The sequence below is a fragment of the Roseibium sp. genome (assembly GCF_965233565.1).
Lineage (GTDB): Bacteria > Pseudomonadota > Alphaproteobacteria > Rhizobiales > Stappiaceae > Roseibium.
On the sequence record NZ_OZ247494.1, the window covers coordinates 340,867 to 398,537 of the forward strand.

46 protein-coding genes and 4 tRNA genes (2 of these 50 only partly in view) are annotated in these 57,671 nt (G+C 59.1%); 22 read left to right on the forward strand and 28 right to left on the reverse strand.

The features are described 5' to 3' along the window. The 11 genes from nuoF to ACO6TG_RS01590 all read right to left on the reverse strand — a co-directional run. Positions 1–51 carry the beginning of an NADH-quinone oxidoreductase subunit NuoF gene (gene nuoF, locus ACO6TG_RS01540; RefSeq protein ID WP_422376570.1) on the reverse strand. The gene continues 1,251 nt to the left of window position 1, outside the view, so 51 of the gene's 1,302 nt are visible here — the first part of the coding sequence; its start codon is at positions 49–51; the stop codon falls past the left edge of the window. A gap of 9 nt (positions 52–60) precedes the next feature. Continuing rightward, entirely contained in the window at positions 61–1,284 is a 1,224-nt protein-coding gene (locus ACO6TG_RS01545; protein ID WP_422376571.1) for an NADH-quinone oxidoreductase subunit E, read from the reverse strand. Positions 1,285–1,365: 81 nt separating this feature from the next. Next, entirely contained in the window at positions 1,366–2,550 is a 1,185-nt protein-coding gene (locus ACO6TG_RS01550; protein ID WP_094070947.1) for an NADH-quinone oxidoreductase subunit D, read from the reverse strand. Beyond that, positions 2,543–2,986, reverse strand: coding sequence for a GFA family protein (locus ACO6TG_RS01555; protein WP_422376572.1), 444 nt, complete (start codon positions 2,984–2,986; stop codon positions 2,543–2,545). Before ACO6TG_RS01555 ends, ACO6TG_RS01550 begins: the two co-directional genes overlap by 8 nt. Positions 2,987–2,998: 12 nt before the next feature. Beyond that, positions 2,999–3,604, reverse strand: coding sequence for an NADH-quinone oxidoreductase subunit C (locus ACO6TG_RS01560; RefSeq protein WP_422378825.1), 606 nt, complete (start codon positions 3,602–3,604; stop codon positions 2,999–3,001). A 186-nt stretch (positions 3,605–3,790) separates the two neighbouring features. Next, positions 3,791–4,369, reverse strand: a complete 579-nt coding sequence (locus tag ACO6TG_RS01565; RefSeq protein ID WP_094070950.1) for a NuoB/complex I 20 kDa subunit family protein — start codon at positions 4,367–4,369, stop codon at positions 3,791–3,793. Then, a complete protein-coding gene (locus ACO6TG_RS01570; protein WP_094074568.1) occupies positions 4,360–4,725 on the reverse strand; it encodes an NADH-quinone oxidoreductase subunit A in 366 nt (121 codons plus the stop codon). Before ACO6TG_RS01570 ends, ACO6TG_RS01565 begins: the two co-directional genes overlap by 10 nt. A 469-nt stretch (positions 4,726–5,194) precedes the next feature. Continuing rightward, positions 5,195–5,271: transfer RNA gene (locus ACO6TG_RS01575), tRNA-Asp, on the reverse strand. A gap of 53 nt (positions 5,272–5,324) precedes the next feature. Further along, positions 5,325–5,401 (reverse strand) — tRNA-Asp (locus ACO6TG_RS01580). A 289-nt stretch (positions 5,402–5,690) separates the two neighbouring features. After that, positions 5,691–7,349: a Na/Pi cotransporter family protein gene (locus tag ACO6TG_RS01585; RefSeq protein WP_422376573.1), complete on the reverse strand. Its 1,659-nt coding sequence runs from the start codon at positions 7,347–7,349 to the stop codon at positions 5,691–5,693. A gap of 295 nt (positions 7,350–7,644) precedes the next feature. Then, positions 7,645–7,720 (reverse strand) — tRNA-Val (locus tag ACO6TG_RS01590). A 143-nt stretch (positions 7,721–7,863) separates the two neighbouring features. Between ACO6TG_RS01590 and ACO6TG_RS01595 the strand changes: the two genes are divergently transcribed. Continuing rightward, positions 7,864–9,228 (forward strand): flavin monoamine oxidase family protein, encoded by a 1,365-nt coding sequence (locus tag ACO6TG_RS01595; RefSeq protein WP_422376574.1) that lies wholly within the window; start codon positions 7,864–7,866, stop codon positions 9,226–9,228. 174 nt (positions 9,229–9,402) lie between these two features. On the opposite strand, the gene ACO6TG_RS01600 is transcribed toward ACO6TG_RS01595, so the two are convergent. From ACO6TG_RS01600 to ACO6TG_RS01630, 7 genes are all read right to left on the reverse strand, one after another. Then, positions 9,403–9,678 (reverse strand): HU family DNA-binding protein, encoded by a 276-nt coding sequence (locus ACO6TG_RS01600; RefSeq protein WP_094070955.1) that lies wholly within the window; start codon positions 9,676–9,678, stop codon positions 9,403–9,405. Positions 9,679–9,866: 188 nt separating this feature from the next. Next, complete coding sequence (gene lon / locus ACO6TG_RS01605) at positions 9,867–12,296, reverse strand: endopeptidase La (RefSeq protein WP_094070956.1); 2,430 nt, start codon at positions 12,294–12,296, stop codon at positions 9,867–9,869. 338 nt (positions 12,297–12,634) lie between these two features. Beyond that, on the reverse strand, positions 12,635–13,900 hold the full coding sequence (gene clpX / locus ACO6TG_RS01610; protein ID WP_094070957.1) for an ATP-dependent Clp protease ATP-binding subunit ClpX: 1,266 nt from the start codon (positions 13,898–13,900) through the stop codon (positions 12,635–12,637). A 236-nt stretch (positions 13,901–14,136) separates the two neighbouring features. After that, the gene (locus ACO6TG_RS01615; protein WP_094070958.1) at positions 14,137–14,772 is read right to left on the reverse strand and encodes an ATP-dependent Clp protease proteolytic subunit; all 636 of its coding nucleotides are present in this window, start codon (positions 14,770–14,772) and stop codon (positions 14,137–14,139) included. Positions 14,773–14,975: 203 nt separating this feature from the next. Next, a complete protein-coding gene (tig, locus tag ACO6TG_RS01620; RefSeq protein WP_422376575.1) occupies positions 14,976–16,325 on the reverse strand; it encodes a trigger factor in 1,350 nt (449 codons plus the stop codon). A gap of 274 nt (positions 16,326–16,599) precedes the next feature. Continuing rightward, positions 16,600–17,316 carry a L,D-transpeptidase family protein gene (locus ACO6TG_RS01625; RefSeq protein WP_422376576.1) on the reverse strand — a complete coding sequence of 239 codons (717 nt, stop codon included), beginning with the start codon at positions 17,314–17,316 and terminating at the stop codon, positions 16,600–16,602. Between the two features lie 771 nt (positions 17,317–18,087). Beyond that, a tRNA-Leu gene (locus tag ACO6TG_RS01630) sits at positions 18,088–18,172 on the reverse strand. Between the two features lie 157 nt (positions 18,173–18,329). Here ACO6TG_RS01630 and ACO6TG_RS01635 point away from each other — a divergent pair. The 3 genes from ACO6TG_RS01635 (at position 18,330) to ACO6TG_RS01645 (ending at position 21,403) form a co-directional block, all read left to right on the forward strand. Continuing rightward, positions 18,330–18,596 (forward strand): hypothetical protein, encoded by a 267-nt coding sequence (locus tag ACO6TG_RS01635; protein ID WP_422376577.1) that lies wholly within the window; start codon positions 18,330–18,332, stop codon positions 18,594–18,596. Between the two features lie 212 nt (positions 18,597–18,808). After that, a complete protein-coding gene (locus tag ACO6TG_RS01640; RefSeq protein ID WP_422376578.1) occupies positions 18,809–20,275 on the forward strand; it encodes a formylglycine-generating enzyme family protein in 1,467 nt (488 codons plus the stop codon). A gap of 21 nt (positions 20,276–20,296) precedes the next feature. Next, complete coding sequence (locus ACO6TG_RS01645; RefSeq protein ID WP_422376579.1) at positions 20,297–21,403, forward strand: hypothetical protein; 1,107 nt, start codon at positions 20,297–20,299, stop codon at positions 21,401–21,403. A gap of 21 nt (positions 21,404–21,424) precedes the next feature. Here ACO6TG_RS01645 and ACO6TG_RS01650 read toward each other — a convergent pair whose 3' ends face one another. Beyond that, positions 21,425–22,963 (reverse strand): NAD(P)H-hydrate dehydratase, encoded by a 1,539-nt coding sequence (locus ACO6TG_RS01650; RefSeq protein WP_422376580.1) that lies wholly within the window; start codon positions 22,961–22,963, stop codon positions 21,425–21,427. 360 nt (positions 22,964–23,323) lie between these two features. Between ACO6TG_RS01650 and ACO6TG_RS01655 the strand changes: the two genes are divergently transcribed. The 3 genes from ACO6TG_RS01655 to ACO6TG_RS01665 all read left to right on the forward strand — a co-directional run bounded on the left by ACO6TG_RS01655 (position 23,324) and on the right by ACO6TG_RS01665 (position 26,388). Continuing rightward, positions 23,324–23,662, forward strand: a complete 339-nt coding sequence (locus tag ACO6TG_RS01655) for a P-II family nitrogen regulator (RefSeq protein WP_094074571.1) — start codon at positions 23,324–23,326, stop codon at positions 23,660–23,662. A gap of 128 nt (positions 23,663–23,790) precedes the next feature. Then, a complete protein-coding gene (glnA, locus tag ACO6TG_RS01660; protein ID WP_094074570.1) occupies positions 23,791–25,200 on the forward strand; it encodes a type I glutamate--ammonia ligase in 1,410 nt (469 codons plus the stop codon). Between the two features lie 423 nt (positions 25,201–25,623). Beyond that, entirely contained in the window at positions 25,624–26,388 is a 765-nt protein-coding gene (locus ACO6TG_RS01665; protein ID WP_422376581.1) for a substrate-binding periplasmic protein, read from the forward strand. Positions 26,389–26,404: 16 nt separating this feature from the next. On the opposite strand, the gene ACO6TG_RS01670 is transcribed toward ACO6TG_RS01665, so the two are convergent. Then, positions 26,405–27,406 (reverse strand): P1 family peptidase, encoded by a 1,002-nt coding sequence (locus ACO6TG_RS01670; RefSeq protein WP_422376582.1) that lies wholly within the window; start codon positions 27,404–27,406, stop codon positions 26,405–26,407. Positions 27,407–27,711: 305 nt separating this feature from the next. Here ACO6TG_RS01670 and ACO6TG_RS01675 point away from each other — a divergent pair, with 305 nt between their 5' ends. Beyond that, positions 27,712–27,975, forward strand: a complete 264-nt coding sequence (locus tag ACO6TG_RS01675; protein WP_422376583.1) for a hypothetical protein — start codon at positions 27,712–27,714, stop codon at positions 27,973–27,975. A gap of 81 nt (positions 27,976–28,056) precedes the next feature. Here the strand turns inward: ACO6TG_RS01675 and ACO6TG_RS01680 are convergent, their stop codons facing one another. Further along, positions 28,057–28,326, reverse strand: coding sequence for a tyrosyl-tRNA synthetase (locus ACO6TG_RS01680; RefSeq protein WP_422376584.1), 270 nt, complete (start codon positions 28,324–28,326; stop codon positions 28,057–28,059). A 171-nt stretch (positions 28,327–28,497) separates the two neighbouring features. Between ACO6TG_RS01680 and ACO6TG_RS01685 the strand changes: the two genes are divergently transcribed. The 3 genes from ACO6TG_RS01685 to tyrS all read left to right on the forward strand — a co-directional run bounded on the left by ACO6TG_RS01685 (position 28,498) and on the right by tyrS (position 30,999). Beyond that, positions 28,498–28,689 carry a hypothetical protein gene (locus ACO6TG_RS01685; protein ID WP_422376585.1) on the forward strand — a complete coding sequence of 64 codons (192 nt, stop codon included), beginning with the start codon at positions 28,498–28,500 and terminating at the stop codon, positions 28,687–28,689. Positions 28,690–28,771: 82 nt separating this feature from the next. Further along, the gene (locus ACO6TG_RS01690; protein WP_422376586.1) at positions 28,772–29,653 is read left to right on the forward strand and encodes a DUF4396 domain-containing protein; all 882 of its coding nucleotides are present in this window, start codon (positions 28,772–28,774) and stop codon (positions 29,651–29,653) included. A gap of 92 nt (positions 29,654–29,745) precedes the next feature. Next, positions 29,746–30,999, forward strand: a complete 1,254-nt coding sequence (tyrS, locus tag ACO6TG_RS01695; protein ID WP_422376587.1) for a tyrosine--tRNA ligase — start codon at positions 29,746–29,748, stop codon at positions 30,997–30,999. An 85-nt stretch (positions 31,000–31,084) separates the two neighbouring features. On the opposite strand, the gene ACO6TG_RS01700 is transcribed toward tyrS, so the two are convergent. Beyond that, positions 31,085–34,381 (reverse strand): AsmA-like C-terminal domain-containing protein, encoded by a 3,297-nt coding sequence (locus tag ACO6TG_RS01700; RefSeq protein ID WP_422376588.1) that lies wholly within the window; start codon positions 34,379–34,381, stop codon positions 31,085–31,087. Positions 34,382–34,579: 198 nt separating this feature from the next. Between ACO6TG_RS01700 and bcp the strand changes: the two genes are divergently transcribed. From bcp to ACO6TG_RS01715, 3 genes are all read left to right on the forward strand, one after another. Next, positions 34,580–35,047 (forward strand): thioredoxin-dependent thiol peroxidase, encoded by a 468-nt coding sequence (gene bcp, locus ACO6TG_RS01705; RefSeq protein ID WP_422378826.1) that lies wholly within the window; start codon positions 34,580–34,582, stop codon positions 35,045–35,047. 36 nt (positions 35,048–35,083) lie between these two features. Continuing rightward, entirely contained in the window at positions 35,084–35,920 is an 837-nt protein-coding gene (locus ACO6TG_RS01710) for a ferritin-like domain-containing protein (RefSeq protein WP_422376589.1), read from the forward strand. A gap of 162 nt (positions 35,921–36,082) precedes the next feature. Beyond that, entirely contained in the window at positions 36,083–37,363 is a 1,281-nt protein-coding gene (locus ACO6TG_RS01715) for a M23 family metallopeptidase (protein ID WP_422376590.1), read from the forward strand. A gap of 59 nt (positions 37,364–37,422) precedes the next feature. Here ACO6TG_RS01715 and prfB read toward each other — a convergent pair. The 3 genes from prfB to ACO6TG_RS01730 form a co-directional block, all read right to left on the reverse strand. Continuing rightward, positions 37,423–38,554, reverse strand: a protein-coding gene (prfB, locus tag ACO6TG_RS01720) for a peptide chain release factor 2 (protein ID WP_422376591.1) whose coding sequence is annotated in 2 segments (ribosomal slippage) — positions 37,423–38,484 and positions 38,486–38,554 — 1,131 coding nt in all. Because the reading frame shifts where the segments join, the coding sequence is not laid out codon by codon here. 155 nt (positions 38,555–38,709) lie between these two features. Then, positions 38,710–41,181, reverse strand: a complete 2,472-nt coding sequence (locus tag ACO6TG_RS01725) for a penicillin-binding protein 1A (protein ID WP_422378827.1) — start codon at positions 41,179–41,181, stop codon at positions 38,710–38,712. 203 nt (positions 41,182–41,384) lie between these two features. Next, positions 41,385–42,662, reverse strand: a complete 1,278-nt coding sequence (locus ACO6TG_RS01730; RefSeq protein WP_422376592.1) for an N-acetylmuramoyl-L-alanine amidase — start codon at positions 42,660–42,662, stop codon at positions 41,385–41,387. A gap of 688 nt (positions 42,663–43,350) precedes the next feature. Here ACO6TG_RS01730 and ACO6TG_RS01735 point away from each other — a divergent pair. Together ACO6TG_RS01735 and ACO6TG_RS01740 are read left to right on the forward strand one after the other, a co-directional pair. After that, positions 43,351–46,212: an Rne/Rng family ribonuclease gene (locus ACO6TG_RS01735; RefSeq protein WP_422376593.1), complete on the forward strand. Its 2,862-nt coding sequence runs from the start codon at positions 43,351–43,353 to the stop codon at positions 46,210–46,212. A gap of 260 nt (positions 46,213–46,472) precedes the next feature. Continuing rightward, positions 46,473–46,991: a DUF2478 domain-containing protein gene (locus ACO6TG_RS01740; protein WP_422376594.1), complete on the forward strand. Its 519-nt coding sequence runs from the start codon at positions 46,473–46,475 to the stop codon at positions 46,989–46,991. An 83-nt stretch (positions 46,992–47,074) separates the two neighbouring features. Here ACO6TG_RS01740 and ACO6TG_RS01745 read toward each other — a convergent pair whose 3' ends face one another. Further along, the gene (locus ACO6TG_RS01745) at positions 47,075–48,253 is read right to left on the reverse strand and encodes a pyridoxal phosphate-dependent aminotransferase (RefSeq protein ID WP_422376595.1); all 1,179 of its coding nucleotides are present in this window, start codon (positions 48,251–48,253) and stop codon (positions 47,075–47,077) included. A gap of 224 nt (positions 48,254–48,477) precedes the next feature. On the opposite strand from ACO6TG_RS01745, the gene ACO6TG_RS01750 reads away from it, so the two are divergent. The 5 genes from ACO6TG_RS01750 (at position 48,478) to aat (ending at position 53,639) form a co-directional block, all read left to right on the forward strand. Next, a complete protein-coding gene (locus ACO6TG_RS01750; protein WP_422376596.1) occupies positions 48,478–49,905 on the forward strand; it encodes a M48 family metalloprotease in 1,428 nt (475 codons plus the stop codon). Positions 49,906–49,968: 63 nt separating this feature from the next. Beyond that, positions 49,969–50,757, forward strand: coding sequence for a DsbA family protein (locus ACO6TG_RS01755; protein WP_422376597.1), 789 nt, complete (start codon positions 49,969–49,971; stop codon positions 50,755–50,757). 310 nt (positions 50,758–51,067) lie between these two features. Beyond that, positions 51,068–51,544 carry an acetyl-CoA carboxylase biotin carboxyl carrier protein gene (gene accB, locus ACO6TG_RS01760; RefSeq protein ID WP_422378828.1) on the forward strand — a complete coding sequence of 159 codons (477 nt, stop codon included), beginning with the start codon at positions 51,068–51,070 and terminating at the stop codon, positions 51,542–51,544. A gap of 15 nt (positions 51,545–51,559) precedes the next feature. Further along, positions 51,560–52,906 carry an acetyl-CoA carboxylase biotin carboxylase subunit gene (accC, locus tag ACO6TG_RS01765; protein ID WP_422376598.1) on the forward strand — a complete coding sequence of 449 codons (1,347 nt, stop codon included), beginning with the start codon at positions 51,560–51,562 and terminating at the stop codon, positions 52,904–52,906. A gap of 52 nt (positions 52,907–52,958) precedes the next feature. After that, positions 52,959–53,639: a leucyl/phenylalanyl-tRNA--protein transferase gene (gene aat, locus ACO6TG_RS01770; RefSeq protein WP_422376599.1), complete on the forward strand. Its 681-nt coding sequence runs from the start codon at positions 52,959–52,961 to the stop codon at positions 53,637–53,639. Between the two features lie 356 nt (positions 53,640–53,995). Here aat and ACO6TG_RS01775 read toward each other — a convergent pair whose 3' ends face one another. Continuing rightward, a complete protein-coding gene (locus ACO6TG_RS01775; RefSeq protein WP_094070978.1) occupies positions 53,996–54,382 on the reverse strand; it encodes an NADH:ubiquinone oxidoreductase subunit NDUFA12 in 387 nt (128 codons plus the stop codon). A gap of 227 nt (positions 54,383–54,609) precedes the next feature. Then, the gene (locus ACO6TG_RS01780) at positions 54,610–55,320 is read right to left on the reverse strand and encodes a response regulator (protein WP_094074578.1); all 711 of its coding nucleotides are present in this window, start codon (positions 55,318–55,320) and stop codon (positions 54,610–54,612) included. A gap of 637 nt (positions 55,321–55,957) precedes the next feature. On the opposite strand from ACO6TG_RS01780, the gene ACO6TG_RS01785 reads away from it, so the two are divergent. Continuing rightward, positions 55,958–57,671: the 5' portion of a vitamin B12-dependent ribonucleotide reductase gene (locus tag ACO6TG_RS01785; protein ID WP_422376600.1), read on the forward strand. Its footprint extends 1,970 nt past the window's final position; 1,714 of the gene's 3,684 nt are visible here — the first part of the coding sequence; its start codon is at positions 55,958–55,960; its stop codon lies beyond the right edge, outside the window.

Here is a 57,671-nt window from a genome sequence, read left to right on the forward strand (position 1 = left end):
GTCATGCAGACCGTAGATATTGGTGAAGATCCGATCCTGATCCTTCAGCATCTTATCCCCCTAGTCTTCGCTCTTGGAGGAGGCCACTTCACCGGCTTCCACGCGCTTGGAAAATTCAGTATCTTCGCCGCTGGCGAGCACCTTGGCCTGTTCGATCCAGCCATCCCGCTCGATCCGGCCCTTGAACTTCAGCCGGCTGTCGACCCAGGCCACCTCTTCCGGTCCCCAGCTGGCGACCTGGTCGAAATGGAAGAAGCCGAGCTCGTGCAGTGTCGCTTCCAGCTTCGGCCCGACGCCTTTCAGCATTTTCAGATCGTCCGGCTTGCCGCCGCGGGCTTCCTTCAGCAGCTCGGGAGCCTTTTCGGCAACCTCGGCGTCTGCTTCCGGAGCCGCTTTCGGCTTGGCTTTGGAAGCCGGCTTCGGTTCGTCAGCCTTCTTGGCAGCCTTCTCGGCCTTTTCAGCGGGCTTGGCAGCAGCCTTTTTCGGTGCCGGAGCCTCTTCCGCCTTGCCGGACTTGGCAGCATGGGCTGCCCTTACCTTGGCAACCGCGTCTTCGGCCGGCGTCGGCACGCCGTCATAATCGTTGCCACCGGCATTGATCGGTCCGCCGGCAAAGGCGTGGGACGCCTTCTCCGAGCCGTCGACCACGTGCGGCACAGGCAGTTCGCCCTTGGTATCGTCGTCCAGTTCGGTCAGGGAGGTCAGGCCACCTTCGGCCATGGCAAAACGGCGACCGTTCTGCGGGCCCGGGGTCACGTCCCTGCCCTCGGAAATGTCGTCGAGCAGCTTGTTGAAGCTGTCCGTCGTCAGATCCTCGTAGGTGTCCTTGAAGATCTGCACCATCGGCGCGTTGACGCAGGCGCCCAGGCACTCGACCTCTTCCCAGGAGAACATGCCGTCTTCAGAGATCTCGTGCATGTGCTTGGCAATGCGCGACTTGCAGATCTTGATCAGGTCTTCGGACCCGCGCAGCTGGCATGGCGTCGTACCGCAGACCTGAATATGAGCCTTTTTGCCAACCGGTTGCAGCTGGAACATGGTGTAGAAGGTCGCAACCTCCAGCACGCGAATGTTCGGCATCTCCAGGAGGTCTGCAATATAGCGGATCGCCGGCTCGCTCACCCAGCCGTCATTTTGCTCCTGTGCGCGCCACAACAGCGGGATCACCGCGGAAGCCTGGCGGCCAGCCGGATAGCGATCAATCAGCTTCTTCGCCCAGGCGAGATTGGCCTCGGTGAATTCGAAACTGTCTGGTTGTTCCGCGGCAAGTCTGCGAACTGCCATGGTGTTATCCCCGTTCTGTCACAGTGACCGGAGCCGGACGGGCGGCTGCCAGGGTCGAAAATTTGTGGTGAGCCCCCCGCATCAGCGGTCGACCTCACCGAACACGATGTCCATCGAACCAAGCACGGCCGAGACGTCGGCAAGCATGTGGCCGTTGCACAGGAAATCCATCGCCTGCAGGTGCGCGTAACCCGGCGCCTTGATCTTGCAGCGATAGGGCTTGTTGGTGCCGTCGGCGACCAGATAGACGCCGAATTCACCCTTGGGCGCCTCGACGGCGGCGTACACTTCGCCGGCCGGGACATGATAGCCCTCGGTATAGAGCTTGAAGTGATGGATCAGCGCTTCCATCGACCGCTTCATCTCGCCCCGCTTCGGCGGCACGATCTTGCCGTCGGTGGAGGAAACCGGACCGGTTTCTACGGTCAGCTTCTCCAGGCACTGTTTCATGATCCGGACGGACTGGCGCATCTCTTCCATGCGGATCAGATAGCGGTCGTAACAATCGCCGTTCTTGCCGATCGGAATGTCGAAATCGAGTTCCGAATAACATTCGTATGGCTGCGACTTGCGCAGATCCCAGGCAGCACCCGAGCCGCGTACCATGACCCCGGAGAAACCCCAGGCCCAGGCATCGTCCAGATCGACAACGCCGATATCGACGTTTCGCTGCTTGAAGATGCGGTTGTCGGTCAGAAGGCCTTCGATATCGTCGCAGGTCTGCAGGAACGGATCGCAGAAGTCCCAGATGTCGTCGAGCAGGTCGCGCGGCAGATCCTGGTGCACCCCGCCCGGGCGCACATAGGCTGCGTGCATGCGCGCACCGCAGGCCCGCTCATAGAAGACCATCAGCTCTTCACGCGGCTCGAAGCCCCACAGCGGCGGCGTCAGCGCGCCGACGTCCATGGCCTGGGTGGTGACATTCAAGAGGTGTGACAGGATCCGGCCGATTTCAGAGTAAAGCACCCGGACCAGCTGTCCCCGTTTCGGCACTTCGATGCCGAGCATACGTTCGACCGCCAGGGCAAAGGCATGTTCCTGGTTCATCGGCGCCACGTAGTCGAGGCGGTCAAAATAGGGAACGGCCTGCAGATAGGTCTTCTGCTCGATCAGCTTCTCGGTTCCCCGGTGCAGCAGACCGATATGCGGATCGACACGCGTCACCACCTCGCCGTCCAGCTCCAGGACCAGGCGCAAGACGCCGTGGGCCGCCGGGTGCTGCGGACCGAAGTTGATGTTGAAGTTACGGACCTGAGCCTCAGCCATTTTGAGGTTCCTGCATTTGCTGCGTGAAATAGGCGATCACTTCCGGGCCGGTCATGCGGCGGGTTTCATTCGCGAAGGAATAGTTGCCCGGCTGCTCGTCAACGAAGATCTCGGAAGTGAACTTGAATTGGGACGGGTCGTCGAAGGCCTGTGCGGACATCGACACATGCGAGCCGTCGGCCATGCGCCACATCAAGGTGGAGCCGCATTTGGAGCAGAAGACCCGCTCGCCATGGTCGGAGGATCTGTAGACGCCAAGCGCCTCTTCACCTTCGACCTCGACGCCGGTCATCGGGCCACAGCTGACGGCCATATAGGTGCCACCGGTCCAGCGCCGGCACATGCCACAGTGGCACACGCCCATCTCGCCGTCCGTCGGCGTGGCAGAAAAACGCACCGCACCGCAAAGACAACCACCTGAAAGCCGTTCGCTCATCCCTGCCCCGCCTTAGCTCGTCGTTGCTTTCTCGTCACCGGGCAGCACGTAATCCGTGCCTTCCCAGGGCGACATGAAATCAAAGTTGCGCATTTCCTGGTTCAAGCGGACCGGCTCGTAGACAACGCGTTTTTTCTCATCGTCATAGCGCACTTCAACAAAGCCGGTGACCGGGAAATCCTTGCGCAGCGGATGACCATCAAAGCCATAGTCTGTCAGGATCCGGCGCAGGTCGGGGTGATCGGAGAACAGGATGCCGTACATGTCATACGCTTCGCGCTCGAACCACTCAGCTCCTGGAAACAGCGGGGTCAGGGACGCCACCGGTGTTGTTTCGTCCGTCGCGACCTTTACCCGGATGCGTTGGTTCTGCACCGGCGACAGGAAGTGATAGACGACATCAAAACGCTTTTCGCGCTCCGGATAATCGACACCGCAGATATCGGTCAGGTTGACGAACTTGCAGGAGCTGTTGTCCCGCAGGAAGCGGATCACGTCGAGGATGTTGGTCGCGTTCACGGTCAGCGTCAGCTCGCCGTATTCGACTTTCCAGGACACAAGGGACTCGCCCAGGCCGAGCTCGATATGCTCCGCGAGTTCCTTCAACGTCTCGTCCATCGTGTTCGCCCTCATTCACCGGTCCGGCCAGACAGCTGCGCCAAAGGCATCCACCGTCCTCAGACCAACTCCACCTCACCCAGGCAGTCGGCGCCAGTCCTGAAACGCCTCACTCCGGGGAGCCATTCTGTGCGGGCACGGACGCCCGCAGTTCTAAAAATCCGCCGCCTTTTCGGCGGCAGATCCTTATCGTTCAATCGTCCCCGTGCGGCGGATCTTCTTCTGCAGCATCAACACGCCGTAAAGAAGCGCCTCGGCTGTCGGAGGACAGCCGGGAACATAGATATCGACCGGGACAACCCGGTCACAGCCGCGCACCACCGAATAGGAATAGTGGTAATAGCCGCCACCATTGGCGCAGGAACCCATGGAGATAACATACCGCGGCTCGGGCATCTGGTCATAGACCTTGCGCAGGGCCGGAGCCATCTTGTTGGTCAGCGTGCCGGCAACGATCATGACGTCGGACTGGCGCGGCGACGCGCGCGGCGCAAAGCCGAAACGTTCGGCGTCATAGCGCGGCATCGACATCTGCATCATCTCGACAGCGCAGCAGGCCAGGCCGAAGGTCATCCACATCAGCGATCCGGTGCGCGCCCACTGGATCAGATTGTCGGTGGACGTGACAAGGAAACCCTTGTCGGCCAGTTCGTTGTTCACTTCCAGGAAAAAAGCGTCGTCGGCGCCCACCGGATTGCCCGTGTTCGGATCAATGATGCCCTTCGGTTTCGGGGCAACGAGCGGCTCGGTCGTGGTCAATCCCATTCCAGCGCTCCCTTCTTCCATTCATAGATAAAGCCGATGGTCAGGACACCCAGGAAGATCATCATGGACCAGAACCCGTACCAGCCCAATTCTCCGAACACCGTTGCCCACGGGAAAAGGAAGGCGACTTCGAGATCGAAGATGATGAACAGGATGGAGACCAGATAGAAGCGAACGTCGAATTTCATGCGGGCGTCGTCAAAGGCGTTGAAGCCGCACTCATAGGCAGACAGCTTTTCCGGATCCGGGTTCTTGTAGGCCAGCAGGAAAGGCGAAATCAGCAGTGCAAGGCCGATTACAAGGGCAATGCCCATGAAAACGACAATCGGGACATATTCCCGCAACAGATCATCCATGTCTTTCGCGTCCTTGCATTTGGAGGCGGATCGGGAGGCGATCCGGTGCCGGGGCAGCGTCCCCAGTTGCCTCATTTTACCGGCAGGTCACGCTGTGCCCGTCGGCTAAATGAAACCAACATGCGAGGGCACGCTTATCTTACGACTTGGTGCAACGCAAGACCCCACTGCGGTCAAACTCTTGCCATGTTTGAAACAAGTTCCGGACGACCCCCGACAAAGCCCTAGTTTCAGCCAGTTTGCGCCAAGGGAAAAACTTTGCGCAAGCCGCGGGCAATTATGCCGCACCCTCAGCGGATTACCAGCCCGTCGACAGAATCGGAATCCACCGGTTTCGGAATGGCCAACACCGAAATGCCACCTGACGCATGACAGGACCACGCCCGCACCAACCGGCGACGCGAAGAAGCTTCGCATTTCACTTGAGACTTAAGGAAGAACTGCCTGAGGCAACTGGGAAAACCGTGAGTGGCGCGAGTGACGGGGCTCGAACCCGCGACCTCCGGCGTGACAGGCCGGCACTCTAACCAACTGAGCTACACCCGCACATTCACGGTATTTGCGCCGCTTCCGGTTTCAGCCATATTCGACTGAGGAAGTGGCGCGAGTGACGGGGCTCGAACCCGCGACCTCCGGCGTGACAGGCCGGCACTCTAACCAACTGAGCTACACCCGCTTCGTCAGGCGACGTGCTGTCGCCCTGAAGTGGCGCTGATGTACGGCGGCTGGTTGTCGAAGTCAAGCGCCCTAATGCATCCAAATTGCCGTTTTTTGACAAAGCGGCCGACAAGCTGGTTTTTCCACCATTATCGCCCTCCATTTCAATGTGGATAACTTACGGAAATAAAACGCAGTTTGTCCGAATTCTCGAGCTGACGTCTTCTCCTCAATTCTCCGGCAGACCATCAGCTGTTCCAGGAACCGCGCGGCGGAATAATTCGATACTGGGGGGCGGAGCCTCTCCATCACTCAGCCGGCACCAGGCGGGTCTCTCTGAGCTGCCCCTCCCTGGCCAGGATCGGAACGGCCACCGCCGCAAACAGGGAGTTGATTTCCTTCAGGCTGCGAACGACTTCCATATGCGCGTTGCTGGTTTCCATGCTCTCCGGCGTATTGGTCTTCAGGCGATCCAGGTGCTTGTCGTGGCTAGCCCTTTCCATCGCCCGCATGCGATCCTTCTCTGCGATCAGCTCCCGCGCCGACTCGACATCGCCGGACACAAGGACATTGAGAGCGAGACGCATGTTTGCAAGCACACAGTCATGCATGTCTTCCAGCTCCCGTGTGCCTTCGGCGGAAAAATGAATTCCGTTTTTTTGCAGATCAAGAGCGCGTTCAAAGAGATTCTTGGATACAAGATCCCCTGCCCGCTCGATATTCACAGCGAAGCTGACGAGCTGCATGCTTCTTTCCGCTTCTTCATCATTCAGCTCGCCGCGGTTCAGAGCAGCGACATACAGCTTGATCTCGGAGTGGATCTTGTTGACCTCCCTGTCCAGCTCCTGCAAGCGCTGGATTTCCCGGGGGTCTCCTCGCTCCAGCATCATCATGACCGGAGACGCCATTGTCTCGACAAGCTCCCCCATGCGCAGCAATTCACGCGTGGCACTGGCAAGCGCAAGCCGTGGCACATGGACCACCCGGTTGTCCAGCGCGGACTGAGGAACAACTCTCGCCGCTTCATCCGGTTTTCTGTTCGCAGACATTATCAGGTCGACACATCTGGCAACCGGTCCGACGACTGGCAAACACACCAGCACCAGCCCCAGATTGAACAGGAGATGAAACGCCACCACCTGTTGCGCGGGATCCTGGCTGAGCTGGTCCAGTGGCAAAGGAAAGACGCTCACTATGCCAAGCGCGGCAAAAGCTCCGGCGATTCTGAAAACGAAATTGCCGACCGGCAGGCGCCGGGCATTCAGGTCCAGTCCACGCGTCAGCCAGATGGCGACGGCTCCAGCGCCGACGTTTGCTCCCAGGAGGAGCGGAACAGCCGCAGACATCGGCAATCCTGCGTTTTGTGCAAATGCGGCTATCATGAGCACTGCCGCAACACTGGAATGCAGAAGAAAGGCGAGCAAGGCACCGACCAGAAGCGCAGTCACCGCGTCGTCCGCCAAAAGGCCTGCGACCTGGGGCATGAACGGCGATTCCTTTAAAGGCGCGGTCGATTCCCCGATCATTTCCAGAGAAATCAGCACCAAGGCGATACCAATCAGGATTCGGCCGGTCTGTTTGACCTTGCGTGCGTCGATCTTCAGGAACATCCAGGCGCCCACGGCCAGCAACAGCGGCACGAGCCATTTCAGGTCAAAACTCAGGAACTGCACGACCAGGGCTGAGCCGAGGTCCGCGCCGAGCAGCACGGAAAGGCCGGCGGCCGTCGATAGGAAGCCGGAGGACGCAAACCCCGCCGCCAGCATGGCGACCGCGGTCGCACTTTGCAGAAGGACGGCAACCCCGGCGCCTGAAGCTGCGCCGGAAACGCGTCCGGCAGCAGCCTTTCCAATAACCCGCCGCAAGGACGGTCCGGAAGCGCGCTCAAACCCGGTCCGTACCATGCGCACCGCAAAGAGCAGCAGCATCACCGCGCCCAACATCTGGATGAGAACAAGAATCGCCATGAGATAAGTTTTTATTTTTCCGACATTATTTTTATTAGCCGGAAAAGTTTACTCAGACAGCAAGGACTTGAGAAGCCAGATTCGTATGCACTCAGTACACTTTTTCTTACAGCTTGATCGCGTGACTCGGTTTCGAACGCGACAGAAGTCGACATTTCATACGAGTGACAAATTGGCTTCTGTTTCGAAGGCCCAGGCTCTGCAATACAAAAGGAACTCGCGACGGCCGAAGAGACGCACGATCACAATCAACGTCTTGGGCAAGACGCGCAACACTTACAAATTCGAAGGGGAATGGTGGGCGATGAGAGACTCGAACTCCCGACATCTTCGGTGTAAACGAAGCGCTCTACCAACTGAGCTAATCGCCCTCAACAAGGTGTGACGCTTTTATGGTGTCGCCCCGGACTTGGCAAGAGCAAACTGCAAGAATTTGCTCATTCTCCAATTGCTGTGGATGACCGGGCGATCCACTGGCAAAATGGGGTTTCCCCAAGATGCCGGAGGATCATCCATGCAGCCCTGCCGCCGAACATTTTTGAAGGCAACTGCGCTCAGCCTGTTGTGGCAGGCCCTTCCCTTTCCTGTTCGTCCCGCGCTTGGCGCAGACGCAAAAAGAATTGTCGTCATCGGTGCGGGCATTTCAGGTCTCGCAGCCGCGCAGGCCCTGTCACGGCAAGGACATTCGGTGACTGTCCTGGAAGCCAGGGACCGGATCGGCGGCCGTCTCTGGACCGACCGGAGTTCAGGCATCCCCCTGGATCTGGGCGCCAGCTGGATCCACGGCACCCGCGGCAACCCCATCGCGCGTCTGGCGCGCGAGTTGTCGCAACCGTTGTTTGACTGGGATTATGAAGATGTCGACGTCGTCGATCTGACCGGCGAGCTCGGCCAATTGGATGACCACTTCGACGCACTGGAAACCGCTCTGGAAGACATGGCGGAACAAAGCGTAGCGAAGTCAGACCGTCGCTCTATCACCGACGCGGTCGCCAGTCTCCGCCGGGACCAACGTTTCGCTGCACTGACCGACCTGCAAACGGATGCTCTCATCACTTATCTGATCGAACAGGAATATGCCTCCGATCGCTCGGACCTTGCGCTCGTGGCCCTTTACGAAGGCAATATCTTTGGTGGGCCAGACGCCATTTTTCCAAACGGCTATGACCGCATCGCCCATGGGCTGGCGAAGGGGTTGGATATCCGTCTGTCGACGCCTGTCAAAGCGGTTTCCCATGGCGCCGGCGGTGTCTCGGTCCTGACTGAAAATGGCCAAGTCGACGCAGACTGCGCACTTGTCACCGTTCCCCTCGGGGTTCTGAAGGCGGGCACGCCGGCCTTCGACCCACCTTTACCCGACCAGAAAGCCGACGCCATTCAGCGCCTTGGCATGGGGTTGCTCAACAAGGTTTTCCTGATCCTTGAAAACCCTGTTCCGGAGCTGAACGTACTCAATCTGATCCGTGTGTCCGCTACCCCACAGGATTTCCCCTACTGGATCAATCTGGAACCGGCAACGGGCGCTCCCGTCCTGGGGGTCCTCAATACCGGAGCCTTTGCCGGCGAGCTTGAAAAGCTGGACGAAATGGCCCGTATCGAGGCGGCCTATGACGCCCTTGGCGACATGTTGGGCAATGCCTTGCCGCCCCTGGCCGGCGGCATTTCCTCGGCCTGGGCCAGCGATCCAAACGCCTTCGGATCCTATTCCTATCTGGCAACCGGGGCCGAATTTTCCGACCGTCGTGCGCTCGCACGCCCCGTTGCGGATCGGCTGTTTTTCGCGGGAGAAGCCACCAGCTCCGACTATCCGGCAACCGTTCATGGTGCCTATCTGTCCGGTGTCAAAGCCGCGAAGGCCATTGCGACTGTCCTGCGCTAGGAGCGATCTGTGTCGGTCGGCAGGTTTCAGCACCTTTGTCAGCCCCGCTAGATGTGCAAGGGGACCGGGGGCTGCCGGACGTTCTGTCCGGCAGACCAAAAACCGGGCATCAAAAAACCCCGCTTCCGGTATCCCGGAGACGGGGTTTTCCGAAGAATTTCGCGTGTGAAAGCCTTAGGCGTTCACAGCGTCCTTCAGGCCTTTGCCGGCCTTGAACTTCGGCGTCTTAGAAGCCGGGATCTGGATCGTTTCGCCAGTCCGCGGGTTACGGCCTTCGGTGGCAGCGCGTGCGGACACCGTGAAGTTGCCAAAGCCGATGATGCGGACTTCATCGCCACTTTTCAGCGTCTGAGTGACTGCGTCAAAAGTTGCGTCAACTGCTTCGCCTGCCTGCGCCTTGGTGAGGCCGGTCTTTTCTGCAACAGCTGCGATCAGATCGTTCTTATTCATAGCAGATACCTTTCTAAGAAACGGCAGAGTGCCGACGATTCCTGTCAGCGCCGTTGGGCGATAATTCGGTTGATTTGACATGAAACGCAAGGGGTTTTTTCGCAGAAAACAGCCATTTTGACCGGTTTTTCAAAAGAAAAGCCCCGGTTTTCCCGAGGCTTTTCGTTTTTTGCGGTGCAACAAGGCTGTCAGTGAGCCAAAACACCTGACGTGTCGTCGTCCTTGTCACTCGCCTTGGTTGAGGCCTCGTGAGCGGTTTCATCCCACTCAATCGGCTCCGGCAAGCGGGTCAGAGCATTTTTCAGCACCTCTTCCATGCCCGAGACAGGGATGATCTCAAGCGAGTTTTTGACCGAGTCCGGAATGTCTGCCAGGTCCTTGGCATTGTCTTCCGGGATCATCACCAGCTTGATGCCGCCGCGCAGGGCCGCCAGCAGTTTTTCCTTCAGGCCGCCGATCGGCAGGATCCGGCCGCGCAGCGTGATCTCACCTGTCATGGCGACATCCCGGCGCACCGGAATTCCGGTCAGGGTGGAAATCACGGCTGTTGCCATGGCGATACCGGCGGACGGACCGTCCTTCGGTGTCGCACCTTCCGGCACGTGGACGTGAATGTCCTTCTTGTCGAAAGTCGGCGGCTCGATGCCGAAATCGATCGCCCGCGAGCGCACATAGGATGCAGCTGCGGAAATCGATTCCTTCATCACGTCCTTCAGGTTGCCGGTCACGGTCATCTTGCCCTTGCCCGGCATCATCACGCCTTCGATGGTGAGCAGCTCGCCCCCCACTTCAGTCCAGGCAAGACCAGTGACAACACCGACCTGGTCTTCCAGCTCGGCTTCGCCATAGCGATAGCGCGGTACACCGAGATAGTCCTCGACCACCTCAACCGTCACCGTAATGCTTTCCTTGTCGCTCATCAGGATGTCCTTGACCGCCTTGCGGGCCAGGGTTGCCATCTCGCGCTCAAGGTTACGCACACCGGCTTCACGGGTATAGCGGCGGACGACAAACTGCAGTGCATCATCCTCGATTGAGAACTCGCCTTCCCGCAGACCGTGATCCTTTTCCGCCTTCGGAATGAGGTGACGGCGGCAGATTTCCACCTTTTCCTCTTCCGTGTAGCCCGCGATCCGGATGATTTCCATACGGTCCATCAGCGGACCTGGAATGTTCAGCGTGTTTGCCGTGGTCACGAACATCACATCCGACAGATCGTATTCGACCTCCAGATAGTGGTCCATGAAGGACGAATTCTGTTCCGGATCGAGCACCTCCAGAAGCGCCGAAGACGGATCGCCGCGGAAATCCATGCCCATCTTGTCGATCTCGTCGAGCAGGAAGAGCGGGTTGGATTTCTTCGCTTTCTTCATCGACTGGATGACCTTGCCGGGCATCGAGCCAATGTAGGTGCGGCGGTGACCACGGATTTCGGCTTCGTCACGAACACCGCCAAGCGACATGCGCACGAATTCACGTCCCGTCGCCTTGGCGATGGACTTGCCAAGCGAGGTCTTGCCGACGCCGGGAGGACCGACAAGGCAGAGGATCGGGCCGCGCAGCTTGTTGGCCCGGCTCTGGACCGCGAGATATTCGACGATCCGCTCCTTGACCTTTTCAAGACCATAGTGATCCGTGTCGAGCACCTTTTCGGCGAAGGCCAAGTCATGTTTGACCTTGGACTTCTTGCTCCACGGAATCCCGATCAGCCAGTCCAGGTAGTTGCGCACAACGGTGGCTTCGGCGGACATCGGGCTCATCTGCTTGAGCTTCTTGATTTCCGCAGCCGCACGTTCCCGCGCTTCCTTGGTCAGCTTGGTCTTCTTGATCTTTTCTTCGAGTTCGGCAACTTCGTCACGGCCGTCCTCGCTGTCACCGAGTTCCTTCTGAATGGCCTTCATCTGCTCATTCAGGTAGTACTCGCGCTGGGTTTTCTCCATCTGGCGCTTGACGCGGGAACGGATGCGCTTTTCCACCTGCAGGACGGAGATTTCGCTCTCCATCATGCCGAGCACGCGTTCCAGCCGCTCCGCAACAGAGACGACGCCGAGAATTTCCTGTTTTTCCGGGATCTTGATCGCCAGATGCGACGCAATCGTGTCTGCCAGCTTGGAATAGTCGTCGATCTGGTTGACCGCGCCCAGAACCTCCGGTGAAACCTTCTTGTTCAGCTTCACATAGTTCTCGAATTCCGAGACGACGGACCGCGCCAGGGCCTCGACTTCGATATTTTCGCCATCCCGCTCCGGAAGCACCGTGGCAGAGGCCTCAAAATAGTCGGTTCGGTCGGAGTAGTCGCCGATCTGCGCACGCGCACCGCCTTCCACAAGCACCTTGACGGTGTTGTCCGGCAGTTTCAGCAGCTGCAGCACGGTTGCGAGCGTACCGACATTGTAAATCTGGTCTGGATTCGGGTCATCGTCGGCCGCATTCATCTGGGTCGCCAGAAGAATGTGCTTATCCGTGGTCATGACCTCTTCGAGCGCCTTGATCGACTTCTCGCGGCCGACAAACAGCGGCACGATCATATGCGGGAAGACAACGATGTCGCGCAGGGGCAAGACGGGGTAGACAGCGGTGCTGTCCTGATCTGTGGCGCGAATTTCTGCGTCGCTCATTTTTTTTCCTTTCTCAGCGTGTCGCGGCCCCACTCAACAAAAAGGCAGCCGAAACACTGGAAAACGACTTTCGGACCAGCGGGTCCGAGTGGCCTGACCGCAATACCCCTGCTGGGCGCATTGACGATCCGCACAAGCCGTCCTTAAGACCTATTAGGTGGACACCGGACCTGCTGGTGTCAAGGCAATCACACAGTGTCCATTGGTCTTGTCTGTTGACGACTCACCACGCCGGTGGAAAACCGCCGCTCTGGCTCATAAAGCCTTCAAAAAACAAAATGCCGCTTCCGAAGAAGCGGCACTTATTCACGGGAATGAAGAGCTTCGGCCGGAGCGCCTCAGGCGCTGGTAGCCGACGTCTCTTCCCGGTCTTCGTAGATGTAGAGCGGCCGCGCTTCGCCCTTCACCACCTCAGGTGAAATCACGACTTCCTTGACGCCCTTCAGGCCGGGAAGCTCGTACATCGTGTCGAGCAGGATCGATTCCAGGATCGACCGCAGGCCACGGGCACCGGTCTTGCGCTCGATGGCCTTGCGGGCAATCGCTTTCAGCGCTTCCTCGTGGAACGAGAGTTCGACCTGCTCCATTTCGAACAGCCGCTGATACTGCTTGACCAAGGCGTTTTTCGGCTCGGTCAGGATCGTGACCAGGGCATCCTCGTCCAGATCCTCAAGCGTCGCGATCACCGGCAGACGACCGACAAATTCCGGAATGAGACCAAACTTGAGCAGATCCTCCGGCTCGAGCTCGGAGAAGAGTTCGCCGATGCGGCGGTCTTCCGGAGCATGAACCTGGGCCTGGAAACCGATCGAGGTCTGGGTACCGCGGTCGGAAATGATCTTGTCGAGACCTGCAAAGGCACCACCGCAGATGAACAGGATGTTGGTCGTGTCGACCTGCAGGAATTCCTGTTGCGGATGCTTACGGCCGCCTTGCGGCGGGACGGAAGCAACGGTGCCTTCCATGATCTTCAGAAGCGCCTGCTGCACACCTTCACCGGACACGTCCCGGGTGATCGACGGATTGTCGGCCTTGCGGCTGATCTTGTCGACCTCATCGATATAGACGATGCCGCGCTGTGCGCGCTCGACATTGTAGTCGGCCGACTGCAGGAGTTTCAAAATGATGTTTTCCACATCCTCGCCCACGTAACCGGCTTCGGTCAGCGTGGTGGCGTCCGCCATGGTGAACGGCACGTCCAGGATGCGCGCAAGGGTCTGCGCCAGAAGCGTCTTGCCGCAGCCGGTAGGACCGACCAGCAGGATGTTGGATTTCGCAAGTTCCACGTCGTTGTTCTTGGATGCGTGGTTCAGGCGCTTGTAGTGGTTGTGGACGGCGACCGACAGGACCTTCTTCGCACTGCCCTGCCCGATTACGTAATCGTCCAGAACGTCGCGAATTTCCTGAGGGGTCGGGATCCCGTCCCGAGACTTCACCAGCGAGGACTTGTTCTCCTCCCGGATGATATCCATGCACAGCTCGACACATTCATCGCAAATGAAAACAGTCGGGCCGGCGATCAGCTTACGAACCTCATGCTGGCTCTTGCCGCAGAAGGAACAGTAGAGCGTATTCTTTGAATCGCTGCCGCTGGCCTTGGTCATGTAGTCAACCTCGCGTTACTGGGGACTTTTCCCCTTATCTGCCCGGTTGCGGCCAAAGTATGGCGGAACCGGTTCTAGAAGAGACGCAGGGCGCCCCTTCAACGTCTGATGTCATCATGCTTCGCCAGTAAAAATCAATATAGGTTTAAGGCGAAGATGAAAACCCGGCATCTCCTGGGGATTTTCCGGCGGAAACCGTGGAAAATCAATCCATGCTTAAAGCCGGGTAAGCTTGGTCAGGCTTCGGCGTCGCCGCCGAGAGTCGCGCGATCGGTGATCACGTTGTCGACAATGCCGAATTCCTTGGCCCGCTCCGCGGTCATGAAGTTGTCGCGCTCAAGCGCTTCTTCGACCTGGTCCAGGCTCTGACCCGTGTGCTTCACGTAGATTTCATTCAACCGGCGCTTCATGGCCAGGATTTCCTGGGCATGCAGCATGATGTCGGCTGCCTGACCGCGGAAACCACCGGACGGCTGGTGCACCATCACACGGGCATTCGGCAGAATGAACCGCATGTCCTTTTCGCCGGCTGCCAGCAGCAGCGAGCCCATGGACGCGGCCTGACCGATACACAGCGTGGACACTGCCGGACGGATGAACTGCATCGTATCATAGATCGCAAGCCCGGAGGTCACCAGACCGCCCGGCGAGTTGATGTAGATCGCGATTTCCTTGGTCGGGTTTTCCGCTTCAAGGTAAAGCAACTGCGCGCTGACGAGGGTTGCCATGTGATCTTCGACCGGACCGGTCAGGAAGATGATGCGCTCCTTCAAAAGGCGCGAATAGATATCGAAGGCCCGCTCGCCCCGGTTTGTCTGCTCGACAACCATCGGCACGAGAGTGTTCATGTAGATATCGACAGGATCCTTCATGCCTCATCCATATTCTTGAGATGATGCCCGGAAGACCTCCGGACAGGAAACAGGCCAGAAGCGCATCGATTCTGGGCCTGACTCGAAAAAAGCGACATCCCGTATATATGGGATGTCGCCCTCAACGCAAAGTCATGGCAGATGCGGCGTGAATGCAAGGTTAAAGCGCGCGCCGCATCTGGGGATCATGGGGAGAAACCGGATCAGGCTTCTTCCTCGTCCTCGGCCACCAGCTTCTCAAGCTCTTCCTTGGTCACGGTCTTGTCAGCGACCTTGGCCAGTTCGAGCATGAAGTCGACAACCTTCTCTTCGTAGATCGGCGCCCGCAGGGACGCGAGAGCCTGCTGGTTGTTCTTGTAGAATTCGAACACCTGCTGCTCCTGGCCCGGGAACTGGCGAACGCGATCATAGAGCGCACGCTGCAGTTCCTCGTCGGTGACCTGGATGTTGTTCTTTTCACCGATTTCGGACAGGACCAGGCCAAGACGGACGCGGCGCTCGGCGATCTTGCGGTATTCCGCCTTCGCCTCTTCTTCCGTGGTGTCTTCGTCTTCGAAAGTCTTCTCGTTGCGCTTCATGTCTTCTTCGACCTGGCGCCAGACGACATCGAACTCGCTGTCGAGCAGTTTTTCCGGCAGTTCGAAGGAGTAGTGATCGTCGAGCTTGTCGAGCAGCTGGCGCTTGACCCGCTGGCGGGTCATCTGGCCGAACTGGCCTTCGATCTGGCCGCGGACGATTTCCTTCAGCTTGTCGAGCGATTCGAGGCCGAGGCCCTTGGCGAATTCATCGTCGACCTTGGCTTCACCCGGAGCGGCGATTTCCTTGACGACAACGTCAAAAGCCGCTGCCTTACCAGCAAGGTGAGCAGCCGGATAGTCTTCCGGGAAGGTCACTTCAACGACCTTTTCGTCACCGGCCTTGGTGCCGATCAGCTGGTCTTCGAAACCCGGGATGAACTGGCCGGAACCGAGAACGAGCTGACCGTTTTCGTCAGCACCACCTTCAAACGGCTCGCCGTCGATCTTGCCCAGATAGGACATGGTCACGCGGTCGCCGTCTTCGGCCTTGCCGTCCTTGGCATCGAACGGTGTGTTGTTCTTGGCGATTTCGGCAACCTGCTCGTCGACTTCGTCTTCGGCGATCTCGACAACCGGGCGCTCGATCTCGATGCCGGCGAAATCAACAATGTCGAAGTCCGGCAGGACATCGTAGGTCATCTTGAAAGACAGGTCGGCGTCGCCGGCCATGATCTTTTCAGCATCTTCTTCCGGCAGATCGATTTCCGGGGTCAGTGCCGGGCGCTCGGAGCGCTCCTCAACGGCCTTCTGGGTGGTTTCCTGGATGGTGTTCGACAGGATCTCGGCCATGGCCTGACGGCCGTACATCTTCTTCAGATGCGCCATCGGCACTTTGCCCGGGCGGAAGCCCTTGATGTTGGCCTTGGATTTCAGGTCGGCCATGTAGTCGTCGAGCTTGGCGGCGAGATCACCAGCCGGAATGTCGATTTTCAGCTCACGCTTGAGGCCCTCGGAGAGGGTTTCGGTTACCTGCATGGGTTTTGTCGTCCTCGATCCCGAGCGGCAATCCGCCCCGGAGGTTTCGTTATTTAAAATCCCGTGTGCCGCACCGCCTGCACTCCCCTTTTTACAGGAGCGTTCCAACGGCAATGCATCGCCCCGAACGGAGTCCGGGACGCACGATGGGAGCGCGATAAAGCGTGGACCCGAAAGTGTCAAGGGGAGAGCACGGATTTGCGGGCGTTTTCACGTGTTTCGCAGACGGAGAATTGAAAGCCAGCCACTTCAAAAGCGGAACTTCGTTTTAGATTTATCTCGGCTTTACAACCGGCACCGCAGCAGTCTTCAAGCCAGGCGCAGGCCGCGCTGCGACCGTGTAAACCTGCTCCCGGACACCGACGACTGGTGGTACCCGGGTGAATTCAAAGGCATCGTGCCCTTCCTTCAGGTTTCGCCAGAAACCCTGCCATTTCGAACCGCTGTGGCGCGCAAAGTTGTCCTCCGTCATCCGAAACGGGAAAATGTGAACGCCGAAATCTGCGTGTCCTTTCTTGAAGGCTTCGTTCGCAAGCAGGTAAATCTCCTCGATTCCATCATTCGTCATCGCGTAGCAGCCGATCGAAACACAGTTGCCGTGAATCATCAGGAAGCTACCGGTCCGACCGTGGGACCGGTCAAAGGCGTTCGGAAAGCCGATATTGAACGACAGGTGATAGCGGCTGTTGGGGTTCATCTGGCCGGGCGACACCGTGTAGAACCCTTCGGGGGATTGCCTGTCACCCTCTTTCAGCTTTGGCCCGAGCGCCCCGGAATAGCTGCAAATCGGGTAGGTCCGGAACAATCCATAGTCGCCCCCCGCCTTTCTGACCCATAGCTCAAGTTCGGAACTTTCCTTGAAGACACGGATATGGACCGGAGCCCCCAGCGCCAGGCCTTGCTTGGCAAGACGTTTTGCCAGGCCCGGCGTAATGCGGTTTTCGACCTCGGTCAGATCTGCTGATTCCGGCAGGCTGTAGCGACTGAACAAGACATTCGCCAACGCCACCGAACCACTTGCAACAAACGACATTACAACCAGGCCAAGGAGAAACTTTTTGATCACGGATACGGGACTCGATTGGGATCACATTCTGAACAGCGGCTGACACACTGATGCCAAATCTGGGCAACAATCAGGTGCAGCGTCAGGACCCCACGCCCCTCTCTTTCCAACCAGCAAGCGCGCCCCTGTCGGGGACCTGTTGGACGAACATCTTTTGACCAGCTCGCTCGCGAATAAACTCTTTAAAGTCAGCTCCCTATTGGAAACTGGAATCGACAAGCGTTGCGAGGCACTTTCAGTCTCAGCCGATCCTCAACCACAATTTCCGAAGACGGTTTGAACAAAAGAACGCACAGAGTTGAACTTTCCGATGACCACACCCCCGGACGGGTCTGGATTGGCGAATTTGGCATTGAAGGCGACTTGCCATTCCACAAAAGGAAGCAACGGATTGTCTCCATTCGGATCATGCCGGATGCTTTCGAACGGTACGTCAGGGCTAGGCGACCTAGCCTGACGGTTCGACGCGGTGCCTGGTTTTCGGCGAACTTCGCTTGCTGGACGAGAGCTTATGGAGGCCTGGCGGCAGAAGCCCGCAGTCGCCTGGCAGCAAGTCGCATTTCCCAGACACACCTTTCACGTGGAGCCGCGCTCAAGCAGGCCGAAAGCCGGTAGCGCCAACAAAAATGCTGCGCGCGAGAGAAGCGAACGACAACCGCGCTCATGTAGCGCGAAGCGCGATAGCGCAAATAAAGATGGTGCGGATGGAGGGACTTGAACCCCCACGCCTTGCGGCACCAGAACCTAAATCTGGCGTGTCTACCAATTTCACCACATCCGCATCACAAGGCTTTGTGCGCCCTGCGTCTGAAGCGGGGCCTCTATAGCACCACAGATTTTCCCGTCAAAGGAAAAAGCGGCTAGGCCTCGTGGCCCCTGCCCGACTTCTCCACAGCAGTCCGAACACCCCAGGTCACATGATCCGCTGATCTTTTCAGATGGCAGCAACGAGCGAAACGCATAAAGCAGTCTCTTCGCCTTCAACGTTTTCAGGGTCGGCGGCTTCAATCAAAGTTTTCAAGCGTGAAATAGAGCCCGGTCACAAGCTCTTTGAAAAACCAATCAATGACCAATGTCAGCGCGCCACTGGACTTTACAGAGAAGAAAAAAACACACGCACCTTGGTATATTTCGGATCCAAACAAGCATTGATAGCACGAGCAAAAATAATGAACGCTCCCTCAGGTTTTATGTTTTTCAAGTGACAGAAGTCACATGAAATCCACCAAGTCATATCCTAATTTCTCTGCGCCCAATTCGAAGTAGTCCTTCATTTGGACTCAATACAAATCGAATTTGTCACATTTCCGCCTTAAATCGACCCTAAGCACCGCTAAAATACGAATGATAAAAATAACACTGTATTTACACTTCCTCCACCGCACCTTCCGTTGAGCAATCTGGGTTTAGTCGTTGCATGTCGGACAGATCCACTTCCGCCAATTCGGGTTCGCTTGACCCAGGCCACACACAGGACGCGCCGTCTGACGCTGACAGGCCCGACCTGCAAAAATGGTTGGCCAAAAACGCTTCTCCCGACGCAGAAGAGCAAACGCTGGCAGCGTCGGCGCGCAAAGGCTCCGGCATGCGCAAACAGCCGCGGATCAGATGGGCGGATGACGAAGACGATGAATTCTCGGACATGCCGGAGGTCTTCCTCAGACAGGACGCACCAGCGCTCTCCTCTCACGGCAACCTGACCAGAAAATACATCGTCAGCGCCCTCGCTTTAACCGCGCTGATCGGGACCGGCACCTTTGTCTACAACCGGTCACCCGGAGATATTGCGTCCAAGCTCATCGTTTATTCGAAGTCCTTGTTCGCCGATGCATCTCCCGGATCGACGGCACCTCCCGCCGACTATGACGCTTCGGCGACTTCATCAACCGCGCGGCCTGACCTTTCCCCCGAACTGCAGACAAAGGCCCGGGCCGCCCTGAAGGAAGCAATCAACGCCAGACAAGGTGGCGTGCAGCAAACGCCTGCTCCACCCCTCCCTGCGGTGCCGGTGGAGATTGAGACGACCAGTCCCGGCACAAACCTGGAGAAAGCATCGGCAGTCAAAGCGGGGACGCCACCAGATGCTTTTCCGCCCCCACCCGCCGTATCAAACACCAACCCCTCGGCCAGCGAACATGCCGCGGCACCGGTCCTCCCGGCAGTTACCAGCACACGTGCCGAGGCACCGGTGGCACCAGAAACTCTGTCGACACCGGCCCCGCGTCTGCCGGTTTTCGTCTCCGTTCAAGGGGGCGTTTATGCGCTGACGGCACCACAGGAAAGCGGCGCTGCGGCCTCAACAGTCGCGGAAGTCGAGCTCAAGCCCTTTCAGATCGCCCGCACCGAAGTCAGCAGACGTGACTGGCTCGCCTGCGCGGAAGATGGCGCCTGTGACAAGGACGGATTTCCGGAGCGTTATTTCGACGAAGCCAGCCTCGATTTACCGGCCACATCCGTGACGCTGCAGCAGATCAACACCTATATCGACTGGCTGAACAGCTGGAACGACGAAGCCGACAAACCTCTCCGCCTGCCGAGCGAAGCCGAATGGGTGGTGGCCGCAAGGGGCGGAACGCGTCACGCCGTTGCCTTTGCCTGGGGCGACCGCTTCGAAGCAACAAGGCTGGAAAAGAGGCACGACCTGGTGCCGGTCTCCGATGCGCCGGTTTTCAACGGACTTGCCGGGATCCTGGACAATGCCGAAGAACGCGTTTCCGACTGCTGGGGCGCGCAACTGGCCTCCGGCGGCTGTTTCCGCAATCTCGGTGTGGTGCGCGGCGCGCCCCTGGGAAATCTCTCACAGGAGACCGCCCGCCTCACCCACAGAAGCAGCAGAGCCACCTCGGCACCCTATTCAACGGTGGGGTTCCGCCTCGCCCGCTGAAGACCTTCCAAGGAGAAAAAGATGATCCGCCTTCCCGTGTTCCTGGCGATGCTCGGTCTCGCCATTCCGCTGGCCGCGGCCACTCCGGCCGCCGCAACCACCTGCACAAGTCGGGTCGTTGACCATACCGTGGCTTCCGGCGACACGCTGTCACGCATTGCCAAAGCGGCCTATGGGGAGGAAGGTCATTGGCCACGCATTTTCGAACACCCGGGAAACGCGTCGGCCATCGGCAACAATCCAAACGTGCTGACGATCGGCACGATCTTGAAACTGCCGCCCTGCCCGGGCTCCGTGACAGTCGCGCCGGACGAAACCGCTGTTCCGGATCCCGAGATTGTTGCAGAGACGCAGGACGACGCCCTGCTGCCCTCGATCATCTACATCGTCACAGGAGACGATTGGGCGCCTTATGTTTCCAAGGACTGGCCCAAGGGCGGCATGGCAACCCTGATCGTGAAGGCCGCTTTTGAGGAAGCGGGCCTTGGGGATCGCATCCGCGTTCATCACATCAACGACTGGAATGCCCAGATCAAGGAACTGGTGCCGGCGAACCGTTACCAGCTGACCTTCGGTTGGGCGATGCCGGACATGGGGTTCTGGAAAACCTGCAACCGTCTTCCGGCCGACATGCAGGTCCGCTGCAGCTATGACAAGTCGAAGCCCATCCTCACGACGACCCTCGGCTTCTTCCGCGAAATCGGCCGCTCCGATCTGGCGGAAATGACATTTGAAGATCTGAAAACCGCGCGCCTGTGCCGTCCGACCGGCTGGTCCACCTTTGAGCTGGTGGAAAACGGACTGTCGCCGGACAACTGGGTCGGGACGGACTCGCCCGCCGCCTGTTTCAATCTGCTGATGCAAGGGGAAGTGGATTTTGTCGTGCTCAACCGGTTTACCGGGATTGCGACGGCAACGGAAATGGGCATCCGGCAAAATGTCGAAATGGCCCCCTTCACGGTGCCGCACCGCATTTACCTGCTTGCGCACAAGGACAATCCGCTCAACACAACCGGCTATCTCGACGCCTTTAACCTCGGTCTTCAGCGCATTGTCGACAATGGCAAATACGGCCAGATCTCGTCCTTCTTCAATGACGAGTTCGCCCGTCGGGCCGGCGGCAAGTAACAAGGGAAAGGATGCCGGCTGTCAGCGCTCCCTGGTGGCCGGCTCCATCAAGTGCCGGAGGGGCACCTTCAGCGCAGCCGGCAGATCTTCCGAGATGAGCCCCGGGCCGGCTTCAGATCCGGCAGCACCATGCAGCCAGACTGCCTGGCAGCCGGCCTCAAACCCTTTCACGGACTGGGCCAACAGCCCGGCGGCAATGCCGGCGAGCACATCGCCGGTTCCGGCCGTAGCCAGCCATGGCGGCGCATTCCGGTTGATCGCGGCGCGGCCATCAGGCGCTGCAATCACGGTGTCGGGCCCCTTGAGAACGACAACGGCGCCGGATCGCGCTGACGCAGCCCGCGCCCGCTGCAGTTTGCCGCCTTCAAGATCCGGAAACAGCCTGACAAATTCACCTTCATGCGGTGTCAGGACGACCGGCCTGGAGTGCTGCCCGATCGCGTGGAACAACACCTCAGGCGCATCCGAGAAACTGGTAAGGGCGTCAGCATCCAGCACGGTCGCTCTGTCCGTCTTCAGAATCTCCAGGACCGAATGGCGCGTTCCTTCGCCAACGCCGTAACCTGGACCGATCAGGACCGCGTTAAGCCGCTTGTCCTCAAGGAAGCGGGTAATGGCCTCCGGACCCGCCAGCTTTTTCAGCATCACGGCCGTCAGGTGACAGGCATTGACCATCAGCGCATCGGGAGCCGACGCCAGTGTGACGAGCCCGGCGCCGGCTCTCAACGCCGCCACCGCGGCAAGACGAGCAGCGCCCGTCGCCGACGGCGCCCCGCCAAACACCACGGCATGCCCCTTTGTGTATTTGTGATCCAAGGCCGATGGCACGGGAAAGGCATCCTGCCAAAGGTCCGGCGTGTTGGCGAACGTGCCTGGCCGGATCCCGTCCAGTACCTCGTCCCGAATGCCGATATCGGCCACTGTCAGCTTGCCGCAGAGCGCACGCCCCGGGTAAAGCAAATGCCCCGGCTTCGGCCTGAAAAAGGTAACGGTTTCCCGCGCTGCCACCGCGGTGCCGCGAGCGGCGCCGTCCGCGCCGTTGACGCCGGAGGGAAGATCAACGGCAACAACCGGTTTTCCGGCGTGATTAACAGCTTCAATGAGGTCCGCGACCGCTCCAGACAGCGGCCTGTCGAGCCCGGCGCCGAAAAGAGCATCAACGACAACATCTGCACTCGAAATTGCGCGGGACATATCGTCAGTGATCGACTCGCCCCGATGCGTTGGAGCATCTGGCAGTCCCATTCGTTGAAAAGCTGTCAGTGCGTCCCCCTTGAGCGCGCTGGCCGGCTTCAAAAGACGGACATCCACCTGAAAACCACGCGCTGACAGGCATCGGGCGGCAATGAAGCCGTCGCCGCCATTGTTGCCGGGCCCGCAGAGCAGCAGGATTTTGCCCCCGTCCGGTCCAAGATTTGCGGCGGCCCGCGCGACAGCCTGCCCTGCCCGTTCCATGAGCACAATGCCCGGCACACCGGCAGCAATTGTGCGCCGGTCGGCTTCGGTCATTTCGCCCGGTGTGAGCAAAGCCGCGCGTTTCCAGGTTTTCGATGAGCTCATTTGCCGGTTTCTCCCGCTCGAAGCTGCAAGGTGACCGTGATCGTCAGATTTGTCGAGTTCGGAAGGTCTGACGCGCAAGTGATCACAAATTCTGCCTATTTAGTATTCACATTGATTATTTTTTATGCATTCAAAGGTGCCTGCGCGCCCATATGCATTGACCGGCCCGTGAGTTCTGCCACTTTTTGCGGCGGATTTCCCGGCTTCGCATTTTTTTCAACATCGCGACCAAAGGTTGGCACACATCGTGCTTAAAGAGGACAACGGTCCCTGCCGGGCTCGATGGGGCGCTTTGACCCATTGCACCTGGAAAAGGTCCTGCCGACAAATGGCCTTCATAGTGGAGAGAGACACAAGGTGATGAAAAAGATCGAGGCGATCATCAAACCCTTCAAACTGGACGAGGTCAAAGAGGCGCTGCAGGAGGTAGGCCTCCAGGGCATCACGGTGACCGAAGCCAAGGGGTTCGGCCGCCAGAAGGGCCACACGGAACTCTATCGCGGCGCAGAATATGTGGTCGATTTCCTGCCGAAGGTGAAGGTGGAAATCGTCCTGGGCGACGATATGGTCGAAAAGGCCGTCGAAGCCATCCGCTCTGCCGCACAGACCGGCCGGATCGGCGACGGCAAGATCTTTGTATCCAATATTGAAGAGGCGGTCCGCATCCGGACAGGCGAGTCCGGCATCGACGCCATCTGACCCACCATTCCGGCGTCCGCCGGTAATCCTAATTCCGGTCCGAAAGCTCCAGAGCCAGATTTCAAGACGCTCTGTCGGACCGGAACGAAACCCAACCGTTCACACGAAAAATCAAAGGGATGGACATTATGACCACTGCCGCTGAAGTCCTGAAGGAGATTCAGGAAAAGGACGTGAAATTCGTCGATCTGCGCTTCACCGATCCGAAGGGCAAAATGCAGCACGTCACCATGGATGTTGCACTTGTCGACGAAGACATGTTCGCTGAAGGCGTTGCCTTCGACGGCTCGTCCATTGCCGGCTGGAAGGCGATCAACGAGTCCGACATGATGCTGATCCTGGATCCGGAATCCGCACACATGGATCCGTTCTTCGCACAGTCCACCATGGCGATCTTCTGCGACGTCGTCGACCCGATCACCGGCGAAGGCTACAACCGCGACCCGCGCATGACTGCCAAAAAGGCAGAGGCCTACGTCAAGTCCGGCGGTTTCGGCGACACCATCTATGTCGGTCCGGAAGCCGAATTCTTCATGTTCGACGATGTCCGCTTCAACGCCGACCCGTACAACACCGGCTTTGTCCTGGACAGCTCCGAACTGCCGTCCAACATGGGTTCCGAGTATGAGACCGGCAACCTCGGCCACCGTCCGCGCACCAAGGGCGGCTACTTCCCGGTCCCGCCGGTCGACAGCGCACAGGACATCCGTTCCGAAATGCTGTCCGTCATGGGCGAAATGGGCGTTCCGACCGAAAAGCATCACCACGAGGTGGCTGCTGCCCAGCACGAACTCGGCATGAAGTTCGACCATCTGACCCGCTGCGCCGACAACATGCAGGTCTACAAATATGTTGTGCACCAGGTCGCTCATGCCTATGGCAAGACCTCGACCTTCATGCCGAAGCCGGTTTTCGGCGACAACGGCACCGGCATGCACTGCCACCTGTCGATCTGGAACAACGGCGAGCCGACCTTTGCCGGCAACCAGTATGCTGATCTCTCCGAGACCTGCCTCTACTTCATCGGCGGCATCCTGAAGCACGCCAAGGCCCTCAACGCCTTCACCAACCCGTCCACCAACTCCTACAAGCGTCTGGTGCCGGGCTATGAGGCTCCGGTTCTTCTGGCCTACTCCTCGCGCAACCGGTCGGCCTCCTGCCGTATTCCGTTCACCGCGTCGCCGAAAGCCAAGCGCGTTGAAGTCCGCTTCCCGGATCCGACCGCGAACCCGTACCTGTGCTTCTCCGCTCTCCTGATGGCCGGCCTCGACGGCATCAAGAACAAGATCCATCCGGGCGATGCCATGGACAAGAACCTCTACGACCTTCCGCCGGAAGAACTCGCAGAGATCCCGACTGTCTGCGGCTCCCTGCGTGAAGCCCTGGAAGCTGTTGATGCGGACCGCGAATTCCTGAAAGCCGGCGGTGTCTTCGATGACGACCAGATCGACGCTTACATCGAACTGAAGATGGAAGAAGTCGAGCGTTTCGAAATGACCCCGCACCCGGTCGAGTTCGATATGTACTACTCCGTCTAAGAGCATCGCTCCTGACAGAACGGAAAACCCCGGCCATCGGCCGGGGTTTTTTTGTTGCCCCTTTTCTATTGACGCCTCGTCAAGGCACCAGCCGGAACAAAACGCACGCCGAATTAATGTTTCCATACCCGTGAAGCTGTAGACTGCCCCTTGGAGTAGCCTCCCGACACCGGAGCAGGAACTCGAAGGAAACGGTCCTTGGTGCAACCGCCAGTACGGGGTTTGCTGAAAATGACAACTCTCGAAACATCACTGACTGTGGACCGCATACCGGCAGACGCTGACACTGGTCTCCTCTTGGCGAAACCGCACCGCAACCACTGTTCAAAAAGAACACGTAGCGCTTTCGCGCCTCACGCGATCAGATGGCTGGCAATCTGTCTGGCTATCATCTGTCTCGAAGCAGCCTTGTTGAGTGCGGTCATGGCGGAGACGGCACCAAAGCCGCAAGTCGACATCCTGGTGGACGATGGCTATCCCCCCTTCAGTTTTGAGCAGGATGGGGCTCCGGCAGGGATCTACATTGAAGTTTTGAAAGCCTTGATTGAGCGACTGCCGGACTATGACATCCGCTTGCAGCCCGTGCCCTGGGACCGCGGCAAGAAAATGATGGAGACCGGTTCGGGCTTTGCTCTGGCGCCCGCATTTTTCCATGGGCATGACTGGCCATACCTCCATCCCTATTCGCTGCCGTTTTACGTGGAAACGATCCGCGTGATGTGCCAGGAACCGGTGCTTCGTGATGGGCGCAGAAGAGTATGGCCACAGGATTTCCAGAATCTGTCTGTCGGCAATGTCAAAGGGTATGACGGCTGGGGTGGCCGGGCTTTCCGCGAGATGATAGCCGACCGTAAAATCTCCTATTTTGAAGCCCCGACTTCCCGCAGCCTGATCAAGATGGGTCTCGCCGGCCGCATCGACTGTCTGCTGATGGAGGAGACGGCCTTCGACATAGAGCTGGCCAGGATCAGGAAAACCTCCAACCGCCGCGGCATGGAACTGCTCAAAGGTCCTGTCTCGAATTCAGATCCCGTCTATGTCGGATATTCACGCCCCGCGCGCGAACAGGGAAAATTCCCTTTCCGATACGATTTCATGCAAGCCTTGGACTCTCAGATCTACCTGATGCAGACCTCCGGCGAGATCAGAAAAATCATCGAAGAACATCAACTGAAATTGCAGAACTGACGGAGTTGTCTGACTTTTAGCCAGTATGATCGCGGCTCTCTTGCAACCAGTCCGCAAGGCTTGGACGTTTGCTTCGCCCTCGGCCGCGCATCGCCGGTGACGCGATCATGGCGTTCAGCACGGCTTCCTGCGTGGTTTCGGCCGATGCCTGAAAAAGCAGGTCGATCTTGCCCTCCCGCAGAATATCGCGCACGATGAGATCGCGCTGTTCGAAATGTTCGAGACGGGTCGCTGTCGAAAAGGCCAGGGCGATATCCCCGCTGCCGTTGCCGTAATAGGCGCCGAGCCGGGCCAGCCCGGCCCCAGCGCGCCTCGCCACCCGTTTCAGCTGCCGGCTTTCCAGCGGCACATCCGTGGCCAGAACGATAATGACAGATCCGCGTTCCTCCGTTTGCGCAGACGCTTTCGGTTGCGGCTTTCGACCGTCTGGCAAGACAAGATCCCCGGGTTTGCCAAAATTGGCCAGTACCAGAGCCCCCAGCGTGAAGATGCGCCCGTCCAGTTCGAACCGGCGCGAAGCCGAACCGATACCCCCCTTGAAGCCAAAAGCACTCATGCCGGTTCCGGCGCCAACGCTGCCTTGTTCAAAGTCGACGCCGGCGGCCGCCAGGGCAGCCTCCGCATCCGCTGCTGTCAAGGCGATCGCCTGAATGTCGTTCAGATAGCCGTCATTGCATTCCAGGACCACCGGGTTCACCGTCCCGGTCGATCGTCCGATCTCGGGGTTCTCGGAAATTGCGCGGCGGATCAGGGTGTTGACACCGGTGCCCACACCAAAGGTGTTGGTCAACAGGATCGGCGTTTCCAGGGTACCGAGTTCTTCGACCTGGATTAGACCCGCGCTTTTGCCGAAGCCGTTGATAACTTCCACCGACGCCACCAGCTTTTCTCGGAACAGGTTGCCAGCGTGAGGCAGCACGGCCGTGAAACCGGTGCGCAGGTTGCCCTCTTCGAGCGTTCTGTGTCCCACCGTCACACCTGCAACATCTGCAATTGTATTGGCCGGCCCAGGTGTCATGGCCCCGCACATGAGGTGACAAGATCGTGACGGGGATGAAGAGTTTACTGACATGAGGCACCTGCCGGGATGGGAATCGATTGCGCACAGCTTGGCGTCGCTTGCCCCGGCTCACAAGCGTTGCGCACCCGGCTTTCTTGTATAGCACCTGACTCCCCTGGGCGGGCCCCTGTCCCGGCCGCGGATGGCTTTGCCAAGCTCCCTTAGGCAACCCCCGGATTTGACGTTTGTCTAATCGCCTCAACAAGTCCCGGATGATATTTTCCAATGAATTGATAAAAACTTTTCCGGCAAAGCGAGTTGTCATGAAAGAGTTTAACGGCGTGAGTTCAAGCCACTACATTGCTGACGAGGATCTGGACTTTCACGGCATTGCCGAAGCGGGATTGACGATACGCAGGGGTGTCACCGTCAACCTTCACGGCATTCTTCAGGGCCCGGTCATTGTTGAGCCGGAAGCGAGCCTGACCGTTTTTGGCCTGATCGAAGGCGAGATCGACGATCGGGGCGGCAGGATCGTGGTGCACGGATTGACCGACAAGGATGCCGGCGAGAACATCACGCCTTAGGCAAGCGCACGCGCTTACACAAACCGGACACGAAAAAGCCTCCCGAAGGAGGCCATTCGTTCTCAGTTTCAGGTCCTGAAATCAATAACAGACCCGGCGATGGGCAACGACCACATATCGACCGTAATAGGGATCCCAGCGGGTGACCGGACGATAGGTACAGCGAACCGGTGCGTGGTAACGCGGGCGGGCCTGATTGGCGATGATGGCCCCGGCGGCCAGGCCGATAATGGCCCCAGCAGCAACTGCGCCGGCTCGGTTCTTGGCGTGCGCCTGGGTGGGAGCCAAGGCGACAGTTGCGGTTGCCAGAACGGCGACGGCGGAAACGGCGATTGCGAACTTGCGGAACATGTGGGGTCCTTTCGAAGTGTCAAAACGGGTTCCTCACCGCTGATAGGAAGACCCTACGTCACCTTCCCCGCATGAGCTGTGACCACAATCACGCTGGGTCACTTTCGCGCGAACGTGCTAAACAGGACGCACGGACATCGTTTTCTTGGGGAGTTATTCATGTGGGTGATCATGGCTGTATCCGTTCAACTGCTCGTCGGCCCGAACAGCTGGGCGGTTGCCGATCAGGGCACGTTTCAAAGTGAAGCAGACTGTGAAGCCGCCCTGTCGGAAGCCGTTCCACGCACCCTGTCCGATGGCATGCGATTGGCCTGGGAACAAAGCGAATTGAAATTCGTTTGCGTAAAGGTCCGTGGTTCCTGACCGGCTGGAAACATATTCGCCAATCAGCCATCCATTTGCCGGTCGCACGCCCGTTCAATCCGGCAAACATGGAGGAAAAATCATGTTGCAAGGCGCCATGATTGTCTGGTTCTCGTTGACAGCAGCCAGTCTCGCATTCGTGATTTGGGATTCGCTCTTCAACGGTGTCACCAGTTGGGTCCAGCGTCTCGCGTGGATACTTGTTGTGGCCTATACCGGCCCCGTCGGATGTTTTCTTTACCTGATGACCTGCCGGCGGCCTTTCCCCGGCGGGCATGACCAGTTCACCAACAAACCCTGGAAACAGGCAATCAACAGTGAGATGCACTGCCTGGCAGGCGACGCCACCGGCATTGTCATTGCCGCCGCCATTGTCCCGATGCTCGGGCTGACCAACGGCTGGGACAGCACATTCGAATATGCCGCCGGCTTTCTGTGCGGACTGTTTGTGTTTCAGGCTCTGATGATGCGCGCCATGTTCGACGGAGACTATTGGAAGGCGGTTCGCAAGACCTTCTTCGCCGAAACCGTGTCCATGAATTGCGTCATGGCAGGAATGCTTCCGACAATGATCCTCCTCAGTGGCCTTTGGCCCGGGTCTGAGAACCCGCTCTCAGCAGAATTCTGGTTTCGGATGAACCTGGCCTCCGTTGTGGGACTGGTGACGGCCTACCCCGTTAATTACTGGCTGGTCACAGCTCATCTGAAACATGGTTGCATGACCATGCCCGGCAAGGATACGCCCGCTCTCGGGCACCGGTCCCCGGAAATGCAGATGGAAGCCATGGGACCCCACACCCACGGCACATCGCATGGCGCCCATCGGGCCATGGAAATGGCGAAGCTGTCGCTCCCCATCCAGGTGCTTCTGATCGCCGCCTCCTTTGCCTTGCTGCTCCTTGCGGCCCTGGTAACGGATGCATTTATACCGATCCGCTTCGGCTTCGCCCCTGCAATGGGCTGATTTCCAGCGGGCTGCAATTTACAAGACCGGCTGCACGCGCTAGAGCACGTCGCCGAGGACGCCAATTGGCAAAACAGCACGGACAGGCAGGCATGAGCGAGTTCAAATCGGACTTTCTAAACGTTCTTTCAGAGCGCGGTTTCATTCATCAGATTTCAGATCCGCAAGGACTGGATGCGCTCTGCGCCAAGGAAACTGTAACCGCCTATATCGGTTTCGACTGCACCGCGCCGAGCCTGCATGCCGGTTCCCTGGTGCCGATCATGATGCTGCACTGGTTCCAGAAAACCGGGCACCGGCCGATTGCCCTCATGGGTGGCGGCACCACGCGCGTCGGCGATCCGTCCGGCAAGGATGAATCGCGCAAGATGCTCACCGAAGAGCTGATCGAGGAAAACAAGTCCGGGATCAAGAAGGTTTTCGAGAAGCTGCTCACCTTTGGTGACGGCCCGAACGATGCCCTGATGCTTGATAACGCCGACTGGCTGCTGAAGCTGAATTATGTCGATTTCCTGCGCGACATCGGCAGACATTTTTCAGTCAACCAGATGATCCAGCGGGATTCGGTCCGCCTGCGGCTGGAACGCGAACAGCATCTGTCCTTCCTGGAATTCAACTACATGCTGCTCCAGGGATACGACTATCTTGAACTCTACCGCCGTACGGGCTGCCGCCTGCAGATGGGCGGCTCCGACCAGTGGGGCAATATCCTGTCCGGAACGGATCTGGTCCGGCGTCTGTCCGAGGTCGATGCCTTTGCTCTCACTTCGCCCCTCCTGACCACCTCCTCGGGTGCAAAGATGGGTAAGACTGCGGCTGGCGCAGTCTGGCTCAACGAGGAACAGCTGTCCGCCTATGACTACTGGCAGTATTGGCGAAACACCGAGGACGCGGATGTTGAACGCTTCCTCAAACTGTTCACGGTCCTGCCCATGGACGAGATCGCCCGCCTTGCCGCGCTTCAGGGCTCGGAAATCAACGATGCGAAGAAGGTGCTGGCCACCGAAGCGACCGCGCTGATCCACGGCCGTGAAAAGGCGGAGGCTGCAGCGGAAACGGCGCGAAAGGCCTTTGAGGAGGGACAGTCCGCCGCAGGGTTGCCAACGGTTGAGATCGCCAAGGCAGAACTGGAAGCCGGCCTTGGTGTCCTCTCTGCCTTCGTCACCGCAGGCCTGTGCGCCTCAAACGGAGATGTTCGCCGCAACATCAAGGGCGGTGCGGTCAAGATCAACGACCAGGGCGAGCAAAACGACAAGCGCCAACTCACCGCCGCCGACCTGACCGATGACGGCATCATCAAACTGTCCCTGGGCAAGAAGAAACATGTCCTGCTGAAACCGGTCTAGGCCGCATTCGCCGTTCCGAGGCCAACAGGACAAGAGGTGAAGGGGCCGCAATGCGGCCCTTTTTCTTGAAACTGAAACGCAGCAGCTAGTTGGACTGGAACTCGAACATCTTGCGGAAGATACCCGGGGCGATCGCGGAGATCGGGTTGACGGACAGGACTGGGTCGGACACGGATCCTGACAACTTGTAGGTCACGCCGATCAGCCCTTCCCCGGAATTGCCTCCGAGCGCAAAACCCAGCAGGGGGATCTTGGCAAAGAAGTTGTTGAGGGCATAGATCGGCACGAAAGTGCCCGTCAGGCTCATGGTCTGCTGCGCAAGATCGACGGTTCCGCTGACTGTACCTCCGAGCGCATTGCCCCGCAGAGCGCCCCGGCTGATGGTCAACTGGTCGCCTTCACGGGCGAAGTTGATCACGAGCGTGTCGAAACTTGCGCTGCCGTTTACCTCGCGTGTGCTGGCGACAGATCCGTCCTGGTTAAACTTGGACCGGTCCCGTTCGCGGATCCGCTTGATGGCGGGATCTTCGGTAATCTGCAGCGACCGGACATTGAATTCACCAACCCAGCTGTCCTCATCCGCCATCGCAACACTGAGCGATCCGGCACCGCCCTGCATGCGCTCGTAAAGATCGAGAAAGCGCAATGTCGCTCCCGTGTCTTCAAAGCGCGCATTGGCTGTTTGGGCCCCACCCTGGTCGGCAACGACGAACTCGAATTTCGAACGTCCGTTCACCAACCCTTTCAGGTCAGCGGACATCAGTCCTTTTGCACCGGTTTCTACCTGACCGCTGAACTGGTTGATCGACTGATTGTTGAAACCGGTCACCCTGTCGATGGTCGCAGCAATCCGGGCGCCTTCGGAAAAATCACCGGCCCCTTTGCTGCCTCCGGGGTCACGCATATTGCGAACCAGACCGCGGCCGTCAAAGGACTCGCCTGTGAATATGATGTCGTAACGGCCGTCGGAAGCCTTCTGGATTTCAACTTCAACATTGTCGCCGGGACGCAGCCGGAAAGTGTCGAAGGAGGCGCTGACGAGGTCGCCCGTCTCGGACAGGTTCATGTTGCCGGCAACATTGACGCCCTCCGAGGACAACCTGAAGCCCTGGATCTTTCGGTCAGTTTCCGTCTCAACCAGCCGGAAGGACGCAGTTGCCGGAACACCCTTGGCTTTCTGCCAGCCAAGCGCCTTCAGGCGCAGATCGGTCTGTTTCAGATCGATTACGAAATCCTGTCCCTCGGCCGCCTTCGCGACGCTCAAGGTCATGGCGCCGTCCAGAAAGGCAGTCAGGTCGATGCCCTTGTCCTTCAGCTGGTTGGCCGTGACCCTGACAACGACATCCTGCCGGGCGGCAATTCCGGATTCTCCCAGCGGCACGACAAGGTCAATGTCCGCCTTCAGGCCATCCAGGATACCCCGGCCCGTGATCGCGACCTGGTCACGGTCTGCGACCAGTGAAAGGTCCGCGTTGGCCACGGTATGGCCCAGGATCGGATTTGCATCCGTGAAATCGGTCAGGTCGCCGGTTGCCTGCCAGTCGATCTTGGCGATATCGATCGTCTTTTCGAGCGGAAAACTTGCTGCAATATCGAGTTTTCCGTCTCCCTCGACCCCACCTGCCACAAGACCGGCCTTGTCGAGGATCTTGAACGGGGCACTATTGATTACGGCGCCGAGGTCAAGAGCTGCTGCCTCGATCCTCGTAGAAATCTCGGCCAGTTTCCCGTCCCGCAGTGGCAGTTTCAAAATCTTGAAGACCGCCTGCGGCACTTCTACGAGACCACCCGTGGACGCCGTCGCCTTGCCGTCCCGCGCCGTTACAGTCAGTGTCTCATCCTGGACAACAAGCGTGCCGTTGAGGCCACTGACTTCCGGCACATCGCCGACCGGCGTCACGGCCGCATCGGAAAATGTCATGTCCATGCGCATATCGTTGCCGGACCAGCCAGGATTGGGATCGCGGTGATCAAATGCCGGCGGGCGGACCGCCCCGGTAAAGGAGACCTTTTCGATCAGGCCGGCCTTGAGCCGTTCATTGACCCATTTTCGCGCCGGCGGCACGAGAGTGATCGGCCAGAGCTGCTTGGCAACGGCGACCGGGATCTGCTCGCCTTCGGCGGCCAGCGCGAGGTACGGTCCCTCAGGAGTTATCTCAAGATAAGCCACTCCATGGGCGACGGCTTTACCTGACCGGGCGGTAAACCTGTCGATGGACAGGAGCCGCTCTTGCGTATCAAAGCGCGCCCGGACCTGAATGCCGTCCATCATGTGGGGGGCTTCCGGTACGTCCGCCGATCCGAATTGCGGATTTTCAGAATCCAGAAAGATCTTCCATTCGGAACTGTTGCCCTCCACGGGAGCGATTACCCCGTTCAGGAAGATTCGCGTGTTTCCACGAATGATATGCGACTTGGTGATCTCTATATCGTTGCGCCCCTGGCGGAACAACAAAGACACCGCCGCATCGTCAAACGCGACAAGCGTTTTGCCCATCTGGAACCAGCCGTTGCGGACACGAGCAACGGCATTTGCAGTCAGAAACTTTCCGTCTGCTGTCAGCCGGCTTTCAATTTTGGCCGAGGCCGGCAGTCCAAACCCCTTGCCTTGCGCTACATTCGCATCAGGTCCCAGCAGTTCGGCCAATGTAATTCCGTTGACAACGACACCGATATTTTTTTGGTTGCCACCCTCAGGAGCACTGCGGGCCAGCTCCATACGCCAGGTCGAGACATTTCCGGTCACTTTGGCGTAAACCCTGACCGCCCTGTTCTCGTTTCGGAAGATGTCGGCATCGATGCCTTCGAAGCGCCGGAGCGATTTGCCGGACAGGTCCACGGAAGCGTTGCGGATGCGCACAAAACGTAAGGCGCGGCGGGCAAACTGGTCGTCAATGACATCGCTGACTTGATCGATCGCTTCCATGAGAGGTTCCATCTCCGGAACCTTTGCCGGGCCGCCGGGCAGCTCCACGCTGACCTCCGGGTCTTTCAGATCAAGCCAGCTAAAGTGGATATTTCCGCCAAGAAGTGCATCCCTGTCGAGCGGAGCGATCAGTTCCGGCAGACGAATCCTGACGGGAGAAGCGCCGCCAATTTCCGCCTCCACATCCGAAATCAGGACGATGATTCCATCCGGGGCGGTAAAATCTAGGCTCGCGTGGGCGACAGAAAGCTGCACCGGTCCGCGCGTTCCCTGGTGAGCCAGAAGACTGCCCAGCAGGGGGACCCGAACAGGCCCGGAAGCAAACAGCGCAACGAGCCCGGCGACCACGGAAACGAGAAGCACAGCGACCAGCCATCGCAAACGCAGACGCCTGCGTTTTTGCGGCCCGGTCTTTTCTGCAGCTCCTAATTCGCCCTTTTGTGGCAAATCCGTCAATCCAGTTCTCTGCCTGCATGCGTAAAACAGGCGTTTCGGTTTGATTCAAAACGGGACTTTGCGCTAACCCTTCGCAACCCTACGTGAGTCGCTCATCTTTTCATGATACCGCGATTGGACCAGAAAAAGCGACAGCGGCGGTTCGGGAAGCAACGCAAACCGGCATTAACGCACAAACTTTGACAGAAGGAAGGCATGATGAGCGAATTGGCCATTGGAGACAGCGCACCGGATTTTGATCTTGAAGGCAATGGTGGCGAGCGCGTTGCACTCAGTGCCCTGAAGGGAAAACCCGCCGTGGTCTATTTTTATCCCAAGGACGACACCCCGGGCTGCACCAAAGAAGCAATTGCTTTCACCGCGCTTCACAAGGATTTCGACGGTCTCGGCATCACCATCATCGGACTCTCGCCCGATACTGCGGCCAAACATGACAAGTTCACTGCCAAGCATGATCTTAATCTTCGCCTCGGAGCAGACACGGAGACAAGCACTGCGCAGGCCTATGGCGTCTGGGTGGAAAAAAACATGTATGGCAAGAAATACATGGGCGTGGAACGCTCAACCTTTCTGGTGGACGCGGACGGAAAAATCGCCCAGATCTGGCGCAAGGTGAAGGTTCCGGGCCATGCCGAAGCGGTCCTGGAGGCAGCCCGAGCCCTCTGACGACGAAGCCTGACAGGCGATCCAGGATCCATGACCATGCAATCATCTGAAGAAACCTGTCCGGCGTCCAGCCTTGTCGCCGGCGCGCGGACGATCGTGGCCTCTGACGATACGTCTGAAAAAGTCCGTCTTGCCTACACCGTGTCCAAGGCATGGTTTCAGCGCCAGCTCGCACTCGGGTCTCCTTCGAAAGACGGCCCTATGCCCGATCGGCCGGGCCGTCCATGCAAACCGGAGCTGCGGGCGCCCAGGGATATGCCCAAACGCAGCCTGACCGGCACCGCAGGCAGACTGGCGCTGATCCATTCGCTCGCGCATATCGAGCTCAACGCCGTCGATCTCACGTGGGACCTGATCGGTCGTTTTGCCGCTGTGCGCCTGCCGAGGTCCTACTATGACGACTGGGTGCGGGTCGGACTGGAAGAAGCGAAGCATTTCGCCATGCTACAGGACCGGCTTGCCAGACTTGGCGCACGTTATGGCGACCTGCCCGCCCATGACGGACTGTGGCAGGCGGCGCAGGACACCGGCCATGACCTGGCCGCCCGTCTGGCGATCATTCCCCTTGTCCTGGAAGCCCGCGGTCTCGACATCACGCCCCCGATGATCGAAAAGGCCCGTTCGATCGGCGACGAGGATACCGCCAAGTGTCTCGACATCATCTACCGGGATGAAAAGAACCACGTTGCCTTTGGCGCAAAGTGGTTCCGATTCTTGTGTGACCGCCAGGGAATCAGGCCCGAACCGGCCTTTCATGAGTATGTCAGACGTCATTTCCGCGGGGCCCTGAAGCCCCCCTTCAACGACCGCGCGCGTTCGGAAGCTGGGCTAACCCCCGGTTTTTACAAGCCTCTTGCGCCTCTCGTTGGGTAATTTGCGATACGATGAAGACGATTTATTAACCTTACCAAATTCTAATCAGACTCAGTTCTCATGCAGAATGCAGACAGTGACTGAGTGATGATGCAACAGCGCCAAGAAAAGACGCAGACCTATCAAGCCCCCCGGGCAGCCACGCAAGACGCGGCGCTCGGAATGGCGGCGAAAAAAACCACCTATACGATGCGGCCCGTGCATCTGATTTGTGGCGCCCTGGCTTGCGTGGCGACCACCCTCGCCGTTGCCGGAACAGTCGGCTACTACATGATGCGCAATGACCTGATCGCGGAAGCCAGCGCAGAGCGCACGGAACTTGTGCTGGAATACCAGAACCACATCGACCGTCTTCGGGCCGAAATCGAGACGCTGACAAGCCGGCAGATGGTCGATCGGGAAACGGTTGAGATCCAGGTCATGGACGTGCTGCGCCGTCAGCATGATCTCAGCCAACGCCATGCCATCGTCACCGATCTCGTGGCCAGGGCCGAGAGCGTTGGTATCTACCTGAGCAAAGACAAGCCGCTACCTCCTCAGAAACCGTCGCTGGATTCCCGTGGGCTGGCAGCTCTGGATGGCAATGACAGCACGGCGATTGGCGGCGAGAGCGAGTTGATCGACGAGCCGGTCAAGGCGCTCGGTCTGCGTGACGGCGCAAGCAAGAGTTTTGACCCGCTCACTATCTTGCAACAGCCCATCTCCGGTGAGGCAGGCGTGCCGGATGCGTTAAAAAAAAACTCTGAAAAGCAGGCCGCTCTCGACGCAATAAAAGCCAATATTTCCGAGATGGACGTGGAAAGCACCGCGGCCGTTGATGCAATCACTGTGGCCACCGAAAGCCGCATCGAGGAAATTCTCGGCATTACAAGTGCAATCACCCCCGGCGTAAACAAGGCCCTGCGCAAACAATCCGCGCTCGGTGGCCCGTTTCAGCCCATCACCGAAGAGAATTTTCCTGACCGGCTGGAGCGTGCCAATGCCGCGTTGACCGCCTTGCGCCGCGTGAAATTTACCGCCTTGAGACTGCCGATCAAACGGCCGATCCGAAACGGCTCGGTCTCCAGCAGCTACGGACCACGCGTCGACCCGTTTCTGGGACGTCTTGCCATGCATACCGGCATCGATTTCAAGGCCCCCTACGGCGCCCGCGTCTTTTCCTCTGCCCCGGGCACTGTGCTCAGTGCAAAGTGGAAGGGCGGCTATGGCAAAATGGTCGAGATTCGCCACGCCAACGGATTTGTGACGCGTTATGCCCATCTGAGCCGCATTCAGGTGGCTGAAGGCGATCACGTCCTGGCAGGTGATCTGATCGGCAATGTCGGTTCAACCGGTCGCTCCACCGGGCCGCATCTTCACTATGAGGTGCGCCGCCACGACAAGCCGAGCAATCCCGCGAGTTTCCTGTCCGCAGGTGAAAAGCTGGCCGAGCTCGCCCTTTAAGGGGCAAATGAAAACGGGGCCAATCGGCCCCGTTCTCTTGTTGGCATTTCCCTGCAAAGTCAGTCGATATCCTCGACCTCGACCGGGTCTCCGCCAAACACACGCTGCGCCAGCGACGCTTCCATGAACTTGTTCAGATCACCATCCAGGACATCGCCCGGCGACGTGCTTTCCACGCCGGTCCTGAGATCTTTTACAAGCTGGTAGGGTTGCAGGACGTAAGACCTGATCTGGTGCCCCCAGCCGATATCGGTCTTGGACGCCGCTTCGGCGCTCGCCGCCTCTTCCCGCTTCTTCAGCTCGGCCTCGTAAAGGCGGGCCTTCAGCATGTTCCAGGCCGTTGCCCGGTTCTTGTGCTGTGACCGCTCGGACTGACACTGAACCACGATACCTGATGGCTGGTGCGTGATGCGGACTGCCGAGTCGGTCGTGTTCACGTGCTGACCGCCGGCGCCGGACGCACGGTAGGTATCGATCCGGCAATCGCTTTCGTTAATGTCGATTTCGATGGAATCATCGATCACCGGATACACCCAGGCACTGGAGAAGCTGGTGTGCCGGCGGGCGTTGCTGTCATAGGGCGAAATTCGGACAAGACGGTGAACGCCCGACTCGGTCTTCAACCAGCCATAGGCATTTTCACCCTTGACCAGCAGGGTCGCCGATTTGATGCCGGCTTCTTCGCCATCCTGGTATTCCAGCACTTCAACCTTGAAGCCGCGCTTCTCCGCCCATCTGCGATACATGCGCAGCAGCATTGAGGCCCAGTCCTGGCTTTCGGTCCCGCCTGCGCCAGAGTGAATTTCCAGATAGGTATCGTTGCCATCGGCCTCCCCGGACAGAAGCGACTGCAACTGCAATTCGCCCACCTTGTCCTTCAGGCCCCGCAGCGCGCCCTCGGCGTCTTCGATGACGGACGTGTCGTCCTCCATCTCGCCAAGTTCGATCAGCTCGATATTGTCGGCCAGATCCTGCTCCAGCGCCCTGACACCACTGATGCCGTCATCGAGCTGCTGGCGTTCGCGCATCAGCTTTTGCGCCTTGCTGGGATCATTCCAGAGTTCCGGGTCCTCGGACAGAGCGTTCAGTTCTTCCAGACGGACAAGAGCCTGATCCCAGTCAAAGATGCCTCCTCAGCAGGCTTATGGCCTGCTTGATTTCATCGACGATCGCTTCCATCTCGGCGCGCATCGGATACCTCGCTTGTTTTCGGGATTGGGTCCGTCCGCTTTTCTCAAGCTGCCGGGCCGCAAATTGGAGCGGGACATTACCCGCGCGGGCTGTCCCTGTAAACAGATGAGGCGGCGGCCTGCAGAACAGGCCGCCGCCTCACGGATATCAGTTTGTCAGTAGAGGCCGCTGGTCCCCTGGAAGACCGCTCCGGCCGCTTCCGGGGAAACGGAAGTCGGAACACCCATCGAACTCTGGAAATCAATCACCGAGTAGCTGTCATTCGGCGCCATGCCCGGCTTGAAGGCTTCCAGAATCGCGCCTGGTGTTCCAGGCGTTGCCCGCTGCCCTGTGCCTCGATTGATGGCAATCAGCTGCAGGCCCCTGGGCACACGGAATTCGACAGGCGGTTTGTCGGCAAGGGCCTGCTTCACGAATTCCGTGAAGATCGGGGCAGCGACCTGCCCGCCCGTTGCCCCGCGCCCCATTGGCTTCGGATTGTCATAGCCGACAAAGACACCGACGGCGAGGTCGGGCGTGAAGCCCATGAACCAGGCGTCCTTTTCATCATTGGTGGTACCGGTTTTCCCGGCAACCGGACGGCCAACGGCGCGCACACGCGTGGCGGTACCACGTTGCACAACACCTTCCATCATCGATGTGATCTGATAGGCCGTCATCGGATCAAGCACTTGTTCGCGATCATCGATGAGGGTCGGTTCTCCCTGGCCGCTCCAGGAGTCCTGGGTGCAACCATCGCAAATACGGCTGTCATGTTTGTAGATCGTCCGGCCATACCTGTCCTGGATCCGGTCGATCAGGGTCGGACGGACCTTCTTGCCCCCGTTGGCAATGGTCGCATAGGCGGTAGTCAGCCGCAGGACGGTGGTTTCCCCTGCCCCCAGCGACATGGATAGAACCGGCAGCATATTGTCATAGATGCCGAACCGCTTGGCATATTCGGCCACGAGCGGCATACCCATGTCCTGTGCAAGCCGGACGGTCATGACGTTCCGCGACAATTCGATCCCGGTGCGCAAGGTCGACGGGCCGTAAAACTTGCCGCCATAGTTCTGCGGCCGCCAGGTGCCGAGCCCCGGCCCCTGGCTGATCTCAAGCGGCGCATCCATGATCACCGAAGACGGGGTATAGCCGTTGTCGAGGGCTGCGGCATAAAGGAAAGGCTTGAAGGAGGAACCCGGCTGGCGATAGGCCTGCGTGGCTCGGTTAAACTCGCTCTGTGCAAAACTGAAACCGCCGACAAGGGCCAGAACGCGACCGGTATAGGGATCCATGGCGACCAGCGCGCCGGAAACCTTCGGGATCTGACGCAGTTCGAATGTGCCGGGTGCGACGCTGCTTTCCTGAACATAGACAACGTCCCCCGGCGCCAGCACGTCGGAAACCGTGTTTGGCGCCCGGCCGTTGACCCGAGCCCATTTCATGGTCTCCAGAAAGAGCGGGCCGGACTTGCGTTCATCGGACAACTGGCCACTGACCAGTGTCTCAGGCTGAACACCGACCTTGGCCTGATCGCTGCCGCTTTCAAGAACGACGGCAAGCCGCCACTCGGGCAGATCGCTCAACGCTTCGATTTTGGCAAGATCCACGCCCCAGTCTGCGCCAAGCGTGATCCTGTCGACAGGACCGCGCCAGCTGCCACGTTGATGATCAAACTTGATCAACCCGTCCATCAGGGACTTGCGGGCAATTTTCTGCAGTTCTGGATCCAGGGTCGAGCGCACGGAAAGACCACCTTCATAGAGGCGCTTGTCACCGAAGATCTCTGCGACTTCGCGGCGGACTTCCTCGGTGAAATATTCAGCGGCAAACAGCCGGGAACCGGTTTCGCGCGGCTTGACGACGATCGGTTTCTGCTTGGCTTCCTCGCCCTCTGCCGTGGTGATGTAACCGTCGGCCATCATGCGATCGAGCACGTAGTTGCGCCGGGCAACGGCTGCTTCGGTTTTGCGGTACGGATGATAGTTGTTGGGCGCTTTCGGCAACGCGGCCAGGTAGGCGATTTCTTCTAGGCTCAGCTCATGCACCGACTTGTCGAAATAGATCAGTGACGCCGCCGCGACCCCGTAGGCGCCGAATCCGAAATAGATCTCGTTGAGATAAAGCTCGAGGATCTCGTCCTTGGTATAGGCCTGCTCGATGCGCAGCGACAGGATGGCTTCCTTCACCTTGCGCTCATAAGCTGCCGAACGGCGCCGCCGCTCCTCACTTACGAGGTCGGACAAGAGAAAGTTCTTCGCGACCTGCTGGGTGATCGTCGATGCACCCTCCGGCCGACGGCCCGACCCGTAATTCTGGACGAAGCGCACGGAGGCGCGGGCGATGCCCTCCGGGTCCACCCCGATATGCTTGTAGAAATTCTTGTCTTCCGCCGCGATGAAGGCTTCCTTCACCTGATCGGGAATGGCCTGGATCGGCAGAAACATACGGCGCTGCGTTGCATACTCCGCCATCAGGCTGCCATCTGCGGCGTGAACGCGGGTCATCACCGGCGGCTCGTAATTCTTCAGAGCGGTGTAGTCCGGCAGATCTTCGGAAAGGGTCTGCAGATACATCCAAACGCCGGCCGCAATCAGAAGCGCGAAGACCGCACCGATCCCGAACAGATAGCCAAAAAACTTCACCAAGAATTTCATACCGCGGGCTCGTCTTTCCCCGTCTTGCGAGCAAATCTGCTCTGCCACTTCCAGTTCTTAACACGGAAACCTGAACTCGGCACGTTCAGATGCCGGTCCTTGCACAAACTTATGCGTCTTCCTCTTGCAGCAATATGGCGATGCTGAGGCAAAGGCACTGCCCCCAGGCGATTCTGCGTGACGGCCAGGGACTTTTACTGCGAAGGTGTTTCCGGCTGGCGCGCCAGACGCGGCCGGAAGAACGCGTGGATCGCCTCATTCATCGCATTGGCCATGCGTTCCCGCCATTCGTCCGATATCAGCAGTTTCTCGTCGTGTTCGTTGGACAGATATCCAAGTTCCACGAGCACGGAGGGCACGTCATGCGCCTTCAGCACACGGAAACCTGCAGAACGATGAGGATTGTTGATCAGCCTGACCGCACTCTCCAGCTCACTCACCAGCGTTCGCGCAAAATAGACCGAAAACGATCGTGTTTCGCGCCGTGCCAGGTCCAGAAGGATATCGGTCACTTCCGTTGGTTCCTCGTCGAGCTCGACCCCGGCAATCACGTCGGACATGTTTTCCGATTCGGCGAGATCCTGAGCCAGCTGGTCGGAAGCCTTGTCGGAAATCGTATAAACGGTCGCGCCGCGTGCAAATTTCTGCCCCCGACGCACCGAGTCGGCATGGATCGAGATGAACAGGTCCGCTGCCAGCTCGTGGCCAATTTCAACGCGGCGCGCCAGCGACACAAACGTGTCATCGCTCCGGGTAAGTTCAACTTCATAAAGGCCGGTTTCGTCCAGCTTCTCTTTCAGAAGCAACGCGAAATCGAGCACAATCGCCTTTTCCAGCGTGCCGTGAACGCCGGTTGCCCCCGTATCGATGCCGCCGTGACCGGGATCCAGAACAATCAGCGGCTTGACGCGATTCTTTTCGGCCGTCAGCCGGTCGCTCTTCGGCGCGGAATTCTGCGCCTGCGCTTCCGGCGTGCTTCTCGATGCCTCTACGAATGCTGAAAAGGCATCCGGCGAGGTCTTGACCAGATCCACAACCAGGCGCGCCGGCTGGTCGTCCACGGCAGGCAGGAAAAAAGTTTTGTCAACCTTGGCCGGACCGGAAAGGTCCATGACTATTCTCGACTTTCCGAGCGCAAACAAACCGAAGCGCCAATCGGAGACCAGTCCGCGCCCCTCCCGTCCCGCTTCGCTTGGTATGGAAAAAACGACTTCCGGAAGGTCGATGATCAGCCGGTAGGGATTGGCGAGCCCGGAAATCGCCGGGGAAACCTGACGATCCATATCAAGCACGAATCGTGTCCGGCTCTCGTCACCGGCCACGCGGGCACCGGTCACAACCGGTTTGGCCGTTTCAGCCACGGCGACGTGAGACAAGCTGCCAAACATGCAGAACAACACTGACAGGCAGATCACCAAGGCCTTTGCCAGCGACGCCTTCATGCGCAAGTCACAGCCTGTTAGCGGCTTCATTCCGTTTACCAATTCGATTCTTCCGGCCATATTGCTTGTCTACTGCCCGGTTTCGTCCCCGCAGCGCCTGTCATACGCGAACTACAACGACAGGAAAATGCCTTATCCAATTCACATTGCTTGCATTGCGACGCTCCGGATCGTAATAGTACCTTACGGATTTCGGTTCGATACCGATACCTTCCCAGATGGCGGACATGGGTACCTATCCACAACGTCATTGCATTCCAAGGCCTGCGAACGACAGGACAGAGGCCGTTCTGACGGTTGAATTGAAGGACCTGGAAGGCAGCGGACAAGGTAGCGGTATCTGTTTGAGACCGCCCCGCCTCGCGACGTAATGCCCTGAAACAGATGGCAGTTTTTCCGGCGAGGTACGCGGCGGACAAGAACGGATGACCCCTTCCGCGACCGGACGCAGCTCAGGCAATGAAGCCGAACTGCAGACCGGCTTGGTACAACGACTTAACTCAAGGGCCTGCGTTGCCCCGAAGGACCCGCGCGATGCACATGGTGATCGACATATTGCAAGGAACGGCACCAGCGGCCGCTTGCGTTGATCATACGACCGCGCCGGGCGCAGACGCCCTTTCTCATCTTAGCAAAACCAGTACGGCAGCCATCCTCCTTTCGGGCGATGCGCGTTTTGCATACGCGCCCATGAGCGCTGCCGTGGAGACGTTCAATAATGGCAAACAAAATGCTGATCGACGCGGGCCACCCGGAAGAGACCCGGGTCGTCGTCGTGCGTGGCAATCGGGTTGAAGAATTCGACTTTGAAGCAGCAAATCGGAAACAGCTGCGCGGGAATATATATCTAGCAAAAGTCACGCGGGTCGAGCCATCGCTCCAGGCCGCTTTCGTGGAATATGGCGGCAATCGCCACGGCTTCCTCGCTTTCAGCGAAATCCACCCGGACTACTACCAGATCCCGGTCGCCGACCGCGAGGCCTTGCTTGCGGCCGAAGCTGCCGATCGTCAGCGCGATGATGCTGAAGCGGAGGAAAAGCCGAAGCGCCGCCGCCGCTCGCGCGCTGCGAAAAACGAATCGACCGAGACGGTCGCCAGCGAGAAAGTTGAAGGTTCCGCCGACGAAGCTGAACAGAGTGACGCAGCAGAAGACGCTGTTGTTGCTGCAGACGCGTCGCAGACAGCCGAAACGCCGGATCCGGCGCAAGCCGACGCAAGCAGTACTGAAGACGAATCGTCTTCCGACACGCCCACCGATGAAGAAGGCCTGAGCGCTCGCGCCCCTGATGCCGACGGTGAAGAGGCGGACGTTGAAGAGGCAGGTGACGACAGCGACGAGGCGGACGCATCGTCGGATGAAGTCGAATCCGAGGGCGAGTCTGAAGAAGAAGTCGCACCGGTGCGCAGCAGAAGCCGCCGCCGCCGCCGGAAGTCCGAGGATGACGAAGACAGCGATAACGATGAAGACGCGGTCGAATCCGTCGGCGCCGAAGACGCAATGGAAGAGGTTCCTGAGCGCATCGTGCCGCCGCGCAAACAGTACAAGATCCAGGAAGTCATCAAGCGCCGCCAGATCATTCTGGTTCAGGTCGTTAAGGAAGAACGCGGCAACAAGGGTGCTGCCCTGACCACCTACCTGTCCCTGGCTGGCCGCTATTCGGTGCTGATGCCGAACACCGCCCGTGGCGGCGGCATTTCCCGAAAGATCACCCAGCCGACAGACCGCAAGCGCCTGAAAAAGATCGCTTCAGAACTGGACGTGCCGGAGGGCATGGGCGTCATCCTGCGCACCGCGGGCGCCAGCCGGACCAAGGCCGAAATCAAGCGTGATTTCGAGTACCTGATGCGGCTTTGGGAAAATGTGCGCGAACTGACGCTGAAATCCAGCGCGCCAAGTCTCGTCTACGAGGAAGGCAGCCTTGTCAAGCGCTCCATCCGTGACCTTTACAACAAGGACATCAATGAAGTCCTTGTGGCAGGTGACGAAGGTTACCGCGAGGCCAAGGACTTCATGCGCATGCTCATGCCGAGCCATGCCAAGAACGTCCAGCCTTATCGCGATCCCTCGCCTCTCTTCATCCGCTATGGCGTAGAGCCGCAGCTGGATGCCATGTTCTCGCCCCAGGTGACGTTGAAATCCGGCGGCTACATTGTCATCAACCAGACCGAGGCTCTGGTGTCGATCGACGTGAACTCGGGCAAGTCCACCCGGGAGCACAATATCGAGGACACCGCGCTGCAGACCAACCTGGAGGCGGCCGAAGAGGTCACCCGCCAGCTGCGCCTGCGCGATCTGGCCGGTCTGGTCGTGATCGACTTCATCGACATGGAGGAGTCGAAAAACAACCGGGCCGTCGAGCGTCGGCTGAAAGACTGCCTGAAGAACGACCGGGCGCGTATCCAGGTTGGCCGGATCTCACATTTCGGCCTGCTTGAAATGTCGCGTCAGCGCATCCGCACCGGCGTCCTGGAAAGCTCGACCACGCCTTGCCCGCATTGTCAGGGCACCGGCATGATCCGCTCTGTGGAGTCGGTTGCGCTGCACGTCTTGCGGTCCATTGAAGACAATCTCCTCAAGGGCGCATCGCATAACCTGATCCTGCGGACGACCACCCAGGTTGCGCTCTACATCCTGAACCAGAAACGCTCCAACCTGGTCGATCTTGAAACCCGGTTTGCGATCGAGATCGAAGTCCATGCGGACGATATGGTCAACGGTCAGCTTTATGTTCTGGAACGCGGCGCGCCGGTTGACCGCGACCGGTTCCCGGCCCCCTCGCCGACCGTACAACCCGACACGATCGAGATCATCGACGAGGAAACCGAACAGCCCGACTATCAGGAAGCCGCGTCCGAGGACGAAGGTGAAGGCGAAGGTGACGGCCGCCGGCGTCGGCGTCGGCGCAAGCGCCGCAGAGGCGGTAGCGACGGCCAGCAGGACAATGGCGACACCAAACAGGCAGCTGCCGAGGATGGTGACGCGGATGCTGAGGCACAGCCGCAGGAAGCCCGCTCTTCGGACGACGAAGCAGGTGACGACGAACCCCGCCGCAAGCGGCGTCGGGGCCGTCGGGGTGGCCGCCGTGGGCGCCGCAATGGTGAAGGTGAAGGCGAGACGCTTGCATCTGAAGCTGGCGAGGAGCAGACCGCCGAAGCTGACGGCAGCGCTGAAGCCGATGGCGAGCAACAGGTTGACGGCGAAGCTCAGGTGACGGAAGCCGAGGCCTCTGACGGTGAAGACGTCAGCGCATCTGCCCCGGTAACCGCGGAGGAAGACCCCGCGCCGGTTGAAGAAACACCCGTCGATCCGGCTGAAACGCAATCGACTGAAGAGCCGGTGGCTGCCGAGATGGACGGGGAAGCCGAAATCGCAGCCGAAAGCGATAGCGAAACCGGAACCATCGTTGTCGATACGCCGACTTCCGAACAGCCTGTTGCCAACGAAGCAGCGGAAGAAGAAGAGCCACAGCAGCCCTCCGCCCCTGCGGAACCGGTGGTGACAAGCGAAACCTCCGGTGAAGCGCAGGAAGACAAGCCGAAGCGCGGCGGATGGTGGCAACGCGGCCGCTCGTTCTTCTAGGATCTGTATCCATCAGTCAAAAAGGCGGCCAGTGGCCGCCTTTTTTCTTGCGCGGAAACAAGTGAATGGCGAGCGATGGTGATTGCGACCGGCTGGATCGAAGCCTGATCACGGGTACAAACGAACACATAAACACGGTCCGGCGAGACTGTGCTGTGTGAAACTTTGCGAAATCGCAAGGCGGAAAGCGGATCGGAAGGCTCATATGGCCTTTGAATTCGGTAAACACGTCCGCCATGGACCAAGCTTAAGGTGTGAGAATGGATATCGCGTGCATTCCCCTGACTGGACAGGTCCCAACCGATCACCTTTTGAACAAGGTGGCAGACCGGTTGGCTGATGACGGATGCCGGTTGGTCGGTGCGTTACGGGTACCGGCTGCAGACACCGAGATGGGACATTGCGACAATACGCTGCGGCTTCTGCCGGATGGCATGTCAATCCGCATCAGCCAGGATCTAGGTGCCGGCTCGTCAGCCTGCCGGTTGGATGCCGGTGCCCTTGCCGAAGCAGCAGGCATCGCCGAGACCCGTCTCACAGAGCAAGGCGCAGATCTGGTCATGTTGAACAAGTTCGGCCTGAGCGAGGCGGAAGGACGCGGTTTCCGGGCGTTGATTGCAAAGGCAATTGAAAGCGGTGTGCCGGTCCTGATCGGTCTTTCCGATACGCATCGCGCAGCATTCGAGGACTTCACAGGAGCTCCCGCCAATCTCCTGCCGGCCGATCAAGAACAGGTTTTGTCTTGGTGCCGCGATGTTGCGGGGGCCGGCCATAGATGACGGCCGACAGAAAAACCTGCCCCTTATGAGGCAGGTTGTTGCGTCAAACTGTCGAAGAACTGCCGACCGGCCGGCCAAGCGGATTATCCGGTCTGATGAGATTCGAGAAACCCGGACAACCGGTCCAATGCGTCTTTCATGTCTTCATGAGCACCGGCAAAGGAAAAACGCAGGAAATCGTGACCGTGCACAGGGTCGAAATCGACACCGGGTGTTGCCGCCACACCGGCTTCCTGAAGCATCTTCGTGGCAAAGCCCAGGCTGTCATGGCTGAAACGGCTGATATCCGCATAGATGTAGAAGGCACCGTCAACGGGAAGCAGCCGGTCCAGACCGATCCGAGGCAAGCCGGCAACCAGCAGATCCCGGTTGGCCGCGTAGACGGCCTTCACCGCTTCAAGTTCCTGAACCGCGTCCAACGCAGCCGTCGCGGCGATCTGCGAAAGCTCCGGCGGTGAAATATAGAGGCTCTGGGCGATGCGCTCCGTCGGGCGGACAAGCTGTTCAGGCAGCACCATCCAGCCAATACGCCAACCGGTCATGCAGTAGTATTTGGAGAAACTGTTGATGACGATGACATTCCGGGACGTTTCCAGAGCGGTCTTCTGCCCGCTGGCATAGTCCAGTCCATGGTAGATCTCGTCGGAAATGAACCAGATCCCGGCATCTTCACAATAGCGGACCAGATCATCCAGTGCTTCAGGGGTCATCATGGTCCCGGTCGGATTGGCTGGACTGGCCACAAGAACGCCTTTGATCGGTCCATCCGTCTGTGCCTGATCGAGATGAGCCGGTGTCAGGCTCCACCTTGTCTCTTCTCCCACCTCGATCTCAACCGGCACCAGCCCCAGCGACTTCAGAATGTTCCGGTAGGCCGGATAACCGGGCGCTGTCAGGACCACGCGATCACCCGGGTCGAAAGCCGCCAGGAAAGCCAGGTTGAACCCGGCGGACGAACCTGTGGTCGCCATGATCCGCCCGGCGGGTACCTCAACACCGTAGGTCTTCAGGTAATGCGCCGACAGTGCCTGGCGCAGCGGAGCAATCCCGAGCGCTTCCGTATACCCGAGACGGCCATGCTCCAGCGCGCTGCGGGCCGCTTCCAGGGCAATACGTGGTGCCGGGGCAGACGGCTGGCCGACTTCCATATGTACGATCTTTCGCCCTTCGGCCTCCAGTCTGGCCGCTTCTGCGAGAACATCCATGGCGATGAAAGGAGCAACGTCGCTGCGGCGGGAGGGAAGGAAGGCGTTCTTTGTCATCGGGTCCTGGCGGCAAGGCTGAAACACAGCCTCCCCTATCGCGAATTTTCCCGGCAGATGCAACGCCGTTGCTGGCTGCGACGATGTGATGACCCTATTCTTACCGGTTTGTAATACGGCCTTTCTTGACCAGGAAGTCGGGTCTCCATACCTTCGCTCACAATGTGCGCTTGCATGAGCGTGGGTTGTGGCGCACGAAGAAGTCGGAATGGAGAATTGCAACAGTGCACAGTCTTGCATCTGGACCCCACCCGTCGAAACGGGTTTCCGCCCGGAACCTGTTCCGGAAAACGCTGGCCCTCACCTGTTCTATCGCCGTTGCCCTACCGCTCCTGATCACGCCGGCGCAAGCGCAGCGCGGCAGGATTTCCCTGGTCAGGGATGCCGAGACCGAAGCGCTTTTGCGCGACTATGCCAAGCCGATTTTCAAGGTCGCCGGGATCGCCCATTCCGAACCGCAGATCATTCTGGTGAACGACAAGAGCTTCAACGCCTTCGTGCCGGACAGCCGGCGCATGTTCATCAATATCGGTGTGCTGATGGAGGCAGAGGCCCCCGGTGAGGTCATCGGCGTCATTGCGCACGAAACAGGGCATATCGCCGGCCGCCATCTGGTGAGGTTGCGCTCCGCGGCTGCCAACGCACAGATCATGTCCGTGATCGGCATGATCCTTGGTGCCGGCGCGGCTGCGGCGGGCGCCGCCTCCGGATCCGGTCAGGCGGCATCAGGCGGTGGCGCAATCGCCCTCGGCGCAGGATCTGTCGGCCGGCGTTCGCTGTTGTCTTATCAGCGCGGTGAAGAGGCCGCGGCCGACCGGGCCGCCTTGAGGTATCTCAACGCAACCGGTCAAAGCGCGCGCGGCATGCTGAAAACCTTTCAGCGTATGTCGGAACAACAGATGTTTACCCGCCAATTCGTGGACCCATACGCGCAGAGCCACCCGATGGCCCAGGACCGTTACAACGGTCTCCTGCGCGAGGCTCAGAAATCGCCGCATTTCAACAAGGCTGAGGACTATGTCCTGCAATACCGGCACGAGCTCGTCCGAGCCAAGCTGTTTGCCTTTTCCAGCCATCCATCGGCAACACTTCGGGCCTACCCGCGCAAGGACAAGAGCCCGGCGGCACAATATGCCAGGGCGATCGCAGCCATGAAGAGCCGCGGAAAGGGAGCCGTCAAGGAGATCGATGCACTGATCCGGACCCAGCCCAACAATCCCTACTATTATGAACTCAAGGGGCAGGCTCTCCTGGAAGGCGGAGATCCGAAACGCGCGATCGCACCCTTCCGCAAAGCCTTGTCCATCAAACCCAACGAGCCGCAATTCATGGTCTGGCTCGGCTATGCCCTTGTGGGCTCCAACGACAATTCCAAACTTGCGGAAGCCGAGAGCATCCTGAAAAAGGCGATCCAGCGGGACGCCAATTCAGGTGTTGCCTACAGCCAGCTTGCGATTGCACATGGCCGGCAGGGTGAGCGCGCAGAAGCAGATTTGGCCACGGCAAAGGGCCTGATGGTGACCGGTGATTTCCAGGCGGCGAAGCGTTACGCCGCCCGTGCTCAAAAAAGTTTGAAGCGCGGATCGCCCGCATGGCTTCAAGCCGACGACATTGTCGCGTACAAACCACCTAACGTGCCGAATCGCCGATAAGATCTGTGACACACAGGGCGGCGTAGACAACGAACCTTAAGAACGCTGCTCGAGGAGCCCTTGATGACCCACTCCCTTCAATCGATCCGGTCAGTCTATCCACCGGTCCTGATGCGCGTCCTGTCGCTTTGTGCGCTGCTTCTTGCCCTGGTGGCCGTACCGGCTGCTGCCCAGGAACTGAAGCGCGAGGACATCGAGAAGATCGTCCGCGAATACATTCTGGAGAACCCCGACATCATCGCCGAAGCCCTGACGGAACTCGACCGCCGTGAGCGGGAGGCCGCAGAACTTGCGCGCGTCCAGGCGCTGACTGACAGTGCCGATGTCCTGTTCAACTCGACGCGCCAGGTTGTCCTTGGCAATCCCGAAGGCTCGGTCGCATTGGTCGAGTTCTTCGACTACAACTGCGGCTACTGCAAGCGTGCCTATGGTGACATGGTCAAGCTGATCGAGGAACATCCGGACCTGAAGGTGGTTCTGAAGGAATTTCCGGTGCTCGGCCAGGGGTCGGTGGAAGCAGCCCAGGTCGCCGTCGCGGTCAACTCTGTCGCGCCCGACAAATACGGCGACTTTCACGAAGCCCTGCTCTTGAGCCGCGGACAGGCGAACAACGCCAGCGCCCTAGCAGCAGCAAAAAGTGTCGGCATTGCCGAAGATGACCTACTGGCCGCGATGAAAACCGACGAGGCCGGTCAGACGATTGAAGAAGTCTATTCTCTGGCCAACCGTCTTGGTCTGACCGGTACCCCGTCCTATGTCGTCGGGGATGAGGTTGTCATGGGTGCTGTCGGCTACGAGCAGCTCAATGAGAAGATCAAATCGCTCAAGAATTGCGAGCAGACCACCTGCTGACGAGTCCTTTTGGGACCGAAGCCTGTTGGAAACCCCTGAAGCACGATGTCAATGAGAAATCGGGGGTTTTCCTTATACGTTTGAATCCCTATAAGAAGCTTGGCCCGTTGTCCTTTCGGAGACGGGCCAAAGACCTTTGTACGCCCTGAATCGGCGGAGCAAAGAGCGCGTTTGAGCCAAAAACGTCGAACGGTGTTGCTTCTGTGAAGGACCGGAGACGAATGGGACAGACCCCATGTTTTGATGGAGCGGTCATCCCGAAAACGGCCCGCCGCGCTTCTTGCGGACCGAGTATGAGAGCCAGAACATGATGCGTAATGATAACAAGAAATTTGACACGGCCCTGATCCGCGATCTCGCCGTCCTCCTGGATGAAACCAATCTCTCCGAGATCGAACTGGAACAGGGCGACACCCGCATCCGAGTCGCACGCCAGATGTCCATCAATGCGCCGGTGAGCGTTGCCGCCCCGGCTGCAGCACCCGTTGCCGCAGCCGCACCGGCGGCCGCTCCCGCAGCCCCACCGGCTGCCGCCGCTGAACCGGCCCAGTCCGGCACCACCGTGACCTCTCCGATGGTAGGCACCGCCTATCTGTCTCCGGAACCCGGTGCAGCCGCCTTCATTCAGGTTGGCGACAAGGTGTCCGAAGGTCAGACGATCCTGATCGTCGAAGCCATGAAAACCATGAACCACATCCCCTCCACCAAGGCCGGTACCGTCAAGCAGATCCTGGTCGACGACGCCCAGCCGGTGGAATTCGGCGAACCGCTCATCATCGTCGAATAAGGAGCCGCTCAGGCCATGTTCTCCAAGATCCTTATCGCCAACCGAGGCGAGATCGCCCTGCGCATCCTGCGTGCCTGCAAGGAGCTGGGCATTTCAACGGTCGCGGTGCATTCCACCGCCGATGCCGACGCCATGCATGTCCGCCTCGCCGATGAAAGCGTCTGTATTGGGCCGCCAGCGGCCCGCGACAGCTACCTGAACATCCCCCAGCTTCTGGCCGCCTGTGAAATCACCGGCGCCGATGCGGTCCATCCGGGTTACGGCTTCCTGTCGGAAAACGCCCGCTTTGCCGAGATCCTCGAAGCGCACAACATCGAGTTCATCGGCCCGACCGCAGAGCACATCCGGGTGATGGGCGACAAGATCCAGGCCAAGCAGACCGCCAAGGATCTCGGCATTCCCGTGGTTCCAGGTTCCGATGGTGAAGTCCGGGCAACGGACGACGCCCATGCGATCGCACGCGAGATCGGCTATCCGGTTCTGGTCAAGGCAGCTGCCGGCGGCGGTGGCCGCGGCATGAAGGTTGCCCAGACCGAGGCAGAGCTGGATACGGCATTGTCGACCGCCCGGTCCGAGGCGAAGGCCGCCTTCGGCGACGACGCGCTCTACATGGAAAAATATCTCGGCAAGCCGCGCCACATCGAGATCCAGGTGCTCGGCGATGGCAAGGGCAATGCCGTTCATCTGGGCGAGCGTGACTGCTCCCTGCAGCGCCGGCACCAGAAGGTTCTGGAAGAGGCTCCTTCTCCGAGCCTCAATGCCGAACAGCGTAACCAGATTGGCGAAATTGTCGCCAGCGCAATGCGCAAGCTGAAATATCGTGGCGTCGGCACCGTCGAGTTCCTCTATGAAAACGGCGAGTTCTACTTCATCGAGATGAACACCCGCCTGCAGGTGGAGCACCCGGTGACCGAAATGATCACCGGCATTGACCTCGTCAACGAACAGATCCGCATTGCCGCCGGTGGCGACCTGGACATGACCCAGGACGACATCCGGTTCGAAGGCCATGCCATCGAGTGCCGCATCAATGCCGAAGATCCGGTCAACTTCACGCCATCACCGGGCACGATCACCTATTACCACCCACCAGGTGGTCTGGGCGTGCGCGTCGACAGTGGTGTCTATCAGGGCTACAAGATCCCGCCCTATTACGACAGCCTGATCGGCAAACTGATCGTGCATGGCCGCAACCGTGTTGAGTGCATGATGCGCCTGCGCCGCTGCCTGGATGAATTTGTCGTTGACGAAATCAAGTCCACTATTCCGCTTTTTCGCGATTTGGTGGACAATCAGGACATCGCGAACGGTCAGTACGACATTCACTGGCTGGAAAAACATCTGGCTGCCAAGTCGAGCTGACCGCGAAAGGCCAAGGGGCATATGCCCCTTGCCGCCCGGACAGTGAGGCCGAATGGCAGGTTACAAAGACGACATCGTGATGGAAATCACGCCGCAGGTTCTGTTGAAAGCCTATGCCTGCGGCCTCTTCCCCATGGCCGAATCCGCTGACGATCCCGGTCTCTTCTGGCTGGAGCCGGAACGGCGCGGCCATCTCCCGCTGGACAGTTTTCATCTGCCGCGCCGCCTGCGCCGTACCATTCGCAGCGACGTCTTCGAGATCCGGGTCAGCACGGACTTCCAGGGCATCATCGACGGCTGCGCCGAACCCATGCCCGGGCGCCAGAAAACCTGGATCAATTCGGAAATCCGCCGGCTATACGGCGAACTCTTCGACATGGGCTATTGCCACACGATCGAAGCCTGGCAGGACAATGAACTGGTCGGCGGCCTCTACGGTGTCAGCCTGAACGGGGCTTTCTTCGGCGAAAGCATGTTCACATTCCGCACCGACGCGTCCAAGGTCTGCCTTGCGCATCTGGTGGCCCGTCTGATCGTCGGCGGTTATTCCCTGCTGGACACCCAGTTTGTCACAGATCACCTCAGCAAGTTTGGCGCCCTGGAAATTCCGCAAGCGGAATACAACACAAGGCTCGCCGAGGCCCTGAAACTGGAAACGGATTTCTACGCCCTGTCGCCGCACGCCTGCGGCCAGGAAGTGCTGGACGTTCTGGACAGCTGGAAATCGCGGTAAAGCCGGATCTCGTTCCCAATGCTGTCATCCCCGCGAAAGCGGGGACTCCGGATTATTAATACGTCGTCTCGGATGTACATCGTCTCCGCCCGGCTGCCCTGTGTCCCGGCTCGTCGCTGCGCGCCGTCCGGGATGACTACTGTGGGGGGCGTTTCAACGGACCGACCATAGATCCTACGTCATTGCAGGGCTTGACCCTGCAATCCATGCCGTGACCTCGCCAACCGCAAAGCCCGTCCAGCGTGGCGCCAGAACGGCATGGATCCCATGGTCAAGCCATGGGATGACGACAAAAAAGCGACAACAAAAAGCCCCGCGTTGGCGGGGCTCCGAAACCGTCTCTCTATTCAGAAACTTCAGCTTCCCGGCGTCCAGGCCTCGTAGTCGCCGGTGACCTCGGGGCGTTTTTCCGGGGTCAGGATCGAGCCGTGCGGACGGTAGGCATCCGGGGTGCCGGTCGGATTCACCTTGTGCGCCTGCTGCCAGTGCTTGGCATGATAGGTCTCTTCGGACGGCGGCGTGTCGACCCGGTGATGCATCCAGCCGTGCCAGCCCGGAGGAATGGAAGAGGCCTCAGCAAGGCCGTTATAGATGACCCAGCGCTTCTTGCCGCCGCGTTCCTTGTAGTACTTGTTGCCGAACTCGTCTTCCCCGACAAACTCCCCCTTCCGCCAGGTGAAGAAGCGGGTTCCCATGGTCTGGCCGTTCCACCAGGTGAAGAATTCGAGCAGCAGTGTTTTCATGGCCCGTTGCAGGTCCCTTGATTGAATTCACAACGCGCCGTTGCCGACTGAGCGTAACGGGCGAATTTCGGCGGACTATGGCGCCAACAGCCGCATCTGTCCAGACCGTCCTCCTTGAAATCTTAGGGAAACAGGCGCTCTGGCGTCTTTGCCGCAGCCGAGGGCAATCACGGGCGGCTCTGGGCAGACGTCGAGCCTTTCGCTCTTTCCTACCGAATGAAGAAACCTTAGTGAACGTTGTCGCCCTTCATGGGCGCGAAGGCAGCGTTGCGAATGTGCTTTGCCGCCGCGGACTGCCGGGGTTTCGGCTTTTCCTTTTTCACCTTGGCGAAAGGATCCCGCCGCACCGGCTCTTTCTTGTCGAAAGCCGCCTCGACAGCATCTTCGACTTCCGCACGTTTTTGCGTGGCGATTCGATGATGCAAGCGGGCTCCTGCGAGCGACTGCATCTTCTCCGCCTGCTCATCCATGGTCTTCTGGATGCCATAGATGTTGTAGAAGCCGGAATGCTCGAGGATCATCGGCCGGTCATCGTTCAGGAGCCAGCGCAGACGCTTGTAGAGTGTTGAAGGCGATACCGGTTTCACCAGCACATGGTGAGCCCCTGCCCTGAGCGCCTTGTCCACGAGGGGGCGCGTACCGTGTGCGGTAACAAACAGGATCGGAACGTAGCACAGTGGTTCCATGTGCCGGTGCCTTACCAGCCGCAGGAACTGATAGCCTGAAGTGGGCGCCATGCGCCAGTCGGTCAGAATCACGTTGGGCGGTTCGGCAAGGCTGGCTTCCAGAGCCTCGTCGACCGAATCAAAGACCCGCACCCTGGCAACCTTGAAACTCAGGAGAATCGACCTGAGAATCGTTTGCATCGGCTTGCTGTCCTCAACGACAACAGCGTCGATGTCTTCCATGGCCAGGCCAAATGCAGCGTGATGCTTCATGAAATGCGGACCCTTTCCCTCACTGATCCGCATAAAACCAGACCCGGCTTAAACCCGGTTGAAATCGGCTCGCGCCATTTTCTTCAAATTTTCATAAAATTCGATCTATCCTCGTCCACAGGCTTCGTTGCCGCGTGGGCGCGCACTCCTTCGCCGGGAAAGCAAGCGCTATTTTCCTTGCAGTTCAGCGGTCCCCACTCCACTCCCCATTATCCACACGGGCACACAAGATTTTGCGTTTGCCCACAATCTCGACACTAGTGGTTGTCACTCACGCCTTGACCTTAAGAATTCATTTACATTAGTTTCCTAATCATTGCGATGTGCGTAGTCGGGAGCCCAATCGGGCGCTCCGGTCATCCAAAACCACCAGTATCCGCGTACCGCTCCGGGCCTTTTGAACCAAAGCCGGGAGACGGGTTTTTGTGTGCCGATTTTCCGGCGCATATCGTGACAAACCTGTTGATGACCACTATATATAGTGGATCGCAACACAAGATACGCTACATACAGGCTCCGAAGCCTGTACCATGCAGGGCGACATCCGGTGACGAGGCAGGCGGCAACGCCACACCGGATGAGATGCGGATCAAGACCGGTTCGGGGGAACCGGCGGGGATTAAAGGGGACTTAGAGAATGCGGATCGAGCGGCGCTATACCAAGGAAGGTCAATCGCCTTACGCAAGCATTGAATTTCGGAACGCAACCAGTGAGATCCGCAATCCGGACGGCTCCATTGTGTTCCGCCTCGAGGACATTCAGGTCCCGGCCCAGTTTTCCCAGGTCGCTTCCGATATCCTGGCGCAGAAGTATTTCCGCAAGGCAGGCGTTCCTGCAAAGCTGAAGCCGGTGGAAGAAAACACCGTTCCGTCCTGGCTGTGGCGCCACGAAGCCGATGAAGCTGCCCTCGCCGACCTGCCGGAAGACGAACGCTACGGTTCTGAAATCGATGGCCGCCAGGTCTTTGACCGTCTCGCCGGCACCTGGACCTACTGGGGCTGGAAGGGCGGCTATTTCGACAAGGAATCCGACGCCCAGGCTTTCTACGACGAACTGCGTTACATGCTGGCGACCCAGAAGGTGGCGCCGAATTCCCCGCAATGGTTCAACACCGGCCTGCACTGGGCCTATGGCATCGACGGCCCCGGTCAGGGGCACTACTATGTCGATTTCCAGACCGGCAAGCTGACCAAGTCCAAGAGCTCCTACGAGCATCCGCAGCCGCATGCCTGCTTCATCCAGTCCGTCGGCGACGATCTGGTCAATGAAGGTGGCATCATGGACCTGTGGGTCCGCGAGGCGCGCCTCTTCAAATATGGCTCCGGCACCGGCTCCAACTTCTCCCATGTGCGGTCGGAAGGCGAAAAACTCTCCGGCGGCGGCAAGTCTTCCGGCCTGATGAGCTTCCTGAAGATTGGTGACCGGGCAGCGGGCGCGATCAAGTCCGGCGGCACCACCCGCCGCGCGGCCAAGATGGTCGTGGTGGATGTCGATCACCCGGATATCGAGGAATACATCAGCTGGAAGGTCAAGGAAGAGCAGAAGGTGGCGGCGCTCGTCACCGGTTCCAAGATCTGCCAGAAGCACCTCACCGCCATCATGCGTGCCTGCGTCAATTGCGAGGCAGACAACGGCGATTGCTTTGACCCGTCCAAGAACCCGGCCCTGAAGCGCGAAATCCGCGCGGCCAAGAAGATGATGGTGCCGGAAAACTATATCCAGCGCGTCATCCAGTTCGCCAGGCAGGGTTTCACCAAGGTCGAGTTCCCGACCTACAACACGGACTGGGATTCCGAGGCCTACCTGACGGTGGCCGGCCAGAACTCCAACAACTCCGTGCGCGTCACCGACGGCTTCCTGAACGCCGTTGTCGAAGACGGCGAATGGGACCTGACCGCCCGCAAGACCGGTGGTGTCCTGAAGACCGTCAAGGCCAAGGAACTGTGGGAACAGATCGGGTATGCCGCCTGGGCCTCCGCCGATCCGGGCCTGCAATATCACAGCACCATCAACGACTGGCACACGTGCCTCGCCGACGGCGAAATCCGCGCGTCCAACCCGTGCTCGGAATACATGTTCCTCGATGACACGGCCTGTAACCTGGCATCGCTGAACCTGATGCAGTTCCGCAACGAGGACCGCTCCTTCGCCATCGACAATTACGAACATGCCGTCCGCCTGTGGACCATCGTTCTGGAAATCTCGGTGCTGATGGCGCAGTTCCCGTCCAAGGAAATTGCAGAACTGTCCTACAAGTTCCGCACTCTTGGTCTCGGCTACGCCAATATCGGCGGCCTCCTGATGACCTCCGGCATTTCCTATGACAGCGACGAAGGCCGCGCGCTCTGCG

Bases quoted from the DNA above. Each gene is read 5' to 3' on its own strand.
- ACO6TG_RS01585 (WP_422376573.1), bottom strand. From the start codon at position 7,349: ATGGCGATTCTTGTTCTCATCCAGATGTTGGGCGCGGTGATGCTGCTG.
- glnA (WP_094074570.1), top strand. From the start codon at position 23,791: ATGACCACTGCCGCTGAAGTCCTGAAGGAGATTCAGGAAAAGGACGTG.
- ACO6TG_RS01655 (WP_094074571.1), top strand. From the start codon at position 23,324: ATGAAAAAGATCGAGGCGATCATCAAACCCTTCAAACTGGACGAGGTC.
- ACO6TG_RS01635 (WP_422376577.1), top strand. From the start codon at position 18,330: ATGGCAGCAACGAGCGAAACGCATAAAGCAGTCTCTTCGCCTTCAACG.
- ACO6TG_RS01755 (WP_422376597.1), top strand. From the start codon at position 49,969: ATGACCCACTCCCTTCAATCGATCCGGTCAGTCTATCCACCGGTCCTG.
- ACO6TG_RS01555 (WP_422376572.1), bottom strand. From the start codon at position 2,986: ATGAGCGAACGGCTTTCAGGTGGTTGTCTTTGCGGTGCGGTGCGTTTT.
- ACO6TG_RS01560 (WP_422378825.1), bottom strand. From the start codon at position 3,604: ATGGACGAGACGTTGAAGGAACTCGCGGAGCATATCGAGCTCGGCCTG.
- ACO6TG_RS01670 (WP_422376582.1), bottom strand. From the start codon at position 27,406: ATGACACCTGGGCCGGCCAATACAATTGCAGATGTTGCAGGTGTGACG.
- ACO6TG_RS01715 (WP_422376590.1), top strand. From the start codon at position 36,083: ATGGCGGCGAAAAAAACCACCTATACGATGCGGCCCGTGCATCTGATT.
- ACO6TG_RS01675 (WP_422376583.1), top strand. From the start codon at position 27,712: ATGAAAGAGTTTAACGGCGTGAGTTCAAGCCACTACATTGCTGACGAG.
- ACO6TG_RS01570 (WP_094074568.1), bottom strand. From the start codon at position 4,725: ATGGATGATCTGTTGCGGGAATATGTCCCGATTGTCGTTTTCATGGGC.
- aat (WP_422376599.1), top strand. From the start codon at position 52,959: ATGGCAGGTTACAAAGACGACATCGTGATGGAAATCACGCCGCAGGTT.
- ACO6TG_RS01730 (WP_422376592.1), bottom strand. From the start codon at position 42,662: ATGAAGCCGCTAACAGGCTGTGACTTGCGCATGAAGGCGTCGCTGGCA.
- ACO6TG_RS01745 (WP_422376595.1), bottom strand. From the start codon at position 48,253: ATGACAAAGAACGCCTTCCTTCCCTCCCGCCGCAGCGACGTTGCTCCT.
- tig (WP_422376575.1), bottom strand. From the start codon at position 16,325: ATGCAGGTAACCGAAACCCTCTCCGAGGGCCTCAAGCGTGAGCTGAAA.
- ACO6TG_RS01640 (WP_422376578.1), top strand. From the start codon at position 18,809: ATGTCGGACAGATCCACTTCCGCCAATTCGGGTTCGCTTGACCCAGGC.
- ACO6TG_RS01600 (WP_094070955.1), bottom strand. From the start codon at position 9,678: ATGAATAAGAACGATCTGATCGCAGCTGTTGCAGAAAAGACCGGCCTC.
- ACO6TG_RS01650 (WP_422376580.1), bottom strand. From the start codon at position 22,963: ATGAGCTCATCGAAAACCTGGAAACGCGCGGCTTTGCTCACACCGGGC.
- ACO6TG_RS01735 (WP_422376593.1), top strand. From the start codon at position 43,351: ATGGCAAACAAAATGCTGATCGACGCGGGCCACCCGGAAGAGACCCGG.
- ACO6TG_RS01595 (WP_422376574.1), top strand. From the start codon at position 7,864: ATGCAGCCCTGCCGCCGAACATTTTTGAAGGCAACTGCGCTCAGCCTG.
- bcp (WP_422378826.1), top strand. From the start codon at position 34,580: ATGAGCGAATTGGCCATTGGAGACAGCGCACCGGATTTTGATCTTGAA.
- tyrS (WP_422376587.1), top strand. From the start codon at position 29,746: ATGAGCGAGTTCAAATCGGACTTTCTAAACGTTCTTTCAGAGCGCGGT.
- ACO6TG_RS01545 (WP_422376571.1), bottom strand. From the start codon at position 1,284: ATGGCAGTTCGCAGACTTGCCGCGGAACAACCAGACAGTTTCGAATTC.
- lon (WP_094070956.1), bottom strand. From the start codon at position 12,296: ATGAGCGACGCAGAAATTCGCGCCACAGATCAGGACAGCACCGCTGTC.
- ACO6TG_RS01665 (WP_422376581.1), top strand. From the start codon at position 25,624: ATGGCGGAGACGGCACCAAAGCCGCAAGTCGACATCCTGGTGGACGAT.
- ACO6TG_RS01775 (WP_094070978.1), bottom strand. From the start codon at position 54,382: ATGAAAACACTGCTGCTCGAATTCTTCACCTGGTGGAACGGCCAGACC.
- clpX (WP_094070957.1), bottom strand. From the start codon at position 13,900: ATGACCAAGGCCAGCGGCAGCGATTCAAAGAATACGCTCTACTGTTCC.
- ACO6TG_RS01690 (WP_422376586.1), top strand. From the start codon at position 28,772: ATGTTGCAAGGCGCCATGATTGTCTGGTTCTCGTTGACAGCAGCCAGT.
- ACO6TG_RS01780 (WP_094074578.1), bottom strand. From the start codon at position 55,320: ATGAAGCATCACGCTGCATTTGGCCTGGCCATGGAAGACATCGACGCT.
- ACO6TG_RS01710 (WP_422376589.1), top strand. From the start codon at position 35,084: ATGCAATCATCTGAAGAAACCTGTCCGGCGTCCAGCCTTGTCGCCGGC.
- ACO6TG_RS01645 (WP_422376579.1), top strand. From the start codon at position 20,297: ATGATCCGCCTTCCCGTGTTCCTGGCGATGCTCGGTCTCGCCATTCCG.
- ACO6TG_RS01740 (WP_422376594.1), top strand. From the start codon at position 46,473: ATGGATATCGCGTGCATTCCCCTGACTGGACAGGTCCCAACCGATCAC.
- ACO6TG_RS01550 (WP_094070947.1), bottom strand. From the start codon at position 2,550: ATGGCTGAGGCTCAGGTCCGTAACTTCAACATCAACTTCGGTCCGCAG.
- accB (WP_422378828.1), top strand. From the start codon at position 51,068: ATGCGTAATGATAACAAGAAATTTGACACGGCCCTGATCCGCGATCTC.
- ACO6TG_RS01685 (WP_422376585.1), top strand. From the start codon at position 28,498: ATGGCTGTATCCGTTCAACTGCTCGTCGGCCCGAACAGCTGGGCGGTT.
- ACO6TG_RS01565 (WP_094070950.1), bottom strand. From the start codon at position 4,369: ATGGGATTGACCACGACCGAGCCGCTCGTTGCCCCGAAACCGAAGGGC.
- ACO6TG_RS01680 (WP_422376584.1), bottom strand. From the start codon at position 28,326: ATGTTCCGCAAGTTCGCAATCGCCGTTTCCGCCGTCGCCGTTCTGGCA.
- ACO6TG_RS01615 (WP_094070958.1), bottom strand. From the start codon at position 14,772: ATGAAGGATCCTGTCGATATCTACATGAACACTCTCGTGCCGATGGTT.
- accC (WP_422376598.1), top strand. From the start codon at position 51,560: ATGTTCTCCAAGATCCTTATCGCCAACCGAGGCGAGATCGCCCTGCGC.